Origin of the sequence: Aeromonas cavernicola, from assembly GCF_002795305.1 — a bacterium.
Lineage (GTDB): Bacteria > Pseudomonadota > Gammaproteobacteria > Enterobacterales > Aeromonadaceae > Aeromonas > Aeromonas cavernicola.
In genome coordinates, this window is record NZ_PGGC01000131.1 from 1 (window position 1) to 56938 (window position 56938).

Annotated in this window: 55 protein-coding genes and 1 pseudogene (1 of these 56 cut by a window edge); 15 read left to right on the forward strand and 41 right to left on the reverse strand. The window is 55.2% G+C overall.

What is annotated here, in order from left to right; genetic code table 11:
* Window positions 1-187, forward strand: a pseudogene (locus tag CUC53_RS19290) (IS110 family transposase); the annotation flags it as partial.
* Window positions 188-353: 166 nt separating this feature from the next.
* On the opposite strand, the gene CUC53_RS13930 reads toward CUC53_RS19290, so the two are convergent.
* Entirely contained in the window at window positions 354-1103 is a 750-nt protein-coding gene (locus CUC53_RS13930; RefSeq protein WP_100294714.1) for a DUF3530 family protein, read from the reverse strand.
* Between the two features lie 324 nt (window positions 1104-1427).
* Here CUC53_RS13930 and CUC53_RS13940 point away from each other — a divergent pair, with 324 nt between their 5' ends.
* Complete coding sequence (locus CUC53_RS13940; RefSeq protein ID WP_100294716.1) at window positions 1428-2387, forward strand: D-2-hydroxyacid dehydrogenase; 960 nt, start codon at window positions 1428-1430, stop codon at window positions 2385-2387.
* Window positions 2388-2416: 29 nt separating this feature from the next.
* Here the strand turns inward: CUC53_RS13940 and CUC53_RS13945 are convergent, their stop codons facing one another.
* Both CUC53_RS13945 and rsd read right to left on the reverse strand, forming a co-directional pair.
* Window positions 2417-2791 carry a PilZ domain-containing protein gene (locus CUC53_RS13945; protein WP_100294717.1) on the reverse strand — a complete coding sequence of 125 codons (375 nt, stop codon included), beginning with the start codon at window positions 2789-2791 and terminating at the stop codon, window positions 2417-2419.
* A gap of 97 nt (window positions 2792-2888) precedes the next feature.
* Window positions 2889-3371: a sigma D regulator gene (rsd, locus tag CUC53_RS13950; protein WP_100294718.1), complete on the reverse strand. Its 483-nt coding sequence runs from the start codon at window positions 3369-3371 to the stop codon at window positions 2889-2891.
* Window positions 3372-3695: 324 nt separating this feature from the next.
* On the opposite strand from rsd, the gene hupA reads away from it, so the two are divergent.
* Entirely contained in the window at window positions 3696-3968 is a 273-nt protein-coding gene (gene hupA / locus CUC53_RS13955) for a nucleoid-associated protein HU-alpha (protein WP_005305063.1), read from the forward strand.
* Between the two features lie 159 nt (window positions 3969-4127).
* Here hupA and CUC53_RS13960 read toward each other — a convergent pair whose 3' ends face one another.
* Both CUC53_RS13960 and CUC53_RS13965 read right to left on the reverse strand, forming a co-directional pair.
* Window positions 4128-4979: an alanyl-tRNA editing protein gene (locus tag CUC53_RS13960; RefSeq protein WP_100294719.1), complete on the reverse strand. Its 852-nt coding sequence runs from the start codon at window positions 4977-4979 to the stop codon at window positions 4128-4130.
* A gap of 111 nt (window positions 4980-5090) precedes the next feature.
* Window positions 5091-6314 carry an Nramp family divalent metal transporter gene (locus tag CUC53_RS13965; protein WP_167386762.1) on the reverse strand — a complete coding sequence of 408 codons (1224 nt, stop codon included), beginning with the start codon at window positions 6312-6314 and terminating at the stop codon, window positions 5091-5093.
* A 237-nt stretch (window positions 6315-6551) separates the two neighbouring features.
* Between CUC53_RS13965 and rpsF the strand changes: the two genes are divergently transcribed.
* The 4 genes from rpsF to CUC53_RS13985 all read left to right on the forward strand — a co-directional run bounded on the left by rpsF (window position 6552) and on the right by CUC53_RS13985 (window position 8543).
* Entirely contained in the window at window positions 6552-6938 is a 387-nt protein-coding gene (gene rpsF / locus CUC53_RS13970; protein ID WP_100294721.1) for a 30S ribosomal protein S6, read from the forward strand.
* A 31-nt stretch (window positions 6939-6969) separates the two neighbouring features.
* Window positions 6970-7200, forward strand: coding sequence for a 30S ribosomal protein S18 (gene rpsR / locus CUC53_RS13975; RefSeq protein ID WP_005308890.1), 231 nt, complete (start codon window positions 6970-6972; stop codon window positions 7198-7200).
* A gap of 52 nt (window positions 7201-7252) precedes the next feature.
* Window positions 7253-7699: a 50S ribosomal protein L9 gene (rplI, locus tag CUC53_RS13980; protein ID WP_033135469.1), complete on the forward strand. Its 447-nt coding sequence runs from the start codon at window positions 7253-7255 to the stop codon at window positions 7697-7699.
* Window positions 7700-7799: 100 nt separating this feature from the next.
* The gene (locus tag CUC53_RS13985) at window positions 7800-8543 is read left to right on the forward strand and encodes a ferredoxin--NADP reductase (protein ID WP_100294722.1); all 744 of its coding nucleotides are present in this window, start codon (window positions 7800-7802) and stop codon (window positions 8541-8543) included.
* An 85-nt stretch (window positions 8544-8628) separates the two neighbouring features.
* Here CUC53_RS13985 and CUC53_RS13990 read toward each other — a convergent pair whose 3' ends face one another.
* The 3 genes from CUC53_RS13990 to CUC53_RS14000 all read right to left on the reverse strand — a co-directional run bounded on the left by CUC53_RS13990 (window position 8629) and on the right by CUC53_RS14000 (window position 11635).
* The gene (locus tag CUC53_RS13990; protein WP_100294723.1) at window positions 8629-10419 is read right to left on the reverse strand and encodes an AMP-dependent synthetase/ligase; all 1791 of its coding nucleotides are present in this window, start codon (window positions 10417-10419) and stop codon (window positions 8629-8631) included.
* A 253-nt stretch (window positions 10420-10672) separates the two neighbouring features.
* Complete coding sequence (gene rimI, locus CUC53_RS13995; protein ID WP_100294724.1) at window positions 10673-11122, reverse strand: ribosomal protein S18-alanine N-acetyltransferase; 450 nt, start codon at window positions 11120-11122, stop codon at window positions 10673-10675.
* A 141-nt stretch (window positions 11123-11263) separates the two neighbouring features.
* Entirely contained in the window at window positions 11264-11635 is a 372-nt protein-coding gene (locus tag CUC53_RS14000; protein WP_100294725.1) for a DNA polymerase III subunit psi, read from the reverse strand.
* Window positions 11636-12064: 429 nt separating this feature from the next.
* On the opposite strand from CUC53_RS14000, the gene murQ reads away from it, so the two are divergent.
* From murQ to CUC53_RS14020, 4 genes are all read left to right on the forward strand, one after another.
* Entirely contained in the window at window positions 12065-12961 is an 897-nt protein-coding gene (gene murQ, locus CUC53_RS14005; RefSeq protein WP_100294726.1) for an N-acetylmuramic acid 6-phosphate etherase, read from the forward strand.
* An 87-nt stretch (window positions 12962-13048) separates the two neighbouring features.
* Window positions 13049-14506: a PTS N-acetylmuramic acid transporter subunit IIBC gene (gene murP / locus CUC53_RS14010; protein ID WP_100294727.1), complete on the forward strand. Its 1458-nt coding sequence runs from the start codon at window positions 13049-13051 to the stop codon at window positions 14504-14506.
* 639 nt (window positions 14507-15145) lie between these two features.
* Window positions 15146-16231, forward strand: coding sequence for a porin (locus tag CUC53_RS14015; RefSeq protein ID WP_100294728.1), 1086 nt, complete (start codon window positions 15146-15148; stop codon window positions 16229-16231).
* Window positions 16232-16275: 44 nt separating this feature from the next.
* A complete protein-coding gene (locus tag CUC53_RS14020) occupies window positions 16276-16932 on the forward strand; it encodes a DUF2057 family protein (RefSeq protein ID WP_100294729.1) in 657 nt (218 codons plus the stop codon).
* Between the two features lie 77 nt (window positions 16933-17009).
* On the opposite strand, the gene CUC53_RS14025 is transcribed toward CUC53_RS14020, so the two are convergent.
* From CUC53_RS14025 to CUC53_RS14080, 12 genes are all read right to left on the reverse strand, one after another.
* Entirely contained in the window at window positions 17010-17873 is an 864-nt protein-coding gene (locus CUC53_RS14025) for an SIS domain-containing protein (RefSeq protein WP_100294730.1), read from the reverse strand.
* 31 nt (window positions 17874-17904) lie between these two features.
* Window positions 17905-19353 (reverse strand): metalloprotease TldD, encoded by a 1449-nt coding sequence (gene tldD, locus CUC53_RS14030; protein ID WP_167386763.1) that lies wholly within the window; start codon window positions 19351-19353, stop codon window positions 17905-17907.
* A 196-nt stretch (window positions 19354-19549) separates the two neighbouring features.
* Window positions 19550-20371 carry a carbon-nitrogen hydrolase family protein gene (locus CUC53_RS14035; RefSeq protein ID WP_100294732.1) on the reverse strand — a complete coding sequence of 274 codons (822 nt, stop codon included), beginning with the start codon at window positions 20369-20371 and terminating at the stop codon, window positions 19550-19552.
* 37 nt (window positions 20372-20408) lie between these two features.
* A complete protein-coding gene (locus CUC53_RS14040; protein WP_100294733.1) occupies window positions 20409-24302 on the reverse strand; it encodes a YhdP family protein in 3894 nt (1297 codons plus the stop codon).
* Window positions 24303-25772, reverse strand: a complete 1470-nt coding sequence (gene rng / locus CUC53_RS14045) for a ribonuclease G (RefSeq protein WP_100294734.1) — start codon at window positions 25770-25772, stop codon at window positions 24303-24305. It abuts the gene before it with no gap.
* A 188-nt stretch (window positions 25773-25960) separates the two neighbouring features.
* On the reverse strand, window positions 25961-26548 hold the full coding sequence (locus CUC53_RS14050) for a Maf family protein (protein ID WP_100294735.1): 588 nt from the start codon (window positions 26546-26548) through the stop codon (window positions 25961-25963).
* 2 nt (window positions 26549-26550) lie between these two features.
* Window positions 26551-27036, reverse strand: a complete 486-nt coding sequence (mreD, locus tag CUC53_RS14055) for a rod shape-determining protein MreD (RefSeq protein WP_100294736.1) — start codon at window positions 27034-27036, stop codon at window positions 26551-26553.
* Window positions 27037-27924, reverse strand: coding sequence for a rod shape-determining protein MreC (gene mreC / locus CUC53_RS14060; RefSeq protein ID WP_100294737.1), 888 nt, complete (start codon window positions 27922-27924; stop codon window positions 27037-27039).
* A 42-nt stretch (window positions 27925-27966) separates the two neighbouring features.
* Window positions 27967-29007, reverse strand: a complete 1041-nt coding sequence (locus tag CUC53_RS14065; protein WP_005308111.1) for a rod shape-determining protein — start codon at window positions 29005-29007, stop codon at window positions 27967-27969.
* Window positions 29008-29403: 396 nt separating this feature from the next.
* Window positions 29404-30546: a glycerate kinase gene (locus CUC53_RS14070; protein ID WP_100294738.1), complete on the reverse strand. Its 1143-nt coding sequence runs from the start codon at window positions 30544-30546 to the stop codon at window positions 29404-29406.
* Window positions 30547-30556: 10 nt separating this feature from the next.
* Window positions 30557-31819, reverse strand: a complete 1263-nt coding sequence (locus tag CUC53_RS14075; RefSeq protein WP_100294739.1) for a GntP family permease — start codon at window positions 31817-31819, stop codon at window positions 30557-30559.
* A gap of 120 nt (window positions 31820-31939) precedes the next feature.
* Window positions 31940-33055, reverse strand: a complete 1116-nt coding sequence (locus CUC53_RS14080) for a sugar diacid recognition domain-containing protein (protein ID WP_100294740.1) — start codon at window positions 33053-33055, stop codon at window positions 31940-31942.
* Window positions 33056-33272: 217 nt separating this feature from the next.
* Between CUC53_RS14080 and CUC53_RS14085 the strand changes: the two genes are divergently transcribed.
* Window positions 33273-33647: a YacL family protein gene (locus CUC53_RS14085; RefSeq protein ID WP_100294741.1), complete on the forward strand. Its 375-nt coding sequence runs from the start codon at window positions 33273-33275 to the stop codon at window positions 33645-33647.
* Window positions 33648-33711: 64 nt separating this feature from the next.
* On the forward strand, window positions 33712-34008 hold the full coding sequence (locus tag CUC53_RS14090) for a hypothetical protein (protein ID WP_100294742.1): 297 nt from the start codon (window positions 33712-33714) through the stop codon (window positions 34006-34008).
* 81 nt (window positions 34009-34089) lie between these two features.
* Here the strand turns inward: CUC53_RS14090 and CUC53_RS14095 are convergent, their stop codons facing one another.
* From CUC53_RS14095 to CUC53_RS14175, 17 genes are all read right to left on the reverse strand, one after another.
* Window positions 34090-37752, reverse strand: coding sequence for a DUF6701 domain-containing protein (locus CUC53_RS14095; protein WP_100294743.1), 3663 nt, complete (start codon window positions 37750-37752; stop codon window positions 34090-34092).
* A complete protein-coding gene (locus CUC53_RS14100) occupies window positions 37749-38222 on the reverse strand; it encodes an MSHA biogenesis protein MshP (protein WP_100294744.1) in 474 nt (157 codons plus the stop codon). Before CUC53_RS14100 ends, CUC53_RS14095 begins: the two co-directional genes overlap by 4 nt.
* Entirely contained in the window at window positions 38212-39042 is an 831-nt protein-coding gene (locus CUC53_RS14105; protein ID WP_100294745.1) for a prepilin-type N-terminal cleavage/methylation domain-containing protein, read from the reverse strand. The genes CUC53_RS14100 and CUC53_RS14105 overlap by 11 nt, the downstream gene beginning before the upstream one ends.
* A gap of 44 nt (window positions 39043-39086) precedes the next feature.
* Window positions 39087-39647, reverse strand: coding sequence for a type IV pilus modification PilV family protein (locus tag CUC53_RS14110; RefSeq protein ID WP_100294746.1), 561 nt, complete (start codon window positions 39645-39647; stop codon window positions 39087-39089).
* Window positions 39634-40137 (reverse strand): prepilin-type N-terminal cleavage/methylation domain-containing protein, encoded by a 504-nt coding sequence (locus CUC53_RS14115; RefSeq protein ID WP_100294747.1) that lies wholly within the window; start codon window positions 40135-40137, stop codon window positions 39634-39636. The genes CUC53_RS14110 and CUC53_RS14115 overlap by 14 nt, the downstream gene beginning before the upstream one ends.
* A 61-nt stretch (window positions 40138-40198) precedes the next feature.
* Window positions 40199-40705 carry a prepilin-type N-terminal cleavage/methylation domain-containing protein gene (locus CUC53_RS14120; RefSeq protein ID WP_100294748.1) on the reverse strand — a complete coding sequence of 169 codons (507 nt, stop codon included), beginning with the start codon at window positions 40703-40705 and terminating at the stop codon, window positions 40199-40201.
* A 15-nt stretch (window positions 40706-40720) separates the two neighbouring features.
* On the reverse strand, window positions 40721-41389 hold the full coding sequence (locus tag CUC53_RS14125) for a type II secretion system protein (protein WP_100294749.1): 669 nt from the start codon (window positions 41387-41389) through the stop codon (window positions 40721-40723).
* Window positions 41390-41466: 77 nt separating this feature from the next.
* Window positions 41467-41931 carry a hypothetical protein gene (locus CUC53_RS14130; RefSeq protein ID WP_100294750.1) on the reverse strand — a complete coding sequence of 155 codons (465 nt, stop codon included), beginning with the start codon at window positions 41929-41931 and terminating at the stop codon, window positions 41467-41469.
* Window positions 41932-41952: 21 nt separating this feature from the next.
* Window positions 41953-43173 (reverse strand): type II secretion system F family protein, encoded by a 1221-nt coding sequence (locus tag CUC53_RS14135; protein WP_100294751.1) that lies wholly within the window; start codon window positions 43171-43173, stop codon window positions 41953-41955.
* 3 nt (window positions 43174-43176) lie between these two features.
* The gene (mshE, locus tag CUC53_RS14140; RefSeq protein WP_100294752.1) at window positions 43177-44886 is read right to left on the reverse strand and encodes an MSHA fimbrial ATPase MshE; all 1710 of its coding nucleotides are present in this window, start codon (window positions 44884-44886) and stop codon (window positions 43177-43179) included.
* Between the two features lie 46 nt (window positions 44887-44932).
* Window positions 44933-46021, reverse strand: a complete 1089-nt coding sequence (locus CUC53_RS14145) for a tetratricopeptide repeat protein (RefSeq protein WP_100294753.1) — start codon at window positions 46019-46021, stop codon at window positions 44933-44935.
* Window positions 46018-46908, reverse strand: coding sequence for an ExeA family protein (locus tag CUC53_RS14150; RefSeq protein WP_100294754.1), 891 nt, complete (start codon window positions 46906-46908; stop codon window positions 46018-46020). Before CUC53_RS14150 ends, CUC53_RS14145 begins: the two co-directional genes overlap by 4 nt.
* Window positions 46909-46982: 74 nt before the next feature.
* Window positions 46983-48659: a pilus (MSHA type) biogenesis protein MshL gene (gene mshL / locus CUC53_RS14155; RefSeq protein WP_100294755.1), complete on the reverse strand. Its 1677-nt coding sequence runs from the start codon at window positions 48657-48659 to the stop codon at window positions 46983-46985.
* A 67-nt stretch (window positions 48660-48726) separates the two neighbouring features.
* Window positions 48727-49056, reverse strand: coding sequence for an MSHA biogenesis protein MshK (locus CUC53_RS14160; protein ID WP_100294756.1), 330 nt, complete (start codon window positions 49054-49056; stop codon window positions 48727-48729).
* Window positions 49049-49696, reverse strand: coding sequence for an MSHA biogenesis protein MshJ (locus CUC53_RS14165; RefSeq protein ID WP_100294776.1), 648 nt, complete (start codon window positions 49694-49696; stop codon window positions 49049-49051). The genes CUC53_RS14160 and CUC53_RS14165 overlap by 8 nt, the downstream gene beginning before the upstream one ends.
* Entirely contained in the window at window positions 49696-50289 is a 594-nt protein-coding gene (locus tag CUC53_RS14170; protein ID WP_100294757.1) for a PilN domain-containing protein, read from the reverse strand. Before CUC53_RS14170 ends, CUC53_RS14165 begins: the two co-directional genes overlap by 1 nt.
* The gene (locus tag CUC53_RS14175) at window positions 50286-51143 is read right to left on the reverse strand and encodes an MSHA biogenesis protein MshI (protein ID WP_100294758.1); all 858 of its coding nucleotides are present in this window, start codon (window positions 51141-51143) and stop codon (window positions 50286-50288) included. Before CUC53_RS14175 ends, CUC53_RS14170 begins: the two co-directional genes overlap by 4 nt.
* A 77-nt stretch (window positions 51144-51220) precedes the next feature.
* Between CUC53_RS14175 and CUC53_RS14180 the strand changes: the two genes are divergently transcribed.
* Window positions 51221-52150: a 1-aminocyclopropane-1-carboxylate deaminase/D-cysteine desulfhydrase gene (locus CUC53_RS14180; RefSeq protein WP_338027666.1), complete on the forward strand. Its 930-nt coding sequence runs from the start codon at window positions 51221-51223 to the stop codon at window positions 52148-52150.
* A gap of 46 nt (window positions 52151-52196) precedes the next feature.
* Here CUC53_RS14180 and CUC53_RS14185 read toward each other — a convergent pair whose 3' ends face one another.
* Both CUC53_RS14185 and dinB read right to left on the reverse strand, forming a co-directional pair.
* Complete coding sequence (locus CUC53_RS14185) at window positions 52197-54122, reverse strand: EAL domain-containing protein (protein ID WP_100294760.1); 1926 nt, start codon at window positions 54120-54122, stop codon at window positions 52197-52199.
* A 416-nt stretch (window positions 54123-54538) separates the two neighbouring features.
* Entirely contained in the window at window positions 54539-55615 is a 1077-nt protein-coding gene (gene dinB, locus CUC53_RS14190; protein WP_100294761.1) for a DNA polymerase IV, read from the reverse strand.
* 132 nt (window positions 55616-55747) lie between these two features.
* Here dinB and CUC53_RS14195 point away from each other — a divergent pair, with 132 nt between their 5' ends.
* Window positions 55748-55954 carry a hypothetical protein gene (locus tag CUC53_RS14195; protein ID WP_100294762.1) on the forward strand — a complete coding sequence of 69 codons (207 nt, stop codon included), beginning with the start codon at window positions 55748-55750 and terminating at the stop codon, window positions 55952-55954.
* A 79-nt stretch (window positions 55955-56033) separates the two neighbouring features.
* On the opposite strand, the gene CUC53_RS14200 is transcribed toward CUC53_RS14195, so the two are convergent.
* Entirely contained in the window at window positions 56034-56594 is a 561-nt protein-coding gene (locus tag CUC53_RS14200) for a DJ-1 family glyoxalase III (RefSeq protein WP_100294763.1), read from the reverse strand.
* A 29-nt stretch (window positions 56595-56623) separates the two neighbouring features.
* Window positions 56624-56938, reverse strand: the final stretch of a protein-coding gene (locus CUC53_RS14205; protein WP_100294764.1) for a ketopantoate reductase family protein. Its footprint extends 642 nt past the window's final position; only the last 315 of its 957 coding nucleotides appear in the window; its start codon lies off the right edge, out of view; its stop codon occupies window positions 56624-56626.

A 56938-nucleotide genomic window follows, 5' to 3' on the forward strand; every position in this document is an offset into this window, starting at 1 on the left:
ATTACATGGCGTTGATCAACGTGACAAGACGATCCTCAAGCGACAGTTGAAGCGGGAGCAGATGCTCTCGTTCTTTAGCAATCTTCCTCCTAGCCCGATCGGCATGGGGGCATGCGGTAGTATCGATTACTGGGCCAATAAAGTGCCAGGGCTGAGGCATACAGTCAAGCTGATGGCGCCTCAGTTTTTCGGGGGGATTACCGATCTCTGCTTCCTCAGTTAGTTCCATTCACGCAACATAACAACACCCGTGAATATGATAGAAGAGGCCGATAGCTGATCTTGATACGCTCCTTCTTGCGGAAAATAAAGTCATGTACGGCGAGTAAGTTGAGATGCAACCGCTCATACAGTCACAGCCACCCCAAGTGATTAAGCCATCCCTGAATGCGAGTCGGTGTCTCAGCGAGATCTAGTAGTGCATAAGGGCGATAATTAAGTTTGTGGCTGCGTCTGATTTCGCTCTGGCGAGCCTCTGCTGCCAATGTTGGCCACCGCGAGCCGTCTTCTTGATAGAGGTCTAACGTTGGCATAGTGGCTTGGGCCACTTGCTTGGCGAGCATTTGATTACTCTGTTGGTCAGGGAAAAAACCATCAAGTAACACCAACGCGTCGGGGGCGGGTAACTGTTCACTGGCAATAATATTCGCCATCCAAGCGGCGCCTGTACCTTGCGCTAAGATCAGCTTAAATCCTCCCTCTTGGAGTTTGGCATCAGCTGATTTAGCGATCCGCTCGGCAAATTGCTTGCGAAATGTTTCGCTGTCTTTCTGTTTTTTCTCTGCGGCAGGATCAAATTCGCTCTGTGCCGGTAAGGGATGGAGTAACAAGGTATCGAAACCGAGCTTGCGTAGTGCACGAGTCAGCTGCCACAGCTGACCGCTACGCTGCCAATCAGGCAATAAAATCGCTAGCCCCAGATAATTTTCACTATCGTGTTTGGCATATAACACCGTCTGCTTATCAATTTCGGTCGTATCAGGTAGCGCTTGCCAGTCACTGGCTTGCCAATGTTGGTTCTCGAATAAATCACCATCAGTCGCACAGGATGCATTGCTGATAAAACAACTCAGTAACAGCAGTGATAACGGTAGTTTTGTCATAATGCTCACCCTCCTGTTAACGAGTTAACGGCGGCAGTAGGAATTTCTAAAGCTGCGCAGTTCTTCTAATGCAGCACAAAGTATGAATGTGAAGCTCCCAGTGATACACAGAACTGTCGGCCTCACGGTGCTGCCATTCTTTTAAGCGCATGATCCGTGAGTCTACCATCCTGTCGGATAAGGTGCGTGAGTTCTGTGGGCACCATAACCATCATCCCTACGATCCACTCCTGCAACTGGAGAGAAGAGCATTCAATATATATGCTGGTTTTATACGCACCTTCTTTGGCATCATAGCTGCAGCCAACACCATCAGGACTTGCCATGCAGCACCACATTGTGTTTCTCGAACGTGATACTCTTGATGCCAACATCACCTTACCTTGTCCCAATTTTCCTCATCGCTGGCAGTCCTATCCGAATACATCCCCTGAACAAGTAGTTGAACGGCTAAAGGATGCGAGTATTGCTATCGTCAATAAAGTGCGTATCGGGGCAAAAGAACTAGCACAATTGCCGCAGCTCCAGTTGATCGCATTAGCTGCCACAGGTAGTGACAATGTGGATTTGACGGCTTGTCGTGCTGCGAACGTTGGGGTATGCAATATCCGTAACTATTCTGGCCCCTCTGTGCCTGAACATGCCATGGCATTGATACTCGCACTCTCGCGTAATTTATTTGCTTGGCGTCAGTCACTATTAGCAGGCCGCTGGCAACAAAGTGGCCAATTTTGTTTCTTTGATCACAGCATCGTGGATTTGCAAGGTAAGCAATTGGGTATTATCGGTAAAGGGACATTAGGCCAAGCTCTAGGTGAACGGGCAAAACACATGGGTATGACAGTACGCTATGCCCAGAGACAACTAGCAACGAGTCAAGAGCCCGATAGGTTACCACTGGATGAGCTGCTGCAATGCTCGGATGTGATCAGCCTACACTGCCCACTCACACCTACCACGCGTAATCTGTTAGGTGAACGTGAGCTTAGGCTGATGAAGCCAGGCGCGTTGCTAATCAATGTTGGCCGTGGCGGATTAGTCGATGAAACGGCATTACTGAAAGTGCTGGCTGATGGTCACCTTGGGGGCGCGGGATTTGATGTGGCGAGTATTGAGCCACCACCGCTAGATCATCCACTCATGCAGGCGCTGCAATACCCCAATTTTATCCTGACCCCCCATGTGGCGTGGGCAAGTGAGGCATCGATACAACGTCTGGCAGATCAATTAATTGACAACATCAATGCCTTCGCAGCTGGCCATAATCAGCATAGATTAGCTTAATCAACGACGGTTTAAGTCATATGGCAGGTTTAAGAGTGTTCCGTATGTTCCAGTAACAACTGATTTAACTCACGATGCAGTAGCTCTTCATCACCAATATTTAGCTCTATCATTCGCTTTAGGTGTGTAGCACTGTCTATGTCTATGTGATGACAATGGAAGCCTAGTTTTTGGCTGACTTCGTGTGTCAATTCAACCTGCATACTAATTTTAATATCACTATCACCAAGACAAAAACTAAGTAAAAAATCTTTGTTATCACTGAGTTGCCAATCATTTGGCTTATTTAACAGTGCCCCTTGTAAAGATATGTCAATCAATTGGGTATGCCATACCTTGGTATCCTGCTTCAGCTCTGCTTCTACCAGATAGAGAACTCGAGCAAAACGGCGACGCTCAGACATAATTTTCTCCTGTTTATATTCATATTACACATTAAAATATTCGGCTGAAGTAGCTAATGCCTTGGCGATTTATTTGGCCACAATATCCATACATCGACTAAACATGCTGCGTCAGTAAAGATTCAACTACTCGTAGCGCTTTAACCAAGCGATCTTCCTGTTTGAATCGATCTTCAAGCATGGGCCCTAACTCATTGAGATCTTCATCAAGTAATAACAGCTGAGCTTCGTCAGCATCGCTGTATTTATCATTAAACTCTAGGGCTTTTTCCGTACTAGTTCGGATATGAGGATAAATCCGTTTCGCTAATTCCAGAGTATCACCGCTCGCTTGTTCAAAAGCAGTAACAACATGATTGTAAATCTCGAAGTGGCCAGCACTAACGTAATCAACCAACTTATTACAAAAGTGCTGCAGCGCTTGCTGGTCAGGAAGACAACGTTGCTTACTACGTGCTGGACTCATTCCAGCAAGCTTCATGTATTCCACTAGTAAATCTTGTCTAGCATCTAACCAATCATCGATGGCCCTGTGCTTTCCTGCCAACGCTTGTGTGGTCTGTTCCAATCTTGTCAGCATAATCCCTCCATAGGACTGGGCTATCGAGCATGACCTTCCGATCCGTTTGGGCAATGACACCCTATAACTAGGGAAAATCTAGTCAATCGTCAATAGGGGTGGTGGGATATTGTACAGTTAGCACTATATCGTCCCCCGCCAGTGCTAGTCCAAAACAGTGTTATGCAGTACACAGCCATGGGTTTATATGGTTGATATGTGACTATTTCCGCATATTTTGATGAAAAGCACAGTGTTAGACGACACCAGTTCAATAAAGCCTTTGCCTGCCTGTTTATTTTTGAATAGAGTTGCTCGGCGCCAACTGCCCCGAGAGGAAACATTATGAATAAAGCTCAACTTGTCGATGCGATTGCAGCTAAAGCGGATCTGAGCAAGGCTCAGGCTAAAGTTGCTCTGGAAGAGATTATCAATGGTATTACTCAGAGCTTAAAAGAAGGTGATGCTGTTCAACTAGTTGGTTTTGGTACCTTCAAAGTGAACCACCGCGCTGGCCGAACTGGCCGCAATCCTCAGACAGGTAAAGAGATCCAGATTGCTGCTGCTAATGTGCCTTCTTTTGTGGCAGGCAAAGCACTTAAAGACGCTGTCAAGTAATCTCTCTTCGCTATTTAACACAATGCCAGTCAATAGACTGGCATTGTCTTTTCTAACCGTTCGGGCCCAACGCTGGACGCCCATTTCCTTTTATTAGCCAACATCGAATCAATACTCACGTCATTGTGCATTCCCTATACCCGTTAACTGCTTTAGGTGCTACTCGTTAGGCATTTTTGATATCAACACAAAACCATCCTCACTGATGGACAGCTGAACGTGGAGTTGTCTCAGTGCTTGTAAATCAGTGGCGTGAGTGCCGCCACAGGGAATGGTCACCTCCAGGCCTTCCAGCGTGCAGTGCCAGTAACGGGAATCGATGATCGCCTCGCCAGCGCGGCTGCGGCTGATCTCGCCCCCGGCTGTGATCCAGTCGGCCAGCTGCTGGTTGACCTTCTCTTCAATCAGCGCCAGATCCGCCAGCAGGGCTTCGCTGTTGACCCCCTTCTTGCGCAAACTCTTGCCGATGCGGTACTGCTCCCGCGAACCGTAAGGCTCGACCCGTGAACTTTGAATGGCAAGGCGGTCGAAGTCGGGCTGGCCCAGCGCATCGCGCTCGCTCACCTCCTTGCGCCAGTAGGGGATGAGTACCCGGTTGAGGGCGAGCGCCGCCAGATGGCAGCCGCTATGGCCAAGACTCAGGTGATAGCGAGCAGCGCTATCCACTTGCAATTCGACCTGGCTGCCGACGGCCAGCGCGTGGTCACCAGTCAGCGGATGCACCACCACGAAACGCCACCCCTCTGCACCCCGTTTGACCGGAATGGCAGTATCGACGAACAGCTCGCCATCCGGGCTAATGGCCCCCATCCGGCAAGGGCCAATGGTTGCTTCGCCACCTTCCCAGCGAACATGACCCACATCCCCCGGCTGATCGGGCCAGAGGTGGCTTTGGGGATGAAAGGGGGTGAGGTCGGTGACCAGCAGTGTGGTGTCACCGCGCTGGCAGCAGACCACGCTGGCCTGCTCCTGATGATGGCCCAGCACGAAGCTGACTCGGGTATGTTTCATGGCAAGGCTCCCGCAACGATAAATGAGAAGAGAAAGCGGCAGCATACGCCAAAGTACGAAAGGGCTCATTAACCAGTGTTAATGAGCCCCTCTTCTCGGTTTTACGGTTCGCTAGATCATGGCGACCAGCAGATAGACGTTGAGCCCGATTACCAGCGCAACGATAAGGCGGCCGATGGCTTGTGTGACCGGATGGTTGCGATGTTGCCCCATCAGTGCCCGATCGCCGGTCAGCATCAACAGCGGGATCAGGGCCAGCGCGATGCCAAAGCTCAGGATCACCTGACTCAGCACCAGAATTTCGGTGGTGTTGAGCCCCATGGCGATCACCACGAAGGCGGGAGCCATGGTGATGGCGCGACGCAGCCAGAGCGGGATGGTAAAGCGGACAAAGCCCTGCATCACCACTTGCCCGGCCAGGGTACCCACCACGGTAGAGCTGATACCGGAGGCGACCAGCGAGAGGCCAAACAGGGTGGCAGCCGCCTGACCCAGCAGCGGGGTGAGGGTCTGGTAGGCGGATTCCAGCTCCACTACCTGCTGGTGGCCCGAGCTGTGGAACGCAGCCGCAGCCATCGCCATCATCGCCAGATTGACGAAGCCTGCGATGGTCATGGCAATCGCCACATCCACCCGAGTGGTGTGCAGCCGCTGGCTGACCGAGCCCTGATCCTGCGTGTGCTGGGTCAGTGCCGAGTGCAGGTAGATGACATGGGGCATCACGGTGGCACCGAGCACACCGGCGGCCAGATAGACGGCATCGCTGTTGGGCAGACTGGGGAAGAGGGCCCCTTCCAGCAGGCTGGGCAGATGGGGGCGGGAGACCATCAGCTCGACGATGTAGGCCGCCGCGACAAACAGCAACAGGCCACCGACCACCAACTCCAGCGGCTTCTGGCCACGGGATTGCAGCATCAGGATCCCCCAGGTCACCACGGCGGTGATACAGGCTCCTTCAAGCAAGGTCACGCCAAGCAGCAGCTTGAAGCCGACTGCGGCGCCAATAAATTCGGCGAGATCGGTGGCCATGGCAATGATCTCTGCCTGCACCCAGTAGGCCCAAACTGCGGGTTTAGGCAGTCGGTCGCGGATGTGCTCCGCAAGATTTTTGCCAGTGACGATGCCGAGCTTGGCCGAGAGGGTTTGCACCACCATGGCCATCAGGTTGGCCCATACCACCACCCAGAGCAGCTGGTAGCCAAAGGTAGAGCCCGCCTGAATATTGGTGGCGAAGTTGCCCGGGTCGATATAGCCGATAGCGGCGATAAAGGCAGGTCCGAGCAGAGTCAGTTTGAATTTGCGGGCTGGGATCGTAGTCGTCTGTGCGGGTGGCATGGCATCTCTCTCCATGAGGATATGAAGGGAGGATAGATATAAATGATAATTATTATCAATTGTTGTTTTTGATGATTTTCATCGGGAAAAACATTTAGGGCCGTCAGTTGCAGTGGGGGATGTGATTTCGTACAATACGCCGCCCTAGAAAAGCAGCGACTAAACACCATTATGTTCCTTGCCTCCGAGGTCTGGCTGCACCTGGGCGGAGGCTGAATTAATCCGTAAGGAGCTAAAATGCGTCATTACGAAATCGTCTTCATGGTTCATCCGGACCAGAGCGAGCAAGTACCCGGCATGATCGAGCGTTACACCGGCGCTATCACCACCTCTGGTGGCACTATTCATCGCCTAGAAGATTGGGGCCGTCGTCAGCTGGCTTACCCAATCGACAAGCTGCACAAAGCCCACTACGTTCTGCTGAACGTAGAAGCAGAGCAAGCCGTTATCGATGAGCTGGAAACCAACTTCCGCTTCAACGATGCCGTTATCCGCAACATGATCATGCGCACCAAGCACGCTGTGACTGAAGTTTCTCCGATGGCCAAGGCCAAAGAAGAGCGCTTCACCCGTCGTGACGACGAGCGCCGCGAAGACGCTCTTGAAGCTGCTTCCGAAGAGTAATTCTTAGATCACTGACTAGAGGATAAAGGCCATGGCACGTTATTTCCGTCGTCGTAAGTTCTGCCGCTTCACTGCCGAGAACGTTACCGAGATCGACTACAAAGATATCGTTACTCTGAAAAACTACATCACTGAATCTGGCAAGATCGTACCGAGTCGTATCACCGGTACCCGCGCCAAGTATCAGCGTCAGCTGGCACGCGCCATCAAGCGTGCTCGTTACCTGGCTCTGCTGCCGTACACCGATCTGCACAACAAGTAAGAATCGGTCCGGCGCTTAAGCCTAACTCAACGAAATTTATAGAGGAAAGGTAATGCAAGTTATCCTGCTCGACAAAATCGCCAAACTGGGCGGTCTGGGTGATCAAGTCGCTGTTAAAGCTGGCTACGCCCGTAACTATCTGATCCCGCAAGGCAAAGCTGTTATGGCCACCAAGGCCAACATCGAAGCTTTCGGTGCTCGTCGCGCTGAGCTGGAAGCCAAACTGGCTGCCAACAAAGCGGCTGCTGAAGAGCGTGCTGCCAAGCTGGCCGAACTGGCTACCGTGGTTATCGCTTCCAAGTCTGGCGACGAAGGCAAACTGTTCGGTTCCATCGGTACCCGTGACGTGGCTGAAGCCATCACTGCTGCTGGCGTAGCCGTTGCCAAGAGCGAAGTCCGCATGGGCAACGTTCTGCGTAACACCGGTGACTACGAAGTTGCTGTTCAGCTGCACGCTGACGTTAAAGCAACCGTACAGATCCAGGTTGTTGCCCTGTAATAGCGATTCGCTGTTGCAAGAAAACCCGCGCTTTTGCGCGGGTTTTTTATTTTTGGGCCGAGGGGTAGAGTAAAGGTCTGTTCCACTGGAGGAGATCCTTATGGCTGCCTGGGTCGAAGGCCGCGTCATCGAACGCATCGAATGGACACCCACCCTATTTTCTCTGCGCGTAGCGGCCGAGCTGGCCCCCTACAAAGCAGGCCAATTCACCAAGCTGGCCCTTGAGCAGGGCGATCGCCGCATTCAGCGCGCCTACTCCTTCGTCAATCCTCCCTCTACGCCATACCACGAGTTTTATCTGGTCGAGATCCCGAGCGGTGAGCTGACTCCCTCGCTCGGCTCGCTGCAAGTGGGAGACAGCCTGCTGGTGCAATCACAGGCGAGCGGTTTTCTAACACTGGATGAGGTGCCTGCTGGGCGCGATCTCTGGCTGCTCTCAACCGGTACTGCCATCGGCCCATTCCTCTCCATGCTGGCCGATGGCGAAGCCTTCCATCGTTTCGACAATCTGGTGCTGGTGCACGGGGTGCGCAAAGGCGAAGAGCTCAGTTATCAGCCGCTTATCGCTAGCTTTGCTGCGCAATATGGCGAGCGCTTTCGCTATGTGCCCTTTGTCAGCCGCGAGCCCTGGCCCGATACGATGGCAGGACGGATCCCCGCAGCCATCGCAGCAGGCCTGTTGCAGCAGCGGGTGGGGCTCGCCTTTTCGCCCGAGCAGAGTCAGGTGCTGCTCTGCGGCAATCCGGAGATGGTGAAAGAGACTCAGCAGACCTTGCTGGCGCTAGGACTGACCAAGAATCTGCGGCGGGTACCGGGCAATATCAGTGCAGAAAATTACTGGTAAAACGAGCGGTAGAACAATGCCGCCCGCATGGTAAGCGGGCGGCATTGTTTCGATCTTAGAGCTGGTTTTACCTCAGGTGTGTCCCTTAAACGTGGTTATACATCGCCTCTATCTCATCGTGATATTGGGTCTCGATGATCTTGCGCCGTAGCTTCATGGTGGGGGTGATTTCGCCCAGCTCCATCGAAAAAGCACGCGGCAGCAGTGTGAATTTCTTCACCTGTTCAAACTTGGCGAGCTCTTGTTGCAGTTCAGTAATGCGCGATTCGAAAAACTCCATCACCCGAGAGTGGCGTAGCAATTCGCTCTTGCACTGGTACTGCAGGTTGATGGAGCGGGCATACTCTTCCAACGACGTAAAACAGGGCACGATCAGTGCCGATACGAAGTGACGGGCATCAGCAACAATGGCGATCTGCTCAATGAAGCGATCTTTACCCAGGGTCCCTTCCACCAGTTGCGGCGCGACATACTTGCCATTGGAGGTCTTCATCAGCTCCTTGAGGCGCTCAGTAAAGTAGATGTTACCTTCGCCGTCGAGCTCAGCTGCATCGCCGGTACGCAGAAAACCATCGGCCGTCATCACCTCCGCAGTGGCTTGCGGCTTATTGTAATAACCGCGCATCACGGTGGGAGAACGCACCAGTAACTCATTGTTTTCACCCAGTTTGACATCAATACCGCTGAGCACCTTGCCAATGGAGCCCAACTTGAACTGGCAATCTTCATAGCAGCAGACGGTAGCGGTAGTCTCGGTCATGCCGTAACCATATTTCAGGTTAAGCCCCATCGCTTGGAAGAAGAGGTTCACATCATCTGCCAAACGGGCCCCCGCAACCGGCAGGAACCGGGTACGGCCGCCGAAGCGGGCCCGCAACTTGCGAAACACCAGCCGCTCGGCCAGCCATAGCTGGCCGTAGAGCAATGGCGAGGCAGATTTGCCCGCCTGCCGGATGGCAACCAGCTGTTTACCAACTCGGGTAGCCCAACCAAACAGCACGCGACGCAGTGCCGGTGCTTGTGCCACTTTGGCTTGGATCATCGAGTACGCCTTCTCGTAAAGACGAGGTACAGCGCACATCACGGTGGGCTGCACCTCACCTATCACTTCCATCACCTGTTGCGGATCACGGATGTAGACGTTCTCGGCGCCGCAATAGAGCACGTAGTAGGTCCAGACGCGCTCAAATACGTGACTCAGTGGCAACATGCACAGCGAGCGATCTTGCTCATTCAGGTCGAGGCGCTGGTTGTGCATCTCAAAGCAAGCGGCGATATTGGCGTAATCAAGCATCACCCCTTTAGGCTCCCCGGTCGTGCCGGAGGTGTAGATCAGGGTCAGCAGGTCATCCATCTGATACTGGCTTTCGCGTAGCCGCAGCGCCTGTTCACTGGACTGATGATTGCCAGAGACCAAAAATTCCCGGAAGTGGCTCGCCTGCGGGCACCCACGCAGATCGACATCACTATCGAGTACGACAATCTGGCGGATCTCACCGCTTGCGATCAGTTGCAACGCTTGATCGAACTGGGGCTGTTCGCCGACAAACAGTAGACCGATATTGGCATCGCGCACGATATAGCGCAGCTGATCTAAGGTGCTGGTGGGGTAGATGGGGACGCTGACGCCGCGAGCGGCAAGGATGCCGAGATCGGCCTGGGTCCACTCTGGCATGTTGCGCGAATAGATACCGACCATTTCGGTGGGCTGGTGACCAGCGCGGATCAGCGCCTGGGCACAGTAGTCCATGGCTTGGCCCAGGGTGCGCCAACCAATGGCGCGCCACTGACCATCCTGCTGTACCCGCAAGGCGGCCTTATTGCCAAGCTGCGCAATGCGCTCGCGCATCAATTGAACCAGATGAAGCTTAGGCATCCGTTACATATCCTTTCATTACAGTTGTTCGCCCAATAGGGCCATAAAATTGGGGCCAGAGTTTAAACGTCAATATTACAGCTTACAACTGTTCGCCATTTGTCCTAGGTCATAAAACCGGCAAAAAGGTGAAAAACGCACGGCTACAAGGCGCGATACTCGTTAATTGACAACGGATAGCCGCCACTATCTTAAAAAGAGAAGGAGCAAAGGGGGTGAATGGCAGGAGCCCTGCTCTGGGCAGGGAGCACTCTTAATCAAGATCAAACAAGCGTGACATCAAGATCGCATCTTCCCGCGCGTTACCCGTACCGTAGTAGCCGTCTCGGCGGCAATACTCAGCAAAGCCAGCCCGCTCGTATAACCGAATCGCCTTGTGATTACTGGCGCGAACTTCAAGAAACCAAGCCTCTGCACGGTTGGCTTTACTACGCGCCAAGTACTCCTGCAAGAGCGCCCACCCCAGCCCCTTGCCTTGCAAAGCAGGCAGTACACAGATGTTCATCAAGGAGCTGTCTCCTGCCACCAGATCTGAGATATAGAATCCGGCAGGCTGGCCATCATGCAACATTAAGCCGTTGAGATAGCGTGGCCCAAAACAGGAGAGCAGATTGGCAGGGCTCCATGGCTCAAGGTGAGCAGCCTGCTCGATGGGATAGATCCGCTCAAAATCGGTGGCCAGTAACGGACAAAACTCAATCATCAGGGCTCCAGATAGTAATAAACGTGGCAACTGGCATGACCATAAGCCGTTGGGGTTGCCCTACTAACAGGGCTCCTTAATTGCATCCTCGCACCGCAGCAACACCGAATGTAACGAGATAATGCTTGGCGCTCATCTAGTTCAGCTGACAGAGCACTGTCGTAGCTGCTGCCAGAGTGCCCGCTTTTGTCCAGCATCAGGATTGAGCGGACACACCAGCGCCATCGGCCAACGAGGGTCAGCACTGGTCAGCCAGAGCAGAGGCAAGGTGGTACCTTGTAACCGCTGCGGAGCTGGCGGTTCAGTGAGCAGGGCAACCTCCTCTGGCCGGATGCCAAGCCACTGACAAATATCGACCAGCAAAGGTGCAGGAGGCAGGCTGGCGGCAACTAACCAGAGTTTACCGTTTGCTGGAACGCTGTGATGTTGTGCCATCAGCTTGTCAGAGGGGCGCAGTTGCCAACGTTGAATTCCCATACGGGCCAACATCTGGCGGCGAGCAGGATCAAGCATGGGATAATTTACTCTTACTCTGGGTGACCAAATACCTGCGCGCAGGGTACACCTGCTTAAGCAAAACTGCACCTATTGCCCCTCCGCTCAGCAAGCTGCAAACCCTCCGTTGCCCTGCCCGCGATGCTGCAGCGGCCTGCCTCGGATTTGTCCGCTCCGGCTCATTATATAACCGGAGCAATATGAGTGACCCACGGGATGAGTCGAGCGAGATGCAGAAGGTCGGCACTCACTCTGTCGCAAAGAGCCATCCTTCTTGCTCACCTCGTCGTGTAGGAATTTTCAGAATTTATTATTAATGTATGATGGAATAATTAATTATGCGACGCATATCTCATAATGAAAATCTAAAATCGAACATGCTTCTATCATCAGGAAGGATGTTTTTTTGCCCGGACATGGCAACCAACCGACGTAGTAGAGGAAACGATGGCCATTGACCTATCAAGCATGATTACCGAAACCCGCAACCCCGCCAGTGCAGAGATCGATCAGCTCTCTACCTTGGCCATGCTGCGAGTGATTAATCAAGAAGATCAACGAGTAGCGCTAGCCGTTGGCCAACTATTACCAGAAATTGCCCGCGCAGTGGATATCATCGCCGCCGCCTTTAACAAAGGAGGCCGTTTAGTCTACATCGGTGCAGGCACCTCAGGGCGACTCGGTATTCTCGATGCCAGTGAATGTCCCCCTACCTACGGTGTACCTGCGGGTCAAGTCGTGGGCCTGATTGCCGGCGGCCACAAAGCCATCTTACAAGCGGTAGAAAATGCCGAAGATAGTGTGGAGTTTGGGGTTAACGATTTGAAAAACATCGATTTCAATGCCAATGACGTGCTGGTAGGCATCGCCGCAAGCGGCCGCACGCCGTACGTGCTAGGGGCGATGGCCTATGCCAAATCCCAAGGTGCCAGCGTATTTAGCATCAGTTGTAACCCAAATAGCCCGCTGGCTCAGGCTGCTGATATCGCCATGGTGGCGGTGGTTGGGCCTGAAGTCGTGACCGGCTCATCACGGATGAAGGCAGGGACAGCCCAGAAGCTGATCCTCAATATGCTCTCAACCGGCGCGATGATCCGCACGGGTAAGGTCTACGGCAACCTGATGGTCGATGTAGAGGCCACCAACGCCAAACTGGTTGAGCGCCAAAAGCGGATCGTGATGGAAGCTACCGAATGTGACCGCACGACCGCAGAACAGGCATTGGCGGCCGCCAACAATCACTGCAAGACCGCCATCGTGATGATCCTGGCCAATATTTCGGCTAGCGAGGCACGGGAGCGCTTGCACAATAACGGTGGCTTCATTAGCCCAGCGGCGCGTTGATCGACTCACAACAAGGTTGCTGATAACAGCAATCCGCTAACAACAAGGGGGCAATGGCCCCCAGATATCACACAGACTGGATTCTTTATGGCAAAAATTACTGACACCATGATTGGCCAGATCATTCAGGCCATTGGTGGCCCGGATAACATCACCCAATGTGGCCACTGCATGACACGGTTACGACTGAGCTTGGCCAACAGCGGACAAGCCGATCGCGATAACATCAAGCGTATTGCTGGGGTACTGGGCGTCATTGAAAGTGATGACCAGTTCCAGATCGTGCTAGGCCCAGGCAAAGCACAGACCGCCTGCGAGATGATGAATGCCATGCTCAGCGCGGGGGTAAGTGGCCAAGCTCAGCCACAACCGACGCAATCTGACGATCTACGCGACATTGCTGCGGCCCAAAAGCAGGCCATGAAACAGAAGCAAACCAGTGCAGCACACCGCTTTCTGACCAAGTTCGCCACCATCTTCACTCCGCTGATCCCAGGCTTTATTGCTGCCGGATTACTGCTCGGTTGCGCCACCCTGATTGAACAGACCTTGCTCAAAGACGCCAGCATGGCTGGGGGCTTACTGACTGAGCTGGTCGGTTACATGAAGTTATTTAGTAAGGGCATGTTTAGCTTCTTGAGTATCCTGATTGGCTACAACGCCCAGAAAGCCTTTGGCGGTTCTGGCGTCAATGGCGCCATTCTCGCCTCTTTGTTTGTCATGGGCTATGACCCACAAGCAACCACTGGGATCTACTCAGGGATCACCAACTTCTTCGGTTATCAAATCGATCCGCGCGGCAACATTATTGGGGTCTTGATCGCCTGTATTATTGGCGCCTCGGTTGAGCGGCAGGTGCGTCGGTTTATGCCAGATAGTCTGGATATGATCCTGACCTCTTGCATTACCCTGCTGATCATGGGAGCGGTGACGTTCGTCTTGATCATGCCGATCGGGGTACAGCTCTATAACGGCATGTCATGGCTGTTTATCAACCTCAATGGCAACCCGTTTGGTACAGCGATTCTGGCAGGCCTGTTCCTTATTTCGGTCGTATTTGGGATTCACCAAGGCTTCGTCCCTGTCTATTTCGCCCTGATGGATGCCCAAGGCTTTAACTCGCTATTCCCCATTCTTGCCATGGCAGGTGCCGGTCAAGTCGGGGCGGCGCTCGCGCTCTACGTCAAAGCAGGTAAAGACTCACTGCTCCGTACTCAAGTAAAGGGCACCATTATTCCGGGTATTTTGGGGGTCGGTGAGCCACTGATTTATGGGGTCACCCTGCCACGGGTCAAACCTTTCATTACCGCCTGTTGTGGTGGTGCCTTGGGTGGATTTTTAGTGGGCCTGATCTCTTGGCTGGGCTTACCGGTTGGCTTAAACACGGTGTTTGGTCCCTCCGGTATCGTGGCCCTGCCGCTGATGACCTCTGCTGACGGTATCTTCCCAGGCATGATGGTCTACGCAGCGGGCCTAGTTACGGCCTATATCGGTGGTTACCTGTTTACCCTGATGTTTGGCTGCAAAGGCGTGGATCTGCAATAAGGTCGTAAGTTATGGCTTAGCTTCGCCGCCACATCACGGCAACTAGCTTGCAGGTGTCGCGGCGGACTCAATATGTGGTGAGTAAGAACCTGTTGCGGTAGGCCTCATTGGCGCCGTCAATGTGGTCATACATAGCGCCTAGCGGCCGCAACGTGCAGCGTGCCTGAGGATGTCGAGCACTACGTCAGGCCAACGCGGCAAGTTAAATAGCGCTTATAGGATCGCAGCTCACTCACCATATATTATCCACCGAGGTTCATTACTAATATTATCAATAATGCGTTCAGTGCAGATTGAGGGCAATACTATCCGCAACGCAGATATTTACTAATAACAGCTAGTCATTTGGCTACTTATTAGAATAAGCCACCAGCAAACAGACTCATTATTATCTTACGGGGAGCTTATTTCATGATAAATAACATATCAATGTTAAGAACTTAATTACCTAGTTAAAGCAGCGGATTGAAGTGACGTATCACTTTATTAAGTCCCGCTCTAGATTTTGACAACAAACTTAATAAGCTGGATATACTTTTTTTACATAAAAACAAAAGATTTTCCATGATATAAGGCAGCTCCGTTAGGTTGATGTCTTTACATTTTAATAACTAAAAATAGCTAACAGAGGATAAAATCATGAATAAAACTGCAATCAGCCTCTTAATATCGATGGCGGCACTCTCACTTGGTGCTGATGCTGCCGTGGTATATACAGATAACGATGGCTCCGATTTGGCAGTAATTGGCCGACTGGGGGCTGATTTTAATAATCGTACAACTGATGATATAAAAGGTTCTTTTGACGCTCGCATTGGGGTCAAAGGTCGTCAGAAAATTGATAACCAATTCTCACTGATTGGCTTGGCACAGTATCAAGTCAATGCCGCTGAATACGCCAATAGTCTGCGCCGAGACAGCAATGGTAACTTGGTCGAACGTGGTGACAACTTGGTTGCTCGCTATGTATGGGTAGGTATCGATGGCAACGAGTTAGGCAAAGTCACCTTTGGCCGTGTCTCTTCCGGTTTGATCTCCATGACCGATGTGGCCGATATTTTTGCTGCTGCATCGTTTATCACTGGTCGTCAAGCTAGCCGTGTCGATCCGACTGCAGTTCAAATTGTACGGCAAGATGCCACTATTCAATACAGTAATATCTTTAATAATATTGAGTTTTCTACTGCCTATATTTTAGGTAATGGCAGCTCAGATTTGGATTATGGCTATAACACACTGTTAAGTTATACCTTTGATTTCGCAGAGATGGGCCGCTTGGTGCCAGTAGTGGCTTATCAACAAACCATGGCCGACCATCAAGAAGGTAGTATAATTAATAACGACGCCCAAAAATATCGCTTCGGTGGTGCAGGTGCTCGTTATTACGTTGGGGACTTTATTATTGGCGCGCTTTATTCCAGCGATAGTGTTTCATATGCTGATGAAGAAAGCAGCCGTGATGACGTATTAGAAAGTAACGTGACTTATAATATTAACTCGTACTTTACAACCCGAGTCGGCTATCGTCATCTAGAAAATGATGGCGGTGGCGATATGGCACTACGTGATTATCTGTTCGAACTGCAGTATAAATTAACGCCATTCTCATCCATTTATACTACTTATGTTATTCGAAATGGTCGTGATGGCAGTGCCGGTCAAAATACCTTTGGCCACAGCAATGACGATGATATTTATCATCTCGGTCTGCGTTACGATTTCTAATTATATTGCCGGCCTGTAGGCCGGCATTTTCATGGAGCCCACTTATGCCCCGCCTCTCTTTTTATTACCCTCTGCTAACTCTGTTACTGAGCTTGCCAAGCCAAGCCGCGCAATTGGAGTTAGCCGATAACCTGACCTTGCTGGCCTCATCCCAAGGCAAGCCCTCAGCGTTCTCTCGTGTCCTTGACCTTCCTGCGGGCGAAACCAAACTGCTGGTACGCTTTGACAGCCCCAGCGATCCCAACTCCACCAATGAAAGCCCCGGCCGCATTACCTCAGCCCCCCTCTTGGTGACCATCAAGGCGCCTGCCCAAGGCACTTTGCGGCTGGTGACCCCGGCGTTGGCAACCGCCCCAGCCATTCGTCAATTTGCTGTGCAGCCAACCCTGTTGCTAACGAATATGGACGGTTCAGCACAGCCATTAACCCAACAGGTGCTCCCTCGTAATCAAGATACGCTTCGCACCGATTATCAGGCGCTGCTGGCCAGCTATCAGGCACCGGCCCCCAGCAATCTAACGCCTCCTACCGTCACTCGGCAGCAGCCATCCGCAACCCCACCGCGCGTAGCCACTGAGGAACCCGCAGTTCAAGCGCCCGCCATGAGTGTCGAACAAGCCGATGCCGAGTTGCGCCGACTCTATTTGGCGGCCGATGAGGCAAGACGTAAAGCCTTTATCCGCTGGGCCCTTGATCTATAAGGCCCCAATAAAAAACCACCTTGGCACCCCAAGGTGGTTTTGCTCACAAATTACGGCACATTACTGCTGATTATTGACTACTGGTTATTAAGCCGCTCAATGGCTCCCCGCGTACCGTTAATCAATGTCCACGCCTGCTCATCACGGCGCTGCACCAAGCCAAGAAACAGCATATCAGTGATGGCATTTTGGGCGGTACGTGAAGAGATCGAGGAGATCCGCAGTTCGTTCTCCTCTGCCACCGTGTCTAGCACCATATCCGCCATCTGCCGTAACGGACTCTGCCGAAAAGAGGTGGCCGCAATCAAGGTGGCGCCCTTCTTTTTGGCCAGCTCCGCTGCAACCAACACATCACGACTCATGCCGGAATAGGAGAGCACGAGCTGCACATCATTGGGCCCTAAGGTTTCAGCGATGGAGATCTGAGCATGGCTATCTTGGGCAAATAGGGTGGTCACGCCGATTTTTAGCAGCTTATAGTACAGGTCATTGGCCGTCAGCGCAGAGCCTCCAATACCGACCAGCTGTACACGCGTCGCCTGATCTAGGCGTTCAATGATCTGTGCCAGCAAGCGATAATCCAAGGCTTGAGTGGTTTCAATCAACGAGTTGATCTTCTCTTGTGCCAGCTTCTTGGCCATGGTTTCCAGATCGTCGTCACGCCCGATCCCGTTATAGAGCTCGCCGACAGTGTCGGTCTTGATAGCATGCTTGCGCCCCAGATCTTCGCTGATTGCTAACTTAAAGGCGGTGAAGCCTTTAAAGCCAATTTTCTGGGTGAACTTAACGATGCTCGACTGGCTAACATCCGCTTGCAAAGCCAGCTCTTGCGACGAGAAACGTGTCACCAGCTCAGGGCTGGCAAGGATGTAATCGGCAATCTTGAGCTCGCTGGGGGAGAGCTGGCTCCTGATATTGGTTATTTTCGACAGGGTAAGCATGGCTTCTCTCTACTGCTGATGATTCGGCCCCTTACTGGGTGCCACCCACGGTGAGCTGATCCAATTTGAGGGTAGGCTGACCCACCCCGACCGGCACGCTCTGGCCCTCCTTGCCGCAGATGCCAACCCCCTTATCCAGTGCCAAGTCATGGCCCACCATTGACACCTGACTCATCGCCTCAGGGCCGTTGCCAATAAGGGTCGCTCCTTTGATGGGGGCGGTGATCTTGCCATCCTCGATGAGGTAAGCCTCGGAGGCGGAAAAAACAAACTTACCGGAGGTGATGTCCACCTGGCCGCCGCCGAAGTTAGGGGCGTAGATCCCTTTCTTGACCGAGGCGATGATCTCGGCCGGATCGTACTGGCCTGCCAGCATGTAGGTGTTAGTCATGCGCGGCATCGGTAGGGCGGCGTAAGATTCACGGCGGCCATTACCGGTCAGCGGCACCCCCATCAGGCGGGCATTCTGTTTGTCCTGCAGATAGCCCTTGAGGATGCCGTTCTCGATCAGCACGTTGTAACCACCCGGCGTCCCCTCATCATCAATGGAGACAGATCCACGTAGGCCCATCAAGGTGCCGTCATCGACGATGGTGCAATGCTTGGAGGCCACCTGCTCGCCGATGCGACCGGCAAACGCGGACGATCCCTTGCGGTTGAAGTCCCCCTCCAGACCGTGGCCCACCGCCTCGTGTAGCAGCACGCCGGGCCAGCCAGCACCAAGCACCACCGGCATGGTGCCAGCTGGCGCATCGATGGCTTCCAGATTGACTAGCGCCTGACGTACCGCTTCACGGACATAGCCAAACGCACGGCTCTCTAGCCCATCCAGTTCGAGAAAATAGTCGTAACCACAGCGGCCACCGCCCCCAGCACTGCCACGCTCACGGCGATCGCCCTGCTCGGCGATCACGGTCACTGACAGGCGTACCAGCGGACGTACATCGGCGGCCAAGGTGCCATCAGTGGCGGCCACCAGTATCTCTTCGTAAACACCGCTGATAGAGGCCATCACTTGATTGATGGCGGGGTCCAGACTTCTGGCGAACTTATCCATCTGCTCCAGCAGGGCGATCTTCTGCTGCTTGTCGAGGGTCTGCAGCGGGTCAATGGCCGGATAGAGCAAGTTGGCAGAGGTTCTCGCCCACGCCTTCACCTTGCCCTGCGCCCCAGCAGCGGCGATGCCGCGAGCGGCGGTCACCGACTGTTGCAGGGCCAGCAGGCTCAGCTCATCGGAGTAGGCAAAACCGGTCTTCTCGCCGCTGACGGCGCGCACTCCGACCCCCTGATCGATGTTGTAGCTGCCATCCTTGACGATGCCATCTTCCAGCATCCAGGACTCATGCCAGCTGCGCTGGAAATAGAGATCGCCGAACTCCACCTGATGGCTCAACAGGCTGCCGAGCAGTTGCTGCAAGCGCCCTTCATCAAGGTCATTCGGGGCCAACAAAGAGGCACTAACCTGGCTCAATAGACTCAATCTTCTTCTCCACTCTCGTAACGAGCTGTTTTAAATCGTCTTGCCGACGGGTTGGCAACAAACCACACCATCACAACAAACGGGCATGGGTCAGCACGGGCAAACGGCTGCGTTTCAATTTTTCACCACACCATCAGAGCAAACGGGCATGGGTCAGCACGGGCAAACGGCTGCGTTTCAATTTTTCACCACACCATCAGAGCAAACGGGCATGGATCAGCACGGGCATGGTGCGTTTCAATTCGTCGATAAATTCAGGCTCCATCTGCGCTAGCACCGTGCCCTTTCCGGACTCTCGGCAAGCCAGCACCCGCCCCCAAGGGTCGATTACCATGCTGTGGCCCCAGGTCTGGCGCCCCGTTTCGTGAGTGCCACCCTGATTGGCAGCCACCACATAACACTGGTTTTCGATGGCGCGAGCCCGCAGCAGCGGTTCCCAGTGCGCCTCGCCGGTCACGGCGGTAAAGGCGGCAGGCACCAGTAATACCCGCGCACCAGCCCGAGCCAGCTGACGGTAGAGCTCAGGAAAGCGCAAATCATAACAGATCGAGAGGCCGAGGGGACCAAAGGGGGAGTCCACCAGCACAGGAGCCTCCCCCGCCCTGAAGGTCTCCGACTCCCGATAGCGACCGTGATTATCCGCCACATCCACGTCGAACAGGTGGATCTTGTGGTAGTGGCCCCTGCGCTCGCCGCTGGGGTCAAACACCAGCGAACTGGTATGGACATGTTCGGAACCGGCGATGGTGGTAGGCATAGCCCCCGCCACCAGCCAGATGCCGTAATCGCGGGCCCACTCGGCAAGTTGCTGCTGGATCGGCGCTGCTCCGCTCAGATCGGGGCCGATCGGCTCGGCACCATCTAGATAACCCTGCCGTTCACCAAACAGGGCAAAGTTCTCCGGTAGCAGCACCAGCATTGGCCGCTCTTCTGGCAAGGCCGCCAGCTCGGCGGCAATCTGATCTCGGTTATCCTGCCAGTAACGGCCTGATACCAGTTGTATTGCGGCTAACCACATGACTGACTCCTTGCGCTAAACAGGATGCAACCTGTCATCAATGAACCGGTTGATCTGGCGTGAGCGGCTTGAGCAAAAAGGGGGTGGTCTCTTGTTTCGGCAAGCTGGGAGCTACCGCATCGACCGCCTTTTTCTGTTGCTGGTTGAGCTTGATACGGGCCCGATCTCGCCCTGCTTCCACCAGTTTTGGCGCATCAATGGGACCTGATACCCGAAAATCGATGCGGGTGATCACATCTACCACCGGCTCGAGCAATTTAGACAACGCCAGCACATACAAGCCCGTCACGGGGGTAATCGAGAAGGCAGCAACCACCGGCAGGGTGCCCCCCAAATTCGGCGAAAAACGAAGCTGATAGTCAAGCTGCCAGCGCACCAGATCGGCCATCCCCTCACCACGTAAGTTACCCGCCGCCCCCTTCATATAAAAATCATCGTTACTGACCTGCCCCTGCTTGATGGTGGCCGAGGCGGACATGGATTCGAAATAGAAGCCCTTGTCGAACACATCGCGAAAATCGAGGCGCAATTTGCGCAGCAAGGAGTCGAGACTGAGCAGGGAGAGCAGCCGTGCGCCCTTGTCGTTGACCTCCCGCAGCGTGCCAGCCTCCAGCTGATAGTTGGCACTGCCCCCCAGCGTTGGCAGGCTCGGCCGGTAGGGGACATCCTGCCAATTGAGATCAAAGGCAAAGGAGCCGGGGGCATCGCCGATAGGCGAGGTGTAGCCAAGCCGCTTGAGCAGTAACTCGCTGTTGTTACTGGTTAGTTTACCTCGGGCATGGGTTTCCATCTGGCTGCCATTAGCTAGCCAATCGACACTGCCCGTTAGCTGACTACCGGCCAGCCGCATCTCCAGCCCCTTGAGGCTGAGCTTATTGGCACCGGGCAGCAGCTCCCCTTTCACCTCACCGAGCGGCAATTGGCCAAAACGGCAATCGACACAGCTAAAGGTGAGCCAAGGGATGGCAGCCATGATGGCGTTATCTTGGGTCACATCAGGCGCAGGGCTAAGTTCAGCGCCCTTGCCTGACCAATGAATACGGGCAAATTTAGCGTCGATAGGCCGCTTAGCTTGCTGTGGCAGACGAATGACCCCCATGACGTCAGGGCTGTCGATCATCACCTCGGTCGCCTGTTTAACCGGCGCCACAGTAAAGCGCACGGCGTTCAGAATGGCACTGCCAATATCAGCGCGCGCCAGCTGCCCGTCCACCCACCACTCGGTGGGCAACAACGGGCGCTCACCCGTCGCTGGCTCTGCCACATCACGCTGGGGCGGCAACCACTGGGTTAGACGTGCTAGCCAGTCCGCTACATCGGCCTGCGGCTGATTGATGACTACCAGCATGGGCACATCACGCCGCTGTTGCTCACTAGGGCGACCCACCTCAAGCTGGACACGGTTAAGGTAAGGGTCGCCTTCGCCATAGCTGAGCTGGCTGTAGAGGCCAACCTCGGCCCCCAAGCTGGCGCGGATCTCACTACGCCCAGCACCACCTTGGGCGCTGATCAGCAGTGGCAGGGTGCTGGCCTGTGGTTTGGTCAAGGGCGCTGGCAAATCCAGCCCCATTCCTTGTAGCGACGAATCCAAGCTCAGCGCGAAACTAAATGGCTGCTCATTTGGCAAGGTGAGCCCTAACTTACCTTGCCAGTCACTGCGCCCTGCCAGCACCCCCAACGCGGAGATGGCGGGCAGCTGACGCCGCGTGTCCCACTGCCCGTTGAAATCCAGGTCGACCTGATAGCGATCAGGGTGCTGGCGCCCCTGATAATCAATGGTCAACGGCTGATCCCACAAACGCGCAGTGAGTTGGTGAAAACGGGTCTGTTGGTTGTCATATTCAAGCCGACCGCTGACCTGATCCAGTGGCAAATCTAAGCTCGCGATACGCACTCGGTTATTGCGAAAAATAGCCTCTCCGCTAGCCTGCACCTCATCACGGCCATTGAGCGGAATATCCAGCTTGACGCGCCCTTGGAGCGGGCCACGCACCTCAACCTCACGCAGCGCCTGCCCTACGGAGCTGGCCAGCGGTGAGTCTTGTAAGTAATCGCTGATCGCCTTGCCTTCCCCCGCAACGGTGGCATCGACGTAAAGATGCGCCGGTGCGGCGAAGGCCGGGATCCACGCATGCACTGAATCAGATCGCGCCTTTCCTAGTTTGCTGGAACGGCTACGCATATCGAGGCTGGCATTTTGAAACAACAGGTCGATCTGCAAGTCGGTGAGCGGTTGCCAACCGGGGAAGAACTGGTAGGTGGCCTGCTCAAGGGGAACCGCCACTTGGAACATCCCCTCGCCTTGGTCATAAGGGAAATCCTTAAACTCGCCATACCACAACAAGTCAGCTCCCGTGGCCTTGCCGCCCTTGATGGCGCCGCTCAGGTAATCCACCAACCCCTTGTCCATCGCCTGCAGCGGGAAGTAGCGATCGGCGTGGCCGGCATTTTTGACATCAATCCGCCCAGTCAGAGCCAGAAAGGGGTGTTCGAATAGCTCGAGACGAAAGCGACTGGCCAAGCGCAGGTCTTGGTTATCCAGTGCGATATCCTGCCCATAAACGACCCAGCCTTGCCCCTCACGCCACCAATCTAACCGCGCAGAGAGCTGCTCAACGGGGATAATCTGCTTAAAGTGACGTCCCAGATCGATGCGATCTTGGGCGAGCGCCAGCCGCACACTCCCCCCCGTTGGGGTTAACCAGAACTCACCATTGAGATCGTCGACTCCGGGTACATCCTGCCATCCATGCAGTTTGATGCGGTTAAGCCGCCCTTGCAGTGACAACCCTTGCCAGTCGCCATCGGCCTGTAACACCAGATCCTGCAATTGACCGGCAGGTTTCACCTGTTTAAGCATCTGGGTCCACTGAGGATAAATCCCAGACACCAGCTGACTCAATTTAGCGATCTGGCCAAGATCAAGGGCGGGCAGATACCCGATAATTCGCCCTTCCCTGCGTTCAAGCTGCAAGTGGCTGCGCAGCCACGGTTGGCCATCAAAAACTAGGGCGACCCCATGGCTTGCAAACTGCCAATTATCCCCCTCCCGACGCAGCTGCACCGTACCGCCGTCTAGGCTGAGTCGGTGCGGCTCACCATCTTGTAAGCCTTGCCAGGTTACGGTGTTACGGCCAAATGTCAGTAGGGTGTTCCATAATTGGCCATTGGTAAACTCACTCCAGAGTTGGAGATCAAGCTGACCGCTGACCTTGGGATCACCAGAGTGGGTACGTGCCAGCAGAGGGGTAATATCCAGCTCTCTGGCGGCAAGATAAAGGCTCCCTTTGAGCCTATCTAAGCGATCACTGGGCGCACTGACCTCGACGATCAGGTCCAAGGTGCTCTGCCCCAATCCGTTGATAAGGTAGGCCTTGCCCACCCCCTGATGGCGCTTGCCACGGTTTTGCCAGCGTAGTTGGGCAATATCGAGCGCACGCACCTCCCCCAACGCGGTGGTCAGACGAAGGCGAGTATCGTGAATATCGAAGCTGGTGAGCTGGGTGAGTAAAAAACTCAGCAGCGCTTGCTGCTGATCATCTTGCGGGTCTGCCGAGCTGGCTTGACTTAGGTCGATGGCGATGTCGCCATCATGCAGCAGTAACCTGCCAAATACAGGGCGCAGTTCATTGAGCGAACGCCAGAAATCAAGATGCACTAACACCTTGCCGAGCTGGACCGAGAAGCGCTTCGAGTCCGGCGCAATCTCCAGTTGCTGCAGTACTAACGAGGGGCCGACGTTAGTCCACTCCAAGCCCAGCTCGCCAACCGTCACCTTCAACTGACGATCGGCGAACAACGCAGCGATGAGCGTCTGCCGATGCTCATTGAGCAGCGGGCCTGCCACGCGGATCAGGCTGACCAGCACAGCCAGCAGTACCAACAAGACCCCGAGAGCCAACCAGCCCCGGCTCAGCCAGCGGTAAACCAATTACATCATCACCACATCAAATTGCTCTTGCCCACAGAGCGGTTCGCTCACGACTTTGACCTGCTTACCGATAAACACTTCCAGCTCCGCTAGGCTATGGGACTCCTCGCCACGCAGATAATCAGCAACGGCGGGGGCGGCATACACGGTGAATTGATCGGCATCGTAGGCGCGGTTGACCCGGATGATCTCCCGCAGGATCTCAAAGCAGACCGACTCCACCGTCTTGACTCGGCCGCGCCCCTTGCACTCGGGGCACTCGGAGCAAAGCACATGCTCTAGGCTCTCACGGGTGCGCTTGCGGGTCATCTCCACCAATCCGAGCTGAGAGAAACCATTGACGTTGGTCTTGGCGCGGTCCTTGGAGAGCGCCTGCTCTAGGCTGTGTAACACGCGGCGGCGGTGATCTTCTGACTGCATGTCAATGAAGTCGATGATGATGATCCCACCAAGGTTGCGCAGCCGCAGATGGCGGGCGATGGCCGCCGTCGCCTCGACGTTGGTGTTAAAGATGGTCTCTTCCAGATTACGATGGCCGACAAAGGCGCCGGTGTTGATATCCACCGTGGTCATGGCTTCGGTCTGGTCGATGATGATATAGCCGCCGGATTTGAGCTCCACCTTACGCTCCAGCGCCCGCTGGATCTCATTTTCCACGTCATACAGATCGAAAATCGGTGACTCGCCAGCATAATACTCCAGCTTGCTGGCCAGCTCAGGCACGTACTCTTCGGTGAAGCGTTTGAGCAGATCAAAGCTCTGGCGTGAGTCAACCCGGATTTTATCCAGCTCGGTGCCCACAAAATCGCGCACCACCCGAAACGCCAAACTGGGATCTTCGTAGAGGATCTTGCAAGCAGGATACTTCTGCTTGCGTTCGAGAATTTTGCGCCACAGCCGTTTCAAAAAAGCGGCGTCTTGCTCCAGCTCCAACTCCCCCACCCCTTCGGCAGCGGTGCGGATGATGTAACCGCCGAGCTCATCCACGTAACCGGCCACGGTACGCTTGAGCCGCTCCCGCTCCGCCTCAGACTCAATGCGCTGGGACACCCCGACGTGGGCACTGCCCGGCATAAACACCAGATAACGGGACGGGAGGGTGATGTCGGTCGTCAATCTCGCCCCTTTGGTACCCAGCGGATCTTTGACTACCTGCACCATGATGTCTTGGCCTTGGCGCACCAGCTCAGCAATATTGCCGACTTGGAACTGCTCCTTCTCTTTCACCGCCACACATTCGGTGTGCGGCACGATGTCGGAAGCATGCAGGAACGCCGCTTTGTCCATCCCTATATCGACAAACGCCGCCTGCATCCCCGGCAGCACCCTGCTGATCTTGCCCTTGTAGATATTGCCCACAATGCCCCGTTTGGCTTGGCGCTCGACGTGCACTTCCTGTAACAAGCCATTTTCGACCAGCGCAACCCGAGTTTCCGAAGGGGTGACGTTAACCAGCAGTTCTACCGACATAAGCGACCTTGCCTGTTGCAGTTTTGAATGATTAGAGCCTACCCGAGTCAGCGTCATTGGCCCAGCGAGCATGGCGGCAAATACGTGAGAGGATGACCTGGAGGGCCACACCCGCCCGCCACCTCATCCTCATCGGGACCAAACTGATAACGCGAGACCTAGGCTGCTAGCCAGCGACGGGCGCCCTACTACTGGTGCTGCGCCAGATAGTGTTTGATCAGCAAATCCGTCTCTAGCAGAGGCAGTCCAACCACCGCGCTATAGCTCCCTTCAATGCGGCTGACAAACTTACCCGCAATCCCTTGAATACCGTAAGCCCCGGCTTTATCGCAAGGCTCGCCAGTCTGCCAATACGCCTCAATCTCAGCGTCATCTAACTTGCGAAACGCCACGTTGGTGGTAACCAAGCGCACATCGCAACGCTCGGCCGTCGCGAGCGCCACTGCCGTCATCACTTGATGCACCTGACCGGATAGCGCTTCTAACATATCTTTGGCATCCAGCAGATCGGAGGGTTTCTCCAATACTCGGTCGCCCAGCACTACGATGGTGTCCGCTCCCAGTACGGGCAATGCAGCGGGCGCAACGTTAGCACCGGCCATCGCCTTATCCCGCGCCAGACGGCAGACGTAATCTTGCGGTTTTTCGCTCTCGCCGCGCAGCTCGGGTACATCCAATTTGAGCAGCTCAAAGCGATAACCTAGCTGGGTCAGCAATTCGCGGCGGCGGGGTGAACCGGAGGCAAGATAGAGTTGTACGTCGTGATGGGTAGCCATAATTACCTGATATTGAAACGGTGGCGGACTTTACGCAGCACTAAAAAGATCCAAGGCCACATCAGCATTGTCGTCAAGGTCGACCAAAAATAGGCAAAGTTGAGGCTGGCACGGCTAAACAGGTGCTCAGCCCAGAAGATGGTCACTTTGCCCACCAACGAGAGCAGAGCAATGATCAACGCCTGCTGCCACAGGGAGAAGTTACGGATTTTCTGAAACTGAAAAGCAGCCAGATAGACAGTAATGGCCATCGCCATCGCCCGCACGCCGAGGGTACCACCGAGCAATACATCGAGTAATAACCCAGCGACCCAGGCCGTTCCAACGTTAGTCCGGTGGGGCAACGCTAAGGCCCAATAGATCAGCACCATGGCTAACCAATCGGGCCGGAAGGTGTCAAATTGAAACGGTAGCGGCAAGATAGATAAGCTGAGGGCCAACAGGATCGATGTCCAGATCCAGAATCGGCCACGGGCTGGGTGTAACATTTAGGGCGTGACCCCCACCGTCGGCGTGGCTGGCGCAGAGGCCGCATCATCATCGTGCACCTCTGGCTTTCGATCCGTCCACAGCAGCAGCAAATAACGCAGTCGATCTAACGCCACCAACGGCTTGGCCTCAATCTGGGCGAAGGGCTTGCCCTCCACATATTCGGAACGGGTCACGGTCGCCACTGGATAGCCCTCAGGGAAGCGGCCACCCAGACCGGAGGTGACCAGCAGATCGCCAACCTGAATATCGGTATTACGCGGCAAGTTGCGCAGCTCTAGCTTATCGAGCTCATCACTGCCAGAGGCAATGGCCCGCAGATCGTTGCGCAGTACTCGCACTGGGATGCCGTGGCTGGAATCGGTGATCAACAGCACTCGACTGGTGGTGGAGCCAACATGGAGCACCTGACCAATCACCCCCTGATCGTTGATCACTGCCTGACCGTTATAAACCCCATCCAGCGCGCCTTTGTTGATCAACACCTGATGGCTAAAGGGATCGGAATCGACCGATAGCAGCTCAGCCACCATCTTGCGCGACTCACGATGCACCGGTGAACCGAGCAACTCACGCAGCCGCTGATTCTCGTGCTCCAGATGTTCGAGCTTGAGCAAGCGCGAACGCAAGGTGAACAGCTGCTGCTCCTGCTGCTTGGTCTGTTCGATGAGATCAGCACGGGTCTGCACCTGGGTCGACATGGTGTCCAGCAAGGTGCCCGGCGCATTGGCCATATATTGCAGAGGGCTGACTAACGAACTGAGGTAAACGCGGACATGGGTAAACACACCGAAGCGCGAATCCGCGACGATGGCAGCGATGGAGATAATAACGGCGAGAAACAGCCGTAACTGAAGCGAAGGGCCTCGACCAAAAATGGGTTTCATGAGTTGTCAAAAAAGAGCCGGCACGCAGGCCGGCTTTGGGTCTTATTCGTAGTGGAACAGGTCGCCACCGTGCATATCGATCAACTCCAACGCCTTGCCGCCGCCACGGGCAACGCAAGTGAGAGGATCTTCAGCAACTACCACTGGAATGCCGGTCTCTTCCATCAGCAGACGGTCGATGTCTTTGAGCAGTGCGCCACCACCAGTCAACACCATGCCTCGTTCAGAGATATCAGAGGCCAACTCCGGCGGAGACTGCTCCAGTGCTACCATTACCGCAGAAACGATCCCAGAGAGCGGCTCTTGCAGCGCTTCGAGAATTTCATTGGAGTTAAGGGTAAAGCTACGGGGCACCCCTTCAGCCAGGTTACGGCCGCGCACTTCAATCTCGCGCACTTCTTCACCTGGGTAGGCAGAGCCAATCTCGTGCTTGATCCGCTCAGCGGTAGCTTCACCGATCAGGCTGCCGTAGTTACGACGGACGTAGCTGATGATCGCTTCGTCGAACTTGTCACCACCGATACGCACAGACTGGGAGTAGACCACACCGTTTAAGGAGATGATCGCCACCTCGGTGGTGCCACCACCAATATCAACCACCATGGAACCGGTCGCTTCGGAGACCGGCAAACCGGCCCCGATGGCAGCCGCCATGGGCTCATCGATCAGGTAAACCTCACGGGCACCGGCACCTAATGCAGACTCTTTAATGGCACGACGTTCAACCTGAGTGGAACCGCACGGCACACACACCAGCACACGGGGGCTGGGGCGAAAATAGTTGTTGTCGTGAACCTGCTTGATGAAGTGCTGCAGCATCTTCTCAGTCACGTAGAAATCGGCGATCACGCCATCTTTCATCGGACGAATAGCAGAGATATTGCCCGGGGTACGCCCCAGCATCTGCTTGGCAGCATGGCCGACAGCAGCGACCGATTTGGCGTTCCCGCGCTCTTGGCGAATGGCGACAACTGAGGGTTCGTTAAGGACGATCCCTTGATCTTTTACGTAGATCAGGGTGTTGGCAGTTCCCAAGTCGATCGACAGATCGTTGGAAAAGACGCCTCTGAGCTTTTTGAACATGGCTACGGGAAATCCTAAGAATTGGGAGGTGCAGAAAACGCGCTAACTTTACCAATGCATACCCTAATGGGCAAGCGCTCAAACCATCACCATCCCCTCTGAGCCAACAAAAAGTTGGCGGCTAGCCCTGATTACGGGTGAAAACAGCACTGACCAACAAGACTGGTCGAAACCATCACTGACAAGCTCTACCTTGCTCAGCTCAGGCTTCACAGCGCCTATCCACTCGCTAAGGGGGCCACAGAGCGACAACATGGCGCGAATCGTCGAGCCGCCAGCGCTATTTACCCCATCAGCCACGCAGCGCCGCTTGCTGCTGGCGATAAAAAAGCCGACCCAAGCGGGTCGGCAAGAGAGAGACTAGCGGCACCATCGCCAACTAGCTACACGGATAGATTATCGACGAGTGAGTGATAACAGATAGAGCGCGGCTACATTACGCGCAGTCAGCTGCAGGTTGCTACTGGCACTGGCCAGCGCTTGTGGCAGCGACATGGCACCATTGACCACCGAAAACACTGCATCTAGCCCGTGCTGGTGCACCACGCCACAATCGTCGGTCAGGGCACCGGCAATGCCGATCACCGGCTTAGCAAACTGCTTGGCGCAGCGGGCCACCCCGATCGGCGTTTTGCCATGAATCGTCTGACTGTCGATACGCCCCTCGCCGGTGATCACCAGATCTGCATCGGCGACTTCGTCCGCCAGTCGCAGCGCATCCATCACGATCTGGATGCCGGGCTTGAGCTCGGCACCGAGCAGGCCGACCAGCGCCGCCCCCATGCCACCGGCGGCACCAGCCCCCGCAATATCTTTAACCTGTTTACCGATCGCATGCTCGATACACACTGCGTAGTGGGCCAAGTTGGCATCCAGCTGCGCCACCATCTCAGGGGTAGCCCCTTTCTGCGGACCAAACACCGCAGAGGCGCCTTGCGGGCCACAAAGCGGGTTATTGACGTCACACGCCACCTCAATGGTGAGCCGCGCCAAACGCGGGTCTAGTTCACTCAGGTCGATGCAGGCCAGCTCACTTAAACCACCACCCCCTAGCGCAATGGGAGAGCCATCGGCCTTAAGTAGTTTGCCCCCTAATGCCTGGATCATGCCCGCCCCGCCATCGTTGGTGGCACTGCCGCCAATGCCGAGGATCAGCTGGGTAGCGCCCAGATCCAATGCCGCCAAGATCAGCTCGCCGGTCCCGATGCTCGAAGTAAGCAGCGGATTGCGTTGCTCCGGCGCGACCAGATGAATACCAGAGGCCGCCGCCATCTCAATCACCGCACGTTCGCCATCACCAAGTAGACCAAGAAAACCCTCAACCTTGTTACCGAGTGGGCCGGTGACCGCCACCGGTAAGATGCGCCCTCCCGTGGCATCGACCAAGGATTGCACCGTGCCCTCGCCACCATCGGCCATCGGCAACTTGACATAGTGGGCATCCGGCAACACTTGCTTGAAGCCCGCTTCGATGGCATCAGCCACCGCCATGGCGCTCAAGCTCTCTTTAAATGAATCTGGGGCGATCACAATTTTCATAGCAACTCCGTTAACTGAGGCCAAACACCCCAAACATCAGGGTAGAGACGGCGGCAATGACCAGACCGACCGCGGTTTCATAGGGGATCAGCTTAAGGCGCTCACCCACCCCCATGTGCACGCTGCCGCCAGTAGCATGAAAAAAGGAGCCGTGCGGCATGTGGTCAAACACGGTGGCACCGGCATGGATCATCGCCGCCCCCGCCAGCGCACTCACGCCGAGCTCGATCAAAGTGGCGCTAAATACATTGGACGCCACCACAGTCCCAGCGGTGGTCGAGGCGGTCGCCAGCGACATCAAAGCTCCAGAGATGGGCGCTAACAGATAGGAGGGCAGGCCAGAGGCGGTTAAGGCGCTGATCAGCACATCCTTGAGCCCCGAATTAGCGATGATGCCCGCTAATGTGCCGGTCCCCAGCAACATGATGGCCACCGGCGCCATGCGTGATAAACCGGAGACCGCAAATTGGTTCACGTTGCCAAATTTGCCCATCATCAGGGCACCGACCAGCCCACCTAGCGGCAGGGCAATCAGCGGGTCTACCACAATGCCTGCCACAGGGCGCAATGCCAGCAGCACGATGGCGACCAAGGGCGCACTGATCGCGGCGGCAAAGCTCGGCAGTGTCGCGCTATCGACGCTCACGACTTCATCCGCCGCCACCTTGCTGCCTTTATGGTTAAGACGTTTGGCCAGCCAATAGGCCATCACCAGCCCAAATAGACCGGGGATAATGCCCGCCGCCATCACCGAGGTAAGGGGCAAATGAAACGCATCAGCTGCCGCAATGGCATTAGGGTTGGGAGACATGACGTTACCCGCCTTGCCGCCACCAATCATCGCCAACAGAATGGCCGCTTTGGAAAGATCAGCCCGACGGGCAATCGCCAGCGCAATGGGGGCAACCGTGATCACCGCCACGTCGATAAACACCCCCACCGCGGTCAGAATCAAGGTCGCCAACGCCAGCGCCAACAAGGCCCGCGTTTCACCCAGCTTACGCACGATGGTCTCAGCGATGGTGGTGGCAGCCCCTGATTCAATCAGCACGCCAGCTAACACACCCGCTGCCAAAATCCGCATCACGGCCGTGGTGATCCCTTGAGCACCGCCAATCATCAGGGCGACGGTTTGGGTTAAATCCGCCCCGCCAATCAGGCCGCCAGCCAAGGCGCCGACGATCATGCCATAGGCAGGGGGGACTTTTTTGAGGATCAGGAAAATAGCAATAGAGAGTGCCGCTAGGGCACCAAGCGCAGTAACAGGAATCAAAATAAACACCTAAACAGCAGGATTGATGGGGGCAATTATGCGCACAGGGCATAAAAAATCGTTGGTCTAAATGCCAAAAAACAAGCTAAAAAATGGCAGTTTTTTGTTATTAATAACAAATCACAGGCTCAGGCTCAGTCCGAGATAGAGCAAAAATTTATCATCTAACTTATTGAAATGTAATCCAGTTATCTGTTCGATCCGGGTCAGTCGATAACGCAGGGTATTGGGATGAATGAACAGCGCCTCGGCACAGCGATGGAGATCACAATCTTGCAAGAAATAGTGGCGCAGGGTCTTTTGCAGTGTTCCCTTTGTGTCTTGTTCACTCAGCAGCTGCAACGGTGCCCGTAACTGATCGGCCTGCCAAGAGTCGGCCAAGCTCCCCAGCAGCACCGGCAAGCGATAATCTTCAAAGAAATAGACCTGTTTGCGCGGTTCCTGCCGCATACCACGGCGCAAGGTATCGCGCGCGGTCTGATAAGATCGCGCCAATCCACTGATACCTGCGAAATAATCGCCCACCGCAATGCGTACCTTGAAGTGGGGAATACGAGCGAGCAGCTGCTTAATCCGGCTGCGCTCCTGCTCGGATTGCCACAGGCCGTCGCTAAGCTGAGCCGGTTTGAGCACCACAATCTCATCCAACCCATTGATCGCCACCAGATTGTTCCGCTCCGGATACTCCAGCTGTAAGATGAGCTCCCGCAGGCGGGTTGGATCACTCTCCTCCAGCGCCAAAACCGCAACAACCCGTGGTTGCGCCAAATCGAGCCCGAGAAACCGCGCCGCTTGTTGCAGCTGATCGCTGCGTCCCTCGCCGCGAATAAGCTGCAGCACCAGCTCCTCTTTGTGGCGCTTATCCCATTGCAACTGCTCGGTGAGCGCCGCCTGCTCTAAAATCAGCTCGGCGGTCATCCGGACTAACTCGGCGTAAGCCCGCACCTCATCGGGGTTACCTGAAATGCCGATCACCCCGATCAACACCCCTTGATAGGCGATCGGCAAGTTGATGCCAGGCCGCACCCCTTTAAGCTCACGGGCGGTCGCCTCACTGATCTCCACCACTCGGTTCTCAGTCAACGCCAGCACCGCACCTTCGTGACGCTGATGCAGCCGATCTGGATTGCCGGAGGCGATGATCAGCCCTCGCTCATCCATCACATTGACCGAGAACGACAAAATCTTCATCGCTCGGCTCACTATCTGGCGCGCCAAGGTTTCATTTAACTGCATAACATCTCCAAACAAGAGCGGGATCGGTGACTGCCACCGCCGCTCACCGCCGATACAGGGGCAAAGATGCCACATCATCAAGACAAGCGAGAGGGGGATCGCTAGAATAGGCCACTTTACCTGAGGTGAGCCCCACCATGGAGTAGCCGTGGAGTAGAAATAACGCTGCGCCCTGCTCCCGCTTAGGCTGACTTATTATTCCGCTATGGAGTGCGCAATGGATTATGAATTTCGCCGCGATCCGTTCGGTGGCTATCGCGCCCGCTTTTCCATGGGTCATGAGGCCATCGGCCAGTGGCTGATCGATGAAGTGGGCAAAGATGAAGAGAAGCTCGATGAGCTGTTTACCATCATTGACCAACTCTCCAACCGTTCGCGGCTCGAATATCGGTTACTCGGCGGTGACTACTCCCTGCTGCTGACCCATGAAGAGGCCGAGGTAAAAGCCAACGTCCTCAACATCGAGCTGGGAGAAGATCTTGACGATCTCGCCTACTACGATGATGAACAGCTAGCCCTGTGCGGGCTGGACGATTTTGCCCAGGTGCTTAGCTCCTGGCGCGCCTTTATCCGTAACGAGGATATGGGCTGATTAGCCGCCGTGTTGCTTATTTCAGTTGGCCAATGAGGCCATTCTCAACCCAATAGGATGATTTATGTCTATTTACGATTTTGATGACGAACTGCCAGAAGATGACGCCCAAGAATCCACCAAGAACAACGCCGCGCCGGCCAAGAAAAAAGCCAAGCAAGTGATGAATACCCAGGTCAATCTGAGCCCGCGCGATGCTAGCCGCCTCAATGGCCTACACGTCGAAGCCATCACCACCCTTGATGATGTCAATCTGCCGAAAAACGTGATTTTTAAGGCAGGCCTGATCGCCTTAGGCGAGTTAGAGGCGACCCAGCGGGCCGATATCATCGCCCGTGTCATTGCCGAGTCCGGCCGCTAACCCGTCTTGGTTAACATCGGGAGGAGCCTGAGCCCACGACGACCCGCGCTCCTCACCGGTGATCGATCTAATCCCCCGCTCTTACTGCCATACCTCACGGCGATAGATGATCCGGTCATTGCCACGGCTGGTGCCGAAAATGGCCTCCCCTTGCAAACTGGTTGGGTCTGACAGCCAGAGCGGCGCATCGGGCTGGCGCGCTAACTCAACCCGGTACGGAATACGCACCGCGATGTCTGGCCTCGCAAACTGGAACAGAATTTCGCCATCTTTGGCCTGCGCCGCGTCGGCACCTGGCGCAACAGGCTCCAAGCCAAGTTTGATTTTACGCCCCGCCCCCAGAGTCAGATCGCGGCTGGCCGCATCAAAGGTCTGGTTAGGGTTCAAAAAGGTGATGCCCTGATTGCTAAGGGATAGCCGGGTACATTGATCTTGTTGCTGCCACTGCCAACTGCCCGCTTCGTAATATTGCATCTGCAACACTAATTTCAGTGGCGCCGCCGCTTGCCCAGCGGCGGTGCCTGCGAGCAGCCGCCCGAAATAGGTCGCCATCGGGATGGCATCAATGAGCCGCGCGTTACAACTACTGCCGCTGCAATTACCAGCTACCGCCTCATTGAAATTAGGGTTGGCAATCAAGGTACGGTTACCATCGTTATCCTGCATATAGAGACCAAACAGCAGTGACCGGTAGGGGCCATCTTGCTGGGTATCGGCACGACGCACAAACGCGCTGCTACCGGTAAACGCAGCCCGCCCCATCTGCCAAGGCAGTGCTGACAAACTACGCAACCGAGTCGATAGCGAATGACCATCTTGGTTATTAGCGGCGGTGATATAGCCAAGCCCCTTGGCGAACGCCCCATGGTAGTTCTGGGTCTGGGCCCCAGCCATATTGCGAGCCACCACATCAAGACGAATACCAAATGGCTGATCCATATAGGTAAAATCACCACAGGCGGGCACAACATCGCCCCCGTTCAAGCTGAAATCGGCAGGAATAAAGCGCCCGACAGGGGGGCTCTGAGCGGGCGCAATGGTGTAACCGAAATAGCTGTTTGCAGCTGGGGTCGCCGTTAACTGAAATACCCCTACCTCATTCACCGTCTGATTAATGCTAGTGCTGCCATTACTGGCCGCCACATGCTGATAACGCTGGGTGCCAACCACGGCATTACTCCCCGGTGTCGGTGCCACGAGGGCGCTGCCTAGCGCGATGTTATTGAGGGCAAAATTGGGGGTTGGTGCATTACCGACGCACAGATCGCTATCCGTGGCGGATTGCCACGCCATGGCCTGAATTTGCAGGGTAAAAGGCTCCCCTGCTTTGCGAAAGACCGGACAACTGGCGTAGTTAGCCGAGCACTGTGCCGCCGTGGTGGTCAGGCAAAGCCCCACGGGGCGGGCCACAAACTGATCGGCCCCCATCATCAGCAACCCCGCCTCATTGCCCGTCCCCTCATAACGAGCATCAAGCTGAACCTGTCCTGCGTCAGGGTAATTGATGGTCACCGTAGCTTGCCCCTGACCATCAAAGTCCAGCGGCACCGTGGTCGCACTGGCCAAGCTGGTGCCCAGTGACGTGCTGTTAAGGGTCATCCTGCTGTTATAGGGATTGCTATTGGGCTGCAGGTAACTGCTCCAAAACTTGAGGCTTTTACGCTGATTGGCAAATCCCGGCACACACTGCTTGGTCACATCGTTTTTTCTGACCGCTTTGATCGCCACCGTCTGCGGCTGATTGGCGAAGCTATCCGGCACATCGAAAATAAAACCGCTATCAGCAAAGTTGATGCTGCACGCGGCCGTACTAAGGGGGCCCGTTCCGGCACGGCAGAGGGTGGTACTAAATGGCTTGGTGGCGGAGCTTGACCCTGATACCCCAATCGTCACGGCCCCCACTGTGTTGTTGCGCAGCAAGACCTTGGCAGTCCCACCTGTAAATGTCACCACCCCATTATTGACGGTGCCCATACCGGGCACTGTCACCCAGCTGCCGTTGGCGGGGGGATCGGGGCTCAAGGTTGCACTCACTGGCTCGGTGATCAATTGGCTGCAATCCGCATTAGCACATGCTCGAATGGTGACCTCTTCTGGGTTACAGGTTAAAGCCCCCCCTGAGTGCAATAGCTCAAAGTGATCAATCTGCAGACCTATCGGCGTCGAGCGCTGGGCACAGATTTGCACCCCATCCATTTCGTGAAAGTTGGTCACCGAACCCGTCGAGCCGGTCAGCGACAGCAGAAAGTTGTTCGGCACCGCGGCCTGACCTGTCTGGGCTGCCATGTCGATAGGGCCCACTAAGGCGCTGTAACCAGCCCCAATATCACGCTCAACCAAGGCAACCGAGCGCCCCTGAACACGGGAGTCCACGGTGATTCGGTAACGATGTGGCCGGTTACTATTGGTGCCGCTGTCGACGGTGGGATTGAGATTACGAGGCGTGCCTGCCACATAGTTGTAGCCGGAAGTACCCGCCCCAGAGCCACGAATTGAGACCGCTTGCGGACGCGAGCCTGGGCTGCCGCCCCCCCCTTCGTTGGCGTAGTTACCATACTCATCGATCCCGACCCCTAACCAGCCTCCGGCAAAACCGCTGATCCCGGGTTTGAAGCCATAGCCTAACGGCCCGCCGAATGCCCCCGGCTGGGGGGTAATGGTAGCGTCTGACAGCACCACCGCCATCCCATCAGCGCCACTGCTGCCTGCTGTTTTATACGCAAATTGATCAAACTCAACCGTTAAGTAGTTGTTGGCACCGGGAAATTGGCGCTGAAAGGTCGCGGAAGTGGACTGGTTAATCTGGTTTTGCGTCAGCCGCAGCCGCCCATTCTGGATAGAAGGCAAGGCGCTGCTGTTACGCTGCGACACCACCCAGTTATCGGGGTTAATGACCGGCTCATCAAACCCATCTCTGAAACAGGTCAGCATGGGCGGCAGTGCCGTGTTGTTGATGGTGGCATCGGCATCCATCAGCAACGAACCGGCAGTGACCTTGCCGTAGACAGCGGCATTGTTATTCATACTAAGCCGGCCATGGGTATAGAGATGGCCATAAAAACTGGTGCGGTTATCCAGCACCATGTCGCGATAATTGACCCAAATTAGGCTGCCTTGGTTGTTGTCATTGATGCTGACGGTGTTAAACAAGGTGACGTTCTGGTTAACGAAGATCCGAGTTGTGCCGCTACCAGAGAGTCGAATCGTCACGCTGTCGATGTTAAGCCGGTCGATAAAGTAATCACCATCCCCCAGCACCAAGGTTGCCCGATTGCGAGCAGTCAGGGTTTTAATCCGGTATTCACTGCGGCTTGGAAAGGGCAGGGTGCAGTTATCCACCGTCACCGTGCCATAGGCCGCATTAGCCGCCGTTTGCGAGCCCGCTGAGCAATTTAGGTTATTGTTGGCGGTGATGGTGGGAAATTGATTGTCACCCACCAGCGAGAGACCACGAAGATCCCTGCCTGTGACGCTACATATTTTGTAGCCGCCCGCACCATCATCACAGCGCCTTGCATTGGTTGGGTCTGGCATGATGGAGCAGAAATTAAGGGGTAAACCTCGGGTCCCGTTGATCTGGGCGCGGTTGTACTGAGTGAGCTGATTAGCGCTGACTTGGTTACAGGTTCGATCGCTATCACCGTGATGACCCTGCACCACCTCGGGGAAAATCGCGTTCACATCAATCTGCTCAAAAGCCCACACTTGGCTGCACAGAAACATCAGGCTCCATAACCACTTCATCGCACACCTCCATCGTAAGCGGCGACGGTCACAGTCCGCTGCACCGAGAAATCAGGGTTCAGAGCGTCGCTTACCCCAATGCTGCAGGTCCCTTCACTGGTCAGGCGATAACCGTTACTGACCACCCCGTTGTACGTCACCGGTGCCATCACGCAGCGCACTTGTACCTGACAGCCAACCAAGCCGGGATTGCCGGGGAAGTCGGTGGTAAAGAGCGTCTCACAACGGGCTGGCGGCTGCGGTTGCGCTAAGGTACGCCGAGGAAACAGGCGATAGAGGCTGATTTCAAGGCCACTTTGGGCCGCCAATAATGCCCGCAGGCTACGCACCTCCACCGTATTTTGCTCACTGCTATCGGTGAGCAACCGACCAAGGGCTGCGGCTAATAAGGCCATCACTACGATGACGAACAGCGCAATCATCAGGGCGCTACCGCGCATTTTCCGCGGCAACCGACCATTAGGGAACATTCAACACCCCGATCTTGTGGTTGAAGGTGACCGACTCCCCTCTGCCTGAAAACACTAAACGCACCCCCAGCTCACCATCAGCATTGAAGGCGGTTGGCTCGCGAGAGAACCGCCCCTCCTGCAGCCCTTGCGCCATCACACTGGGGGCGGTCGGTAAGTTGGCACTCAAGGGGGCGGCACGGCGAGTTAAGCGCTCCCCCTCCACGCAGTAACGCACCTGCTGATTAGCAACATAGACCCGCTGCCCCGGCGACAATCCAGCCAGCAGCTCGCTGCTGCGATAGCGCAGGGTCTGACTGCCCGCTTGCGGGGGCAAGACGTCAGTGATCTGCGCCACACAGCGGCCATAATCACAACCGTTGACCAGCGAACTGCGCTGTTTATCGGGCACTGGGAACACCACCAGCAGATCGCCTACTCGCACCGCATCAGCGTCAGCCAACAGAGGATTGACCGCCGAGGTGGGAGTTGCCATGACCAACTCCAGCGCGCCACTGTTTCCCGCGATAACGCGGTTGAGTGTCAGGTAACGACTAGAAGTACTGATGGGCCAAAAGCGCAGGCACGGGCCGCTCTCAGCCCACTCACCGGTCAGGGTTTCTATGCGCTCCGATCCCGGCAACGCATCACGCACTTCACGGTTAAGCCGCTCCATGGCAAAGCGGGCATCGCTCATCAGCTCGCTACGCTGGCTGGCATCACCATAGATTTGGCCACCGATAGCGATAAACTGACTGCTGAAGGTCGCCATAATCCCCAGCAGCACGATCACCAGCACCAATTCAACCAGCGTAAAACCATGGCTATAGCCAACGCCCATCGTTCTGGGCCTGCTAACGCCCAGCGGAGTCGTTGCCGCCCCCATCAGTAGTTGCCTCGATAAAAGGAAAAATCGAATACGCTGCGATCAGGTAAGCGCACCTGCAGATCGATGCGCTTGCCTACCGAACAGGGCACGGCGCAACTCCCCAGCTGGCCATCACTGAAATCAACGCCGCTCACGGTAATCTTGACCTGATAGTTACGATACTCTGCAGGGTCAATGCCCGCTGCCGTTTGGGTCAAGCTGCTGGCATCGACCCACTGCCCTGCCGTATCAACATCATCCACATCGTTATAGGCATAAGGCGCTACCTCCCCCTCGGGGCCATAGCGGCTAGAGCAGGGAGGGATAACCACCCCAGTAACCTGTTCACCACAGCGATAACGTCCACCGTTATGATCGGACTGCTCATCGAATGACTTTTGCAGTATTTCGCCAGCGAGACGCTGCGCCAGCTGCGCCGCCCGCACCTGCTGAACTGGGTCCACCGCTTGTGGTGCCTGATTGATCAGCAGCCCCAGTATGCTGGTGAGTGCAATCGCCAGTAGCACAATGCCAACCACCAGCTCAATGAGGGTGAAACCTGACTTAAGGGATCTCATGGATATATCCCTGCGCCTCGATCTTGATCCGGCCGCTCACCGGCCCCCCCGTCACCAGCAGCTCACAGCCGCCATTGCAGTGACCAACGGGGCGGCCCATCCGGTCAAACCGGATAACCATGGGGCTGGGCCCCCCTTGCGGCACAGAGAGCGTAATACCATCAGAGAGGCTCACTAGGCGACCACGGGTGCGCTGCTGCTCATTCCAATCCGCAATCGCCGCTGGTGGTGGACACTCCAGTCCCTTCATCTCGCTGGTGATATGGGCAACCCGCGCAACATCAATCACCAACTGAGTGCAGCGGTGCGGAGGTTCATGCATATTCAGGGTCTGCACCCATCGCAGCCGGGTCAGCAGCTCGTCACGCACGGTTTGAATTTCCACGCCGCCTTTGCCTAGCCATCTGGGCACGGCAAAGGTGGCCAGAATCCCAAGCAGCAGGATCACTAGCACCAATTCAATCAAGGTAAAGCCTTTGTTAACAGGCATGAGGAATCTCATCGGGGGAAAAGAGAGCGAGGCCACAGCCTCGACTCTCGCGTGGGTAAGTTTACGGAGCGCTAGCAGGAGAAAGCGCGGCGCAGCTGCCATTATCCGCTGCCAGCGTACCGATGACCGAGGTGGCGGTCGAACTCTCCGTTGCCTCGGTATAGAGCACACATTTAGCCCCTTTTTTCAGGTCATTATCCGCCCTGAACTGATATGACTCGGGTTTGGTAGCCGGTGTAACTGGAGAACCTCGCCAAGAGCCATCAATCGTCACCGCCAATTTAATACCCGCATCTGCCGCTTGTGGATAGCCAAACACCGTGGCAATTGACGTCTTATCGCTACTTAGAACTGAGTCACTTGGAGCACGTTCCTTCCCTTCCAGCGCGGCCTTGCTGTAGACCAACTGAGCGGAACTTTGCACCGCGGCCAGCACACCATCCGCCGCCGCTTTTTTCGCATCATCCTGCAAATTTAAGAACTTGGGGGCAGCCGTAACGGCCAAAATGCCCAAAATGATGATCACAATCACCAACTCAATCAGGGTAAAACCCGCTTGCTTTTTCATTGCACTCTCCTTTGGTTAATTAATATTGGTCGTCACTTGGCCGGAGGCTGGACGGTAACTGAAACTCATAAAGGCATTCGTACTACCTTGCGGCTCCTGATACATACCATCGCTGCCTTTGCGTAAACTGTTAACCAAGTAATAACGGCAGACTGAGTTCAAGCCGTTACTGCTGACAGAGATGTAGTACTTCAGGTCATTGCCACTACCGCGCACCTCGTTAAAGTTGGCAGTAGCCTTGGGTGGGTTTTGCAGTAATCCCGCCCAAATATTCAAACAACGCTGCGCGCTCAGATTGCTCGGGTTGACATCAATATCACCACTGGCCGATGTATCCATCGGGTAGCCTGGTGCCAATTCACCACTGTCGCTCTGGCTCTGCGTCGGGGTGGTCAGATAAAAGCGCGATCCGTCGTAGAGCACGGTGTTTAAGCTGTCCTGCTGAGCCCGTCCGGTCGCTTCCCACTGCGCCCGCACCAGCGCCACTGCGGTTGAAAAACCACCGGACACCCCCTCAACGCTGGCTTTTTTCGCCTCATTGGTCACATCCAAAAAACGCGGTAACGCCGTCACCGCCAAAATCCCCAAGATCACAATCACGATCACTAACTCAATCATGGAGAAGCCGGCCACCGGTGTACTTACTGTGGGTCTCACCGCTGTGGGTGCTATGTGCTCAGTCATCTTGCTTCCTCCATCATCCAGCCTGTTTTTTGCTCAAGCTTGGGTTAAAAAATCCATAATAGTCATAGGGATAGATATCATTCTTCTCTTTGACTCACACGTCCATCAGAAAATTGATAAATCAGCCAGTTATCGTGCAAACCCACCTCACAACCGTCCCCGTCGGGGCTGGCTAAAAAAAGCAGCTCGGACAATTGCGCGCCCGACTCGCCCATCAAACTGGCCCACAACCGTCGGCAGTTGTCCGATGATGAACCCAATGGCCACAACCCGATCGGCCAACCTCTGGCGTCAAAATGCCAAGCTTGACCACCAGAATGGAGCGTGTCGGGCCGCAGTTCATCGAGCCACAATCCATGTAAACGCTGGACTCGCTCGGCAAATTGCTGACCGAGTAAGTTCAAGTTCAAACGCTGCGCCTCTTCGGTGTAGCGCTGATAGCGCTGCACCAAGGTCACGGTAATGATCAATAACAAGATCACCACGATGACTTGCCGATAACCGCCCAACCAACGTGCTTCTTGCTCTGTCTGCATGCTCATTTTGCGTCGGCCACTCCTGGCTTATCTGCCTCTAACGACACTCATCATGTCCCACATTGGGGTGAAGATGCCAAGCGCCAAAATCAACACCATGATCGCGACGATCCCGATCAAAATGGGCTCGATACGAGCGGTCAGGCTTTTGAGGTCATAATCGACCTCGCGTTCGTAGTACTCGGCCACTTCACGCAGCAGATCGTCGACCTGTCCTGTTTCTTCTCCGACCGCAATCATTTGCATCACCAGCGCGCTAAACAGGCCGCTCTCTCCTGCGGTGCGCAGCAGACTTTCGCCCCGCTCGATCCCGCCTCGCATGTTGCGGATCTGCCCCGCCATATAGGCGTTATTGACCGCTTCAGCCACCAAAGACAAGGCGCTGGTCAGCGGCACACCGGCCTTGAGCATGATGGAGAAACTACGGGCAAAACGCGCCAACAGAGAGCGCTCGATAATGGAGCCGACGATCGGCAACCTCAGCTGCCAGCGATGCCAAGTTAACTTGCCTTTAACGGTTGTCACCCAATGGCGCCACCCCAGCACGGCGGCGCCAAGGATGGCCAGCAGCAACCACCAGTAGTTGATAAAAAGAGCAGAGGTTGTCAGCAAAATCCGCGTTGCTAGGGGTAACTCGACGCCAAATTTGGCGAACATGCTGGCAAATACGGGGATCACCATGATGTTGAGGATCACCATGGCAATCCCGATGGCGATCAGCACAAAGCTGGGGTAACGCATGGCAGTCTTGATCCGCTTGCGGGTCTCCAGCTCCAACTCGAAATAGTTAGCCAGTTGCCAAAAGGCCTGTTCCAGCTGGCCGGTGTTCTCGCCCACGTGAATAATCGCGACAAAGAGACTGCTAAATACCTTGGGATGGGCCTGCATCGAGACAGACAACGGACGCCCGTTACCCAGATCGTCATTGACCATCCGCAGCGCACGCTTAAGCGGCTTGCTCTGGGTACTCTCTTCCAGCCCAGCGATGGCACGCAGCAGCGGGATCCCCGCACGCGTCAAGGCATGCATCTGGCGGCTAAAGATAACCAGCTCATCGAGCGTTATCGCCCGCTCCAGCAGCAACGACCAGTCAGTGGCCAGTGCCGTCACTTTACCCGGGGTGAGCTGAGTCGGGATCACACCACGGCGCATCAATAGCTCGGCAGCCGCCATTTCACTGGCTGCGTCCACCACGCCGTTCACCGCATTGCCGTTGTTATCGCGACCCTTGTAAGCAAAGTTTACCATCGCTTATCCCAGATCCTCAGCCAGTCGCAACACCTCATCCACCGAGGTCACCCCTCGCCGTGCATAATCGAGGGCGGTCAATGCCAACGGTCGATAATGGGGATGCAGACGAGCCGCCTGCGCAAAGGCCTCGGTATCATTGCGGCGCAAGGCGTCCATCATCGGTTGATCCAGCTCTAATAACTCATAGATGCCGATGCGGCCGCGATAGCCAGTAAAGTTACAGCTCTGGCAGCCCCGTCCACGGTGATAGATATGTTGGCCAGGCTCCTCCCCGCACAGCACGGCAAGCCAAGTAGCCTGCCCCTCGTCTGGCACCTGCTCTTCGACGCAGTGCTCACAGACCCGCCTGACCAAGCGCTGAGCCACCACCGCTCGCAGCGCACTGGCCACCAAATAACCAGGGGCCCCCATGTCAATCAGGCGCAAGGCACTGGTCACCGCATCGTTGGTATGCAAGGTCGTCAGGACGAGGTGGCCAGTAATGGCGCCGCGCAAGCCGATCTCGACGGTCTCGCTATCACGCATTTCCCCCACGAGGAGGATGTCGGGGTCCTGGCGCAGGGTAGACCGGAGGACATGGGAGAAGGTGAGGCCAATCTTGGGGTTGACCTGCACCTGATTCACTCTGGGTAACCGATACTCGACGGGGTCTTCTACCGTAATGATCTTGTTGCTGGCCTGATTAAGTTCAGAGAGTGCACCGTACAACGTGGTGGTTTTGCCACTGCCAGTTGGTCCGGTCACCAAGATCATGCCGTGGGGACGTTTCAGTTGGCGGCGAAAACGGGCGAGGATATCCGGCGGCATCCCGGTTTCGCTCAACGATAAGATGCCGGTAGATTGATCCAGCAATCGCATCACGACCGATTCGCCGTGCTGTACCGGCATGGTCGAGATCCGCACATCCACGTCACGGCCGCGCACTTTCATGTTGAAGCGACCATCCTGCGGCAAGCGCTTCTCGGAGATATCGAGCTCGGCAACCAGCTTCAAGCGCAGCACTAGCGCTTGGGCAATGCGCACCTCGCTTAAAATATTTTCGTGCAACAGGCCGTCGATCCGCTGGCGGATCCGCAGCACTTTTTCATCCGGCTCGATGTGAATGTCCGAGGCACCCACCTGTATGGCATCTTCAAACAGCGAACGCAGCAGCTTAGCCACGGTTGCCTCGCCTTCATCGCTGGTTGCCAGATTGCTCGACCCCAGCTCAAACCCGGTATCCTGATACTCCTCCTGTAACTGCTCGGCGAAGTTCTCAATCTCACGCGTCCGGCGATAGAGCCGATCAAAATAATCCAGCAACTGGCCTTCTCGGGCGACGGCCAGCACCATCTTTTTAGGGCTAAGCATGCTGGCAATCGCATCCAGCGCACTCAAGTCTGCGGGGTCAGACATGGCCACCGTCACGTTGTTATCGGTCACATTGACCGCTAACGCCCGATAGCGACGGGCTTGCACTTCAGGCAATAGCGTCACTGCTGCCGCATCAATGATGAGGTTGTTCAGATCGAAAAAGGGGATCTTCAACTGATGAGCAAGAAATTGCAGCAACTGTACTTCGCTAATGAAATCCAGATCGATCAGCGTTGCCCCGAGCTTACGGCTGGTCTGACGTTGCTGCTGCAGGGCAAGCTGCAACTGAGCATCGGAGATGATCTGCTCTTGTACCAGCAGATCGCCAAGCCGCATTTTCAGTCTGGGTTGTACCATGTCCACTCCACTCTATGAGACTTCGCTACATCGAACCTGCGAGTTGCTAGAGTGCTAACTGGGCAATCCGTTGTGCCAACCAATTAGCGGATTCTTCGCCCAACTTGCCGTGTAACTGCGCATTGCGATAGGCATCGAGTGCGCGTTGCCGATTCCCCTGGCCATCTTCCGCAACCCCCAACCCCAGCCACCAGCGACCTTGGTCTGGTTGCTGGCGCAGTAATTTGACGTAAAGCGCGGCAGCTTCCGCATTGAGCCCTAACTCTTGGCTCAGGCCCGCCCACGTGGCGTAATAGTCGAGGTTGTTAGCAAGATCGGGCTGATAACCCGCCAGCCAGCTGAGTGCTTGCTGCAACTGCGCCTCACTGATCGCCAGCCGAGCCAGCAACAGGCGAAAATCGGCTTGCTGCGGAGTAAGCCTGAGCCCCTCCTCCAACAGCTGGCGTGCCTCGGTTAAGCGCCCCTCTCCATATAACAGCCCCGCTAGCTGCTCGCGGGCGCCTTGGTTGTGAGGGTCATGAGCCAGCACTTGGTAATAGTGATCCTGAGCGTCACGCAGGTTGCCTTTGGCCATGGCGCCCGCTGCCTTGCGCTCCGCGAGCGCCGCTAGCTCCTGCGTCGATAGCTCCACTGTCTCAATCTTCAGCACGCTCGGTTTTTGCGGCACCGCTGCCGTTATCTGCTGCTCGGTCGCCAGCTCGGCATACAGATCAGGTTGTAACTCTTCGTCGGTCGGGACCCGCTCTGCCATGTCGTTGGCCGCATCCGATGCTGGCGCCTGCCACGATGGGTCTTGCTCACGGATAGCCGCTGGCTGCCCTTGCTCATCACTGAGCAGCGGTAACATGGCCGCCACATCGGCATCCGGTTGCGATGCGACGGGGCGCGCAGCAACCGGCGCTACAACCCGAGCCACCGCATCTGGGCGATCCGGCTCACTACCAGCGGGTTGAGGCTCTGGGGATAGTCGGCTGCTCCACGTCGACCAGCCAGCGACCCCAAGCACTAATCCTGCGCTCAGAGCCAATAACAGCATCCCGCGAGGTGACTGCCGCCCCATCGGCACATAACGGGCACGGCTGGTCTCTTGGGGACGCTGCTCTAGCTCTTTGAGCATCTGATTAATCACACTCATCGCCATACGCCATAGACCACGGCGCCCCCCAATAGCAGTAGCAGTGACCACCAGCGCCCGAGGGAGGCATAACGAGTATCTTCGGTGTCGAGAATGGCCTGTCGCACATGACAACGATCGATCTGGCGCACCCCTTGGCCATAAGCAAGCATCAGGCATTTTTGCGCCAACATGTTGATCAGACGGGGGATTCCACGTGAAGCGCGCCACAGCCGCCGCAGCGCCAAACCAGCGAATAGCGGCGCACCACGATAACCTGAAACCTGTAGCCTGTGTTCCAAATAAGCCCGAGCCTCATCAAAACGCAGCGGGCGCAAGCAGTAGGAAAAACCAATCCGCTGGCGCAACTGACGCAGGTGCGGTTTGGCTAATCGGGCATCGAGTTCGGGTTGACCGAACAAGACGATTTGCAGCAATTTGCACGACTCTGTTTCGAGATTACCGAACAAGCGAATCGCCTCTAGGGTCTGGTCTGGTAAGGCTTGGGCCTCATCGATCAGCACCACGACCCGGTTCCCCTGCTGATGTAATCCAATCAGATGACGATGAATGCGATCGGTCAGATCCAGCTCACTTTGCTCGCGCACCGCCAAGCCTAATTCCAACGCAAGTGCCATCCGCAACTCGTCCGGGCTGAGGTGCGGGTTAGGCAGCCAAGCCAGCCGCACCGGCTGGGCTTCAGAACCCAGTTCGCTCAGCAACTTACGACAGAGCAGGGTCTTACCGGTGCCCACTTCACCGGTCACCTTGATGAAGCCCTCCCCCTGTGCCAACGCCCAGTTCAATACTTGGAGCGCCTCCTCGTGAGGGGGCAGACCATAGTAAAAACTGGTATTTGGGGTGAGACCAAACGGCGCCTCTTGTAAACCAAAGTGGTTTAAATACACCCGTTGCCCTCCTGCATCATCCAGGTCCCACTCATGGTCGGCTCACTGGTGAACTAAACAAGCTCGTCATGGGTTTATCCTTTAGCCGGATACCATTTATCGAGCAGCTCCGCCGAACGTTGCAGTTCGTTTTGCCAAGTGTCTTTTGCCACCACCGTCGGTTTGAGCATGATCACCAGTTCCACTTTTTTGGTGCTCTCGCGGCGGTTGGTGAAGGCTTCGCCGAGCCAAGGAATATCTCCCAATAGCGGTACCTTGCTGACAATCTCTTGCTTATCGGTCTTCATCAGGCCACCAATCACGATGATGTCGCCGTTGTTGGCCTGCACCACCGTGTCTGACTCGCGGATCGAGCTTCGCGCCAACGGCAACACCAAGGTATCGCTGTCGGTCACTTTGATGGTTTTGGTCTGCTCTTCGGTGTCAATCACCGAGGGATGGATATGCAGCAGCACTTTCCCCTCTTCATCGATCTGCGGGGTCACATCCAGCGCAATCCCAGAGAAGAAAGGGGTCAGCTCTACGTTGGGGGTGGTACGGTCCCCGCTGGTGGTACTGATGGTGGTGGTCGAGGCATTGGTCACGAAATATTCGTCCGTCCCCACTTTAATCACTGCTTTTTGGTTATTGGTGGCGGTCACCCTTGGGCTAGAGAGGGTATTCACATCGCCTTGGGTCTTGAGCAGGTTAACCGCCACATTAAAGTTACCATCAGAGATCTTGAAGCCCGCGCCACCGGCTAGCGCGGTGAAAATCTGGTTTGGCGTGGTGGGGAGCTGGGTATTGGCTAAGGAACCGCCGCCCGTCACCCCCTTGTTGCCATCCCAGCTAGCGGAAAGACCGCTCCAGTCTACGCCTTGCTCATACCCTTCATTGAGGCCCACTTCGATGATGCGAGCTTCCAACACCACTTGCCGTTTGAGGTGGGTTTCAGACTGACTGAGAAACTCACGGACCGCTTTTAGCTCTTTTGGATAGGCTCGGATGGTCACCAAACCTGCCTGCGGGCTGGTGATAACGGCGCGGCCATCGCCATTACCGATCAGTATCTGCAACGAGTCACGCAGTTCACTCCAGTAGTCACTGGTGCTATCCGTCTCAATTTGGGTGCCATTGCTGTTATCACTGTTGCTACTGGCACCGTTGTTGCCACCATTACTGCCGGTGGCGTTGTTTTCTAAACCACTGTTATTTAAGTTGTTATTACTATTGTTGTTGCTATTTGCGGTGACCCCACCGGTACTGACTGAGGTTCGAGAGAGGCCGCGACGAGCCATCATCAGATAGTTAACCGGGATGGTTTCTGTTCTTAATCCTGAGGGATAAACATGAAACACATCACCTTTGCGCTGCACGTCAAAACCATACATGTCTGCCACCACCGCCAACACGTCCGGCAAGGTGGCGTCTTTCAATTCAAGAGAGATGAGGCCTGATACCCCCGGATGCACCGCCACGCTATAGCGGGACCCTTTAAACAACGAACCTAAAAACGCCACCGCGTCCACATCATGGGCGGCAATCCGCAGCCGTTTTTCCGGCGTACTCACCAGTGAGGGTGGCCGATTGTACTGGAGTAGCTCACTTTGCACTGACCGCGGCAGGCTCGACAGGGGCGCAATCTGCTTTTGCTGTTCATTGATTGCCTGTTTCAGCGAGTCCTTAGCTTGCGTCGGCTCAGGATGCTGATAAGAGGTACAACCTGCCGCCATGATGGCGCAGGTGGTCAGGCAGAGACGGTATTTTTTCATGTAGTAGATAGATCCTGACTGGCAATTAACGCGATAAAGCGGTGCTACCAACGGCGCCGCTAGCGACTCAGACTTTGATCTTGCTCGCAAAAAGGGTCACATGATGGCGTTTTCCCGCTTTCTCTAACGCCACACTATCGGAACCGATCGCCACTAGCTTGTAACCATCGACTTGCTGGCCAAGGCGGTAATGCTGGCCGTTCAATACCGCTAATGCAGCGCCATTACCTTGGATAATGCTCTGCAGTGTTGGTAACCCTACCTGCCCTTGCTTGCTCTTTTTTTCATGAGCCGGAATGCCCTCTAACGGCCAAGTGGGGTCTTGCAGCATGTCGATGTGCTCTGCATAACCGGACGTCGTCAATAAACAACCACACAACAGCAGCCATCTAGCCACGGATAAACTCCTTACTGGTGCTCAGGGTGTAGATTTCCATCTCAATCACAGCGGTGGGATGCGCTTTGACCTGATAATCAAACTGTCGCCAGTAAAAGTGGCGAGGCAGTGTTTCCAATGCTTTAAGGTATTGATAAATATTAAAATAACTACCCTCTAATTGCAGCCGTATCCCATGTTTGTAAAGATTCGCTTGCTGTTTTCCCGCCACCAGAGGGGTGGGAGGAAGTGAGCGCAACGCCAACATATGCAACTTGCTGGAGCGAGCGAGGAGTGTCTCTAAGACTTGTGGCATGTCGTGAGCGGGGATCAGGTCAACGGTCTGGGCATTCAGCGTTTCATCGAGCCGCTGCTGCTCGCCTTGCACTCGCACTAGTTGCTCGTGCACCGCTTGATTAGGATCTCGCTGCAGGCGGGCCTGCTTACCAAGATTTTCAAGCGAGATAATCTCTACATCTCGCTGTGTACTCTGCAACGCCTGGCGCTGCTGAGTGAGCGTCATGCTCATCTCATCGAGCCACCCATATCCAGCTAAGGTCAGCAAGACGACCAATCCGCTGAGCAGGATTAATCCACGTTCTCGCGCGGATCGGGCCGCGACGTGGTGACTCCATGTTCGCCACCGCGCTGGTAAACTTATCAAGACTTCTCCCGCGCTACCGCGCCAAGCTGGAACACTAACTGCCCCTCCTTGTCTCGCATGAGCGTTAACTCACCAAACTGTTTGCCGGCCAACGAGGGCGTCTGTTTGAAGCGATTGACCCAAGCGGGAACATCCTCGCTGCTATCGGCCAATCCCGATAAATTGATATGACCTTGATTAATCTCGATGCGCTGTAACGACAAGTGGGGGCTACGAATACGGGCTAAATCGGCCATTAACTCGGCGTAGCCTTGGTCTTTTTGCAAACTCAGTGAGCTCAGTTGCCGTAGCAACTCATTTTTAGCAGCGACATCCTCTTCTAAGGCGGCCAGCTGCTGCTGCAGAAGGGGATCAGCTTGGTGTTGCGCTAATGCGCTATCAAGCCGCTGCGCATCCCCCTGTTGTCTCTCCAATTCGATCTGGGTCTGGGCCAAAGCCTGACTCACTCGCCGTTGCTGCCACTCATAACCGCCCCCCACCAACAACACACCCAGCAGTGCCACACTCCAAGCCAGCACCATTTGATTGAGACTGGCCCACTGCCGTTTTGGTCGATATTCCGCGCTGTAGAGGTTTAGCTGACGCTTCATCTCGCTTCGCCCCCGATGGCCGCAGCATACGCGGATAAGTACTCCACCCCTGCCGTCACCGCTTTATTGGTCATGACCGAGACACCGAAACCAAACGTCTGTTCCATATGGCTAATCAGCGTACCGGTGAAAGCAGAGGCGATCGCTACCTGCATCTGGCCAAGTTCTGGCAACTTAAGCTGACCGGCGAGGTAATCAAGAGAGCGTTGGATTTCCAGTGCCAAGGCATCCAGCAGTGTGCTATCCGGCGCGGCCTCACCCACAAGCGCGGCAAAACCACGCAATTGCCGCGAAAAACAGAGGCCACCTTGATAAAACACCAGCAGCTGCAGGTCCTGCCCTTGCTCCTGCCACAACAGCATCCGCACCATGTTGTCAGCCGGATAGAGAGCGGTCATGGCCAGTTCATCACTGCTCACGGTTGCAAGCTGGGCAACACCATTAACCGCATCCGCCAACAGCTGCACCTGCTGCTTGGGCAAGCAGATCACATTGATCCGTGGTCGGCCAGCCGGCGGGGTCGGTAAGTCGACATAATCCATGGCCAGCTGTAAGACTGGTTCACTGACATAATCTTTGATGGCCCAAGGTAATGCACCGGCCATTTCAGTCTCAGGCACCGCAGGCTTGTCTATTTGAATTTGTTGATAAAGAGTGGCATCGAGCACAACTCGCACCGTAGACTTGGCAAGGCCATGGTCGCCAAGTAGCTCACTAACCGCGCTCGCCCACTCTTGTGAGCCTGCAACAGAACGAGCAGCAAAGATGGGGGGATTACCCGACGCAGCCAATACGATCCGGTTAGCCGCTAGCAAGAGTCCGACATTACGGCTCTGGGGTGTTCGCTTGAACATCTACCTCATTGACCTCGCTACTGGCTGCAAAAAAGGGACCGAACACTAACATAAACAACATGTTAACCTCCACCAAAATGAAAAAAAACTCATTATCATCATCTCTGGCGGATGCGATTTCGGTACTGCCATCCCCGCTGCAACCCATCTCTCATCCGTTGTTGGATAAGCATCGCGTGCAGCTCTGGTGCAAGCGCGATGATCTCCTGCATCCAACCATTTCCGGCAACAAATGGCGCAAGCTCAAATACCATCTACAACACGCCACAAAACAGGGGAAACAACACTTACTCTCATTTGGAGGGGCTTATTCGAACCATATACATGCCTTAGCTGCGGCAGGGTGTCAATGCAGTCTTCGCACCACAGGGATCATCAGAGGTGAACCCAATTCGGCTGACAACCCCACGCTGACTGACGCCAGACGCTGGGGGATGACACTAAAATTTGTTGATAGAGCAAGTTATCGACTACGGCAAAACGCCGACTGGTTAAGCCAATTCGCGACTGCTGACACTCTTATCATTCCAGAAGGTGGCAGCAGCTCCCTCGCACTTCCAGGAGTAAGAGAGCTGATCGACGAGGTGCCCTTTTCCCCTGATATATGGGTATTGCCCTGCGCAAGCGGTGGCACATTAGCCGGCATGATCGCGGGTAAACGGGAACGGGAGCGTATTCTCGCTATCGCCGTATTGAAAGGCGCTCACTTTATCGCTAACGAGGTATGTCGGTTGTACCCCGCCGCCAGCACAACGCAAGGCTGGCACATTGCCCAAGCGCATCATGATGGTGGTTATGCCAAATTTAGTCCCGCACTGTGGCAATGGGTGCAAGATTTTAGTGCTAGCACCGGCATTCCACTGGAGCCGATCTACAGCGGTAAAGCGATGTGGGGATTGTTTCGTGAATTGGAGGCTGGCCAGATCCCAGCGGGGAGCAAGCTCATCTTCATCCACACAGGGGGCCTGCAAGGATTGGCGGGGTTACAACACCAAGGACGGATCTAGCCTGCCACCCTGTTACAAGGGGGGCATAACCTCCCCCCATACCGACTTACTCGACCGGCGTCATCTCCACGCTCTCTGGCGCGGCAAACCAAGGCCCCTGCCCCGCGTGTACCCCAAGATGGCGCAACATCTTCCACTCATTGCCACTTTCCACACCGACCGCCAACACTCGGGTCGGCGTGTTAGCACAGCCCCCCACAAGGCTACGCACCGCCATCTGATTAACCTGACGAGCATGGATTTCGCGCACCAGACTGGGGTGAAGTTTGAGGAAATTAATCTCGAACTCCTTGATGTATTGGGTGCTCACCACATCTTGGCCAGCATGATCCACGGCCAATAGGCAGCCCAGCATTCGCAAGGAGCGCAGTGGCCGCTTGAGCGCTTCGTAATGGCGGGTGACTTGCGACTCGGATAACTGCAGAACCAGCCGTTCATTGGTACTGCGGGGCAACTGAAACAGCGTGAAAAACAACCAGCGCTGAAATTCAGTGTCGAGCAGACTCTGTACGTTGATGCTCAAGCTGATGGGGCAACTTTGTTCAGTTCGTTGCCCCAATAATTGCAGGGTCTGTGCCGCAATCAGTCTATCGAGCGGTAACAATAGCCCCACTTTCTCGGCCATCGGCATAAAAACCCCAGCTTGCAACATACGCCCCTGCTCATCGTGCAGATAGGTAATGAGCTCTTGCTGCAACACAACGTGGTCCCGATCCTGCTGAATAGATTGAATATAAAAAGCAACACTGCGCTGCTCGATATGCCGGCTGATCAGGGCTCGCCAGCGCACACTGCCCTTGCCGATTGATTCTTCATCCAGCTGCTTTTCATAGAGAAACCAACCATTATGCCCCTGCAAACGGGCACTTTTTAACGCAAGCTCAGCCTCTTCTTGCACCTTGAGCAACGAATCTTGCGTTTGGTAACACACAGCACCTAAATAAACTGCTGTTTCAGGATTGGCCGCTGGCGGCCAATGCAAACGCTGCAAGCTTTTAAGCAGTTGGCTGGCGCCATCAACCATCTCGCTCTCAGACATGTTGGGTAACAGTACCGCGAATACCTGACCGGCATAACGGGCTTGCAGCGCCCCACTGTGTTTGCGGACAAAGGCACCAATGGTGGCACTCGCTTCTTGCAACAATTCGGGACTAATACGATCAAATTGTTCACTATCAAGGACTTCCAAACCGGCGAGATCGATGAGTAGTATCCCCCCATTCATCACGCTCGCCTCGATAATGGCATTTTCCAAGCGGTTATCAAAAAACAGACGATTGCCAATGCCTGTCGTCTTATCAACGAAAGCATTGCTACGAATGAAGTTATCAAAACGGCTGCGTTCCTTACGGGCATCGGCTAATTCAGCCAACAAATAATCAAGAGCCTGACTCGCGGCGACAGGCCACTCGTCGGCAGAGTCATGATTGAGTTTGCTGAGCTTGTCATCGAGGATTAATTGCGCACGGACGCCTAGTAGCTCCGCCCCCCTTAGCTGCTGGCGCAGCCAACGGATTGAGTAGCACAGGCCGAATATCGCGATGAAAACCCCAAGTGAAATACCCGACATCGCATTGAGAGAATATTCAGCATCTTTGAAAGGTCGTTCTAACTTGAAATCAGCACTGACTCCATCGTGGTTAGGCAGGGTCAGCCGATAAGGCAGCAGTAGGGGTTTATCTAGCTCAGCGGGAACATCACGAAATAAATATAGGGTGCGTTTTCCCTGGCGAACTTCCAGTTCAACGACATGGGCGGCTCGCAATAACGTCGGCAACCAGCGATTCATCTCCTCAATCCCTTGAGGTGCCTCCAATTGCTTGCCAATCACCTCAGCCAAGGAGTTAACCTTCTTCTGCTGCAACTCCATGCCTAACTCACGAAAACTGAACACGCCACCGACTAATACCAACGTAATGGCAGCAATGACACACAGGGTGATAAAGGAGACAAGCTGGGTAGTCAGTTTCATGGGCCGTCCATCTGCCTGATAATATCCATATTAATCAATGGTAACCGTCGTGATTAGCCCCTAGTCTGGGTAGACTCACACTCGCGGTTATTTGGGCGAGCATAACCAAACCCCTAAGGAACACCAAGCGGCCTAGCAGAAAGAAATCATGAGGTAGTTCAGAAAAGCAGAATAGCTGGCATAAAAATGGTCCCTCAAGAGGGACCTAAAGAACACTTATGTCAAACACAACACGCAGTGCTACTGACAAAACAGATACAGGAGTATTGAACACACGGTGAGTCAAACCGCAGTAGCACTCTAATTAATTGCACGCAACCAAGGCAATTGTCATTTATGACAGGGCGATGATTGATTCCCGCAAAAACCAGCCCATTAAGGACTTATATGATTCCAACTCATCAGCAGCCGCGTACTCATGACAACGGCGAGAGATCGGCTGGTTCCAACATCAGGCTCAGTTGGTTGATCTCTCCCTCCTGCGGCAAGCCAACCACGAGGCCAAGCAGCCGGATTGGTTTATCCGCCATCCTGCCTAATCCTTCGTGCAACAGCAGATGAAAGCGCTCTGGTTGATAGCTACCGCGCCGATAGACCGTGGTTTGCTGGAAATCGGCAAACTTCAGTTTGATCCCCTGCCCCATGAGTTGTTCGCGTCCATAGCGGGGTAGAAACCGTCGCTCAAGCTCTGGGATCAAGTCACGGAGCACTTGGCGACACGCCTGCTCATCTAGCAGATCACAGGCGAGGGTCGTCTCAACCCCGATGGTTTTGCGCACCCGCTGCGCTTGCACCGGATGATCATCCAGCCCCCAAATCCGTTCGGCTAGCATCTCACCCAACTTACCAAAGCGAGCGATCAACTCTGCCCGTGGCAACGCTCTGACATCGTCACATAGATAGAGCCCCAACGATGCCAGCCGTTCGGCGGTCTTGCGGCCAATGCCTGGCAACTTAGCAAGGGGGAGTGGACGAACAAACGCCTCCACTTGGTCGGGGTTGATCACAAACAAACCATCTGGTTTGCGTTGCTCGGAGGCTAACTTCGCCAAAAATTTATTGGGGGCCACCCCAGCAGAGGCGGTCAATCCCAGTTCACTGGCTATGGCATGACGGATCTCAGCCGCCATCAAGGTGGCACTGCCACCACAACAGCGGCTCTGGGTCACATCAAGATAAGCTTCATCTAACGATAAGGGTTCCACGAGGTCGGTATAACGCAGAAAAATGGCTCTCAGTTGACGGGACGTCTCTTGATAGAGCGCCATCCGCCCAGGCAGCAGCACCAAAGGCGGACACAATTTTTTAGCCAAGCCACTGGGCATCGCCGAGCGCACCCCAAAACGGCGAGCCACATAGTTACAGGTGGAGATCACCCCACGCCGCTCAGCTGCGCCCCCTATCGCCAGTGGCACCTCCCGTAGCGCTGGGTTATCGCGCATCTCGACCGCGGCATAGAAACAATCCATGTCGATGTGAATGATCTTTCGCATATCCAAATGACTGTATAAATAAACAGGACCGGCACCATCTTACCCCAAGCAACCCAGGGGCTCTATTGCTCTTGATACCTGCACACAAATAGACTCCATATAACCCCCTCCATCACCACAAGGCGCGTTTGGATGAGATATCTCTGGCTAGGACTCTGTTTATTGCCACTGGCTAGCAGCAGCAAAGATAACCCAACAGCCGAGTGCCGCTGGCTCTACGATCGGATCCACATCTTGGAACAAGCCATCAAACAAGGGGATTTACTCGGCACGGAGCAGGAACTATCCCGCTGGCGGGAGGCGTTTAAACAGAAACAGTGCGCACGTTATGACTACTAAGTCGATCACCAGCGCCTGATAAGCGGCACCAATAACACACCGGCCCGGCCCTGCTCATCTCGACCAAGATCGCCCACCGTTACGGTAAAACCAGCGGGCCAGCGACGGCGAGCACCGCCTCGTCTCCTCGCAGCACCCGCACCAGTTCAAGGGCAAACTCGATAGCAGTGCCGGGCCCTTGGCTGGTGATCAGGCGATGGGTGTCATCTCTGACGACCCGCGCCCTCACACATTGCGCTGGCGGTAGCTGGGCCTGAAACGCAGGATGACAGGTCACGTGAGCATCTCCCAGCAAGCCATGATGCTGCAGCACAACGACCGGTGCGGCACAAATGGCTGCCCGCCAGCGCCCAAGAGCTGCTTGCGCCTTGAGCAAGGTGATCGCCTGTGGCGTATCGCGGATCACTTCACTGCCAGCAACCCCACCGGGCACCACAATAGCGGCGACATCACACTGGGTTAATTCATCGAGATGGCAATCAGCTACCAGCCGCACACCACGGGAAGCGGTGATCTGACGCTGCCCCAAAGGGCAGCAGGAGGCCAACGTCACGGCAATCTTGGCTCGCACCAAAATATCGACGATCGCAACGGTTTCAATCTCTTCTGACCCGGGGGCCACCAACACCAATACGCTCATCTCATGCTCTCCTGCACTAACAGCCGGGTTCACAGCACCGGGCTCTTCTCCTTCATCGCCTGATAGAGCCCTTGATTAACCGGGGCCGCAATACCATGCTGCGCCGCTGTGGCCAGTAAAAAACCGGTGATGGCCTCAATTTCGCTGTCCCGGCCCAGTTCGAGATCCTGATACATGGAAGAGTAGTTATCCGCCGTCAGCTCTATCACCATCATCACGCGGCGCAATAGCTCATCCGCCGTCCCCGCCAACCCTTGCGCCTGCATCACATCCGCCACTTCGACACAGACTTGTTGCAGCACATCAGTAAAACGGGGGCTCGCTAGCTCGCCGTTTTTCAACTT

Excerpts from the sequence above, each read along its gene's own strand:
- CUC53_RS14185 (WP_100294760.1), bottom strand. The coding sequence starts at position 54,122 with ATGAAACTGACTACCCAGCTTGTCTCCTTTATCACCCTGTGTGTCATT.
- CUC53_RS14170 (WP_100294757.1), bottom strand. The coding sequence starts at position 50,289 with ATGAAGCGTCAGCTAAACCTCTACAGCGCGGAATATCGACCAAAACGG.
- CUC53_RS14035 (WP_100294732.1), bottom strand. The coding sequence starts at position 20,371 with ATGTGGTTAGCCGCAATACAACTGGTATCAGGCCGTTACTGGCAGGAT.
- CUC53_RS14200 (WP_100294763.1), bottom strand. The coding sequence starts at position 56,594 with ATGAGCGTATTGGTGTTGGTGGCCCCCGGGTCAGAAGAGATTGAAACC.
- murP (WP_100294727.1), top strand. The coding sequence starts at position 13,049 with ATGGCAAAAATTACTGACACCATGATTGGCCAGATCATTCAGGCCATT.
- CUC53_RS14135 (WP_100294751.1), bottom strand. The coding sequence starts at position 43,173 with ATGGTAAACTTTGCTTACAAGGGTCGCGATAACAACGGCAATGCGGTG.
- mreD (WP_100294736.1), bottom strand. The coding sequence starts at position 27,036 with ATGTTACACCCAGCCCGTGGCCGATTCTGGATCTGGACATCGATCCTG.
- CUC53_RS14125 (WP_100294749.1), bottom strand. The coding sequence starts at position 41,389 with ATGACTGAGCACATAGCACCCACAGCGGTGAGACCCACAGTAAGTACA.
- CUC53_RS14095 (WP_100294743.1), bottom strand. The coding sequence starts at position 37,752 with ATGAAGTGGTTATGGAGCCTGATGTTTCTGTGCAGCCAAGTGTGGGCT.
- CUC53_RS14080 (WP_100294740.1), bottom strand. The coding sequence starts at position 33,055 with ATGCAGTTAAATGAAACCTTGGCGCGCCAGATAGTGAGCCGAGCGATG.
- mshL (WP_100294755.1), bottom strand. The coding sequence starts at position 48,659 with ATGAAAAAATACCGTCTCTGCCTGACCACCTGCGCCATCATGGCGGCA.
- CUC53_RS14180 (WP_338027666.1), top strand. The coding sequence starts at position 51,221 with ATGAAAAAAAACTCATTATCATCATCTCTGGCGGATGCGATTTCGGTA.
- CUC53_RS14065 (WP_005308111.1), bottom strand. The coding sequence starts at position 29,007 with ATGTTCAAAAAGCTCAGAGGCGTCTTTTCCAACGATCTGTCGATCGAC.
- CUC53_RS13990 (WP_100294723.1), bottom strand. The coding sequence starts at position 10,419 with ATGCCTAAGCTTCATCTGGTTCAATTGATGCGCGAGCGCATTGCGCAG.
- CUC53_RS14130 (WP_100294750.1), bottom strand. The coding sequence starts at position 41,931 with ATGAGCATGCAGACAGAGCAAGAAGCACGTTGGTTGGGCGGTTATCGG.
- CUC53_RS14145 (WP_100294753.1), bottom strand. The coding sequence starts at position 46,021 with ATGAGTGTGATTAATCAGATGCTCAAAGAGCTAGAGCAGCGTCCCCAA.
- rsd (WP_100294718.1), bottom strand. The coding sequence starts at position 3,371 with ATGCTGACAAGATTGGAACAGACCACACAAGCGTTGGCAGGAAAGCAC.
- CUC53_RS14105 (WP_100294745.1), bottom strand. The coding sequence starts at position 39,042 with ATGGGCGTTGGCTATAGCCATGGTTTTACGCTGGTTGAATTGGTGCTG.
- CUC53_RS14025 (WP_100294730.1), bottom strand. The coding sequence starts at position 17,873 with ATGCTTACCCTGTCGAAAATAACCAATATCAGGAGCCAGCTCTCCCCC.
- CUC53_RS13960 (WP_100294719.1), bottom strand. The coding sequence starts at position 4,979 with ATGAAACATACCCGAGTCAGCTTCGTGCTGGGCCATCATCAGGAGCAG.
- dinB (WP_100294761.1), bottom strand. The coding sequence starts at position 55,615 with ATGCGAAAGATCATTCACATCGACATGGATTGTTTCTATGCCGCGGTC.
- CUC53_RS14000 (WP_100294725.1), bottom strand. The coding sequence starts at position 11,635 with ATGCTTGATCCTGCTCGCCGCCAGATGTTGGCCCGTATGGGAATTCAA.
- CUC53_RS14115 (WP_100294747.1), bottom strand. The coding sequence starts at position 40,137 with ATGCCTGTTAACAAAGGCTTTACCTTGATTGAATTGGTGCTAGTGATC.
- CUC53_RS14015 (WP_100294728.1), top strand. The coding sequence starts at position 15,146 with ATGAATAAAACTGCAATCAGCCTCTTAATATCGATGGCGGCACTCTCA.
- CUC53_RS13940 (WP_100294716.1), top strand. The coding sequence starts at position 1,428 with ATGCAGCACCACATTGTGTTTCTCGAACGTGATACTCTTGATGCCAAC.
- murQ (WP_100294726.1), top strand. The coding sequence starts at position 12,065 with ATGGCCATTGACCTATCAAGCATGATTACCGAAACCCGCAACCCCGCC.
- rpsF (WP_100294721.1), top strand. The coding sequence starts at position 6,552 with ATGCGTCATTACGAAATCGTCTTCATGGTTCATCCGGACCAGAGCGAG.
- rpsR (WP_005308890.1), top strand. The coding sequence starts at position 6,970 with ATGGCACGTTATTTCCGTCGTCGTAAGTTCTGCCGCTTCACTGCCGAG.
- CUC53_RS14120 (WP_100294748.1), bottom strand. The coding sequence starts at position 40,705 with ATGAAAAAGCAAGCGGGTTTTACCCTGATTGAGTTGGTGATTGTGATC.
- CUC53_RS13945 (WP_100294717.1), bottom strand. The coding sequence starts at position 2,791 with ATGTCTGAGCGTCGCCGTTTTGCTCGAGTTCTCTATCTGGTAGAAGCA.
- CUC53_RS14100 (WP_100294744.1), bottom strand. The coding sequence starts at position 38,222 with ATGTTCCCTAATGGTCGGTTGCCGCGGAAAATGCGCGGTAGCGCCCTG.
- CUC53_RS14110 (WP_100294746.1), bottom strand. The coding sequence starts at position 39,647 with ATGAGATCCCTTAAGTCAGGTTTCACCCTCATTGAGCTGGTGGTTGGC.
- CUC53_RS14020 (WP_100294729.1), top strand. The coding sequence starts at position 16,276 with ATGCCCCGCCTCTCTTTTTATTACCCTCTGCTAACTCTGTTACTGAGC.
- rng (WP_100294734.1), bottom strand. The coding sequence starts at position 25,772 with ATGTCGGTAGAACTGCTGGTTAACGTCACCCCTTCGGAAACTCGGGTT.
- CUC53_RS14175 (WP_100294758.1), bottom strand. The coding sequence starts at position 51,143 with ATGTTCAAGCGAACACCCCAGAGCCGTAATGTCGGACTCTTGCTAGCG.
- CUC53_RS14090 (WP_100294742.1), top strand. The coding sequence starts at position 33,712 with ATGTCTATTTACGATTTTGATGACGAACTGCCAGAAGATGACGCCCAA.
- rplI (WP_033135469.1), top strand. The coding sequence starts at position 7,253 with ATGCAAGTTATCCTGCTCGACAAAATCGCCAAACTGGGCGGTCTGGGT.
- CUC53_RS14085 (WP_100294741.1), top strand. The coding sequence starts at position 33,273 with ATGGATTATGAATTTCGCCGCGATCCGTTCGGTGGCTATCGCGCCCGC.
- CUC53_RS13985 (WP_100294722.1), top strand. The coding sequence starts at position 7,800 with ATGGCTGCCTGGGTCGAAGGCCGCGTCATCGAACGCATCGAATGGACA.
- CUC53_RS14070 (WP_100294738.1), bottom strand. The coding sequence starts at position 30,546 with ATGAAAATTGTGATCGCCCCAGATTCATTTAAAGAGAGCTTGAGCGCC.
- mreC (WP_100294737.1), bottom strand. The coding sequence starts at position 27,924 with ATGAAACCCATTTTTGGTCGAGGCCCTTCGCTTCAGTTACGGCTGTTT.
- mshE (WP_100294752.1), bottom strand. The coding sequence starts at position 44,886 with ATGGTACAACCCAGACTGAAAATGCGGCTTGGCGATCTGCTGGTACAA.
- CUC53_RS13930 (WP_100294714.1), bottom strand. The coding sequence starts at position 1,103 with ATGACAAAACTACCGTTATCACTGCTGTTACTGAGTTGTTTTATCAGC.
- CUC53_RS14050 (WP_100294735.1), bottom strand. The coding sequence starts at position 26,548 with ATGGCTACCCATCACGACGTACAACTCTATCTTGCCTCCGGTTCACCC.
- rimI (WP_100294724.1), bottom strand. The coding sequence starts at position 11,122 with ATGATTGAGTTTTGTCCGTTACTGGCCACCGATTTTGAGCGGATCTAT.
- CUC53_RS14195 (WP_100294762.1), top strand. The coding sequence starts at position 55,748 with ATGAGATATCTCTGGCTAGGACTCTGTTTATTGCCACTGGCTAGCAGC.
- hupA (WP_005305063.1), top strand. The coding sequence starts at position 3,696 with ATGAATAAAGCTCAACTTGTCGATGCGATTGCAGCTAAAGCGGATCTG.
- CUC53_RS13965 (WP_167386762.1), bottom strand. The coding sequence starts at position 6,314 with ATGCCACCCGCACAGACGACTACGATCCCAGCCCGCAAATTCAAACTG.